The sequence below is a fragment of the Pseudomonas sp. MWU13-2105 genome, from assembly GCF_023242315.1.
In the GTDB taxonomy this organism is placed as follows: domain Bacteria; phylum Pseudomonadota; class Gammaproteobacteria; order Pseudomonadales; family Pseudomonadaceae; genus Aquipseudomonas.
The window spans coordinates 56,524-114,194 of the sequence record NZ_JALLIY010000008.1 but is presented as its reverse complement, the minus strand read 5'-3'; the positions used below and the strand labels follow the sequence as shown (position 1 = coordinate 114,194).

50 protein-coding genes (1 of these 50 running past the window's edge) are annotated in these 57,671 nt (G+C 61.3%); 31 read left to right on the top strand and 19 right to left on the bottom strand.

Annotated features, from left to right (window positions below; translation table 11 throughout):
* Window positions 1-33 carry the start of a Cys-tRNA(Pro) deacylase gene (gene ybaK / locus M5B96_RS13480; RefSeq protein ID WP_248797168.1) on the bottom strand. It extends 438 nt beyond the left edge of the window, so 33 of the gene's 471 nt are visible here — the first part of the coding sequence; the start codon lies at window positions 31-33; its stop codon lies beyond the left edge, outside the window.
* Between the two features lie 371 nt (window positions 34-404).
* Between ybaK and M5B96_RS13475 the strand changes: the two genes are divergently transcribed.
* From M5B96_RS13475 to M5B96_RS13415, 13 genes are all read left to right on the top strand, one after another.
* Window positions 405-1,256, top strand: coding sequence for an MIP/aquaporin family protein (locus tag M5B96_RS13475; RefSeq protein ID WP_248797167.1), 852 nt, complete (start codon window positions 405-407; stop codon window positions 1,254-1,256).
* Between the two features lie 91 nt (window positions 1,257-1,347).
* Window positions 1,348-2,853 (top strand): glycerol kinase GlpK, encoded by a 1,506-nt coding sequence (glpK, locus tag M5B96_RS13470; protein WP_248797166.1) that lies wholly within the window; start codon window positions 1,348-1,350, stop codon window positions 2,851-2,853.
* A gap of 289 nt (window positions 2,854-3,142) precedes the next feature.
* On the top strand, window positions 3,143-3,898 hold the full coding sequence (locus tag M5B96_RS13465; protein ID WP_248797165.1) for a DeoR/GlpR family transcriptional regulator: 756 nt from the start codon (window positions 3,143-3,145) through the stop codon (window positions 3,896-3,898).
* A gap of 191 nt (window positions 3,899-4,089) precedes the next feature.
* Window positions 4,090-5,628, top strand: a complete 1,539-nt coding sequence (gene glpD / locus M5B96_RS13460; RefSeq protein WP_248797164.1) for a glycerol-3-phosphate dehydrogenase — start codon at window positions 4,090-4,092, stop codon at window positions 5,626-5,628.
* Window positions 5,629-6,153: 525 nt separating this feature from the next.
* On the top strand, window positions 6,154-7,068 hold the full coding sequence (locus tag M5B96_RS13455; protein WP_248797163.1) for a glutamate/aspartate ABC transporter substrate-binding protein: 915 nt from the start codon (window positions 6,154-6,156) through the stop codon (window positions 7,066-7,068).
* Window positions 7,069-7,267: 199 nt separating this feature from the next.
* Window positions 7,268-8,014 (top strand): amino acid ABC transporter permease, encoded by a 747-nt coding sequence (locus tag M5B96_RS13450; protein ID WP_248797162.1) that lies wholly within the window; start codon window positions 7,268-7,270, stop codon window positions 8,012-8,014.
* Window positions 8,014-8,685 carry an amino acid ABC transporter permease gene (locus M5B96_RS13445; protein ID WP_248797161.1) on the top strand — a complete coding sequence of 224 codons (672 nt, stop codon included), beginning with the start codon at window positions 8,014-8,016 and terminating at the stop codon, window positions 8,683-8,685. The genes M5B96_RS13450 and M5B96_RS13445 overlap by 1 nt, the downstream gene beginning before the upstream one ends.
* Window positions 8,682-9,416, top strand: coding sequence for an amino acid ABC transporter ATP-binding protein (locus M5B96_RS13440; RefSeq protein ID WP_218225516.1), 735 nt, complete (start codon window positions 8,682-8,684; stop codon window positions 9,414-9,416). The genes M5B96_RS13445 and M5B96_RS13440 overlap by 4 nt, the downstream gene beginning before the upstream one ends.
* A gap of 218 nt (window positions 9,417-9,634) precedes the next feature.
* Entirely contained in the window at window positions 9,635-11,536 is a 1,902-nt protein-coding gene (locus M5B96_RS13435) for a sensor histidine kinase (RefSeq protein ID WP_248797160.1), read from the top strand.
* Window positions 11,537-11,580: 44 nt separating this feature from the next.
* Entirely contained in the window at window positions 11,581-12,858 is a 1,278-nt protein-coding gene (locus M5B96_RS13430; RefSeq protein WP_248797323.1) for a sigma-54-dependent transcriptional regulator, read from the top strand.
* Window positions 12,859-12,882: 24 nt separating this feature from the next.
* Window positions 12,883-13,212, top strand: coding sequence for a GlpM family protein (locus tag M5B96_RS13425; RefSeq protein WP_248797322.1), 330 nt, complete (start codon window positions 12,883-12,885; stop codon window positions 13,210-13,212).
* 170 nt (window positions 13,213-13,382) lie between these two features.
* Window positions 13,383-13,757, top strand: coding sequence for an EamA family transporter (locus M5B96_RS13420; RefSeq protein ID WP_248797159.1), 375 nt, complete (start codon window positions 13,383-13,385; stop codon window positions 13,755-13,757).
* Window positions 13,758-13,788: 31 nt separating this feature from the next.
* On the top strand, window positions 13,789-14,190 hold the full coding sequence (locus M5B96_RS13415) for an EamA family transporter (RefSeq protein ID WP_248797158.1): 402 nt from the start codon (window positions 13,789-13,791) through the stop codon (window positions 14,188-14,190).
* 68 nt (window positions 14,191-14,258) lie between these two features.
* On the opposite strand, the gene M5B96_RS13410 is transcribed toward M5B96_RS13415, so the two are convergent.
* Window positions 14,259-15,032: a MipA/OmpV family protein gene (locus M5B96_RS13410; protein ID WP_248797157.1), complete on the bottom strand. Its 774-nt coding sequence runs from the start codon at window positions 15,030-15,032 to the stop codon at window positions 14,259-14,261.
* A 228-nt stretch (window positions 15,033-15,260) separates the two neighbouring features.
* Here M5B96_RS13410 and M5B96_RS13405 point away from each other — a divergent pair, with 228 nt between their 5' ends.
* Genes M5B96_RS13405 through M5B96_RS13380 form a run of 6 tightly spaced genes read left to right on the top strand, consistent with a single transcriptional unit; the run spans window position 15,261 to window position 22,527 of the window.
* Window positions 15,261-15,965 (top strand): HAD-IB family phosphatase, encoded by a 705-nt coding sequence (locus tag M5B96_RS13405; RefSeq protein ID WP_100944506.1) that lies wholly within the window; start codon window positions 15,261-15,263, stop codon window positions 15,963-15,965.
* Window positions 15,958-17,352 carry an aspartate aminotransferase family protein gene (locus M5B96_RS13400; RefSeq protein WP_248797156.1) on the top strand — a complete coding sequence of 465 codons (1,395 nt, stop codon included), beginning with the start codon at window positions 15,958-15,960 and terminating at the stop codon, window positions 17,350-17,352. The genes M5B96_RS13405 and M5B96_RS13400 overlap by 8 nt, the downstream gene beginning before the upstream one ends.
* Window positions 17,353-17,354: 2 nt before the next feature.
* Window positions 17,355-18,215 (top strand): alpha/beta fold hydrolase, encoded by an 861-nt coding sequence (locus tag M5B96_RS13395; RefSeq protein WP_263859563.1) that lies wholly within the window; start codon window positions 17,355-17,357, stop codon window positions 18,213-18,215.
* Between the two features lie 10 nt (window positions 18,216-18,225).
* Window positions 18,226-19,350, top strand: a complete 1,125-nt coding sequence (locus tag M5B96_RS13390) for a GNAT family N-acetyltransferase (protein WP_248797154.1) — start codon at window positions 18,226-18,228, stop codon at window positions 19,348-19,350.
* Window positions 19,350-21,140 (top strand): sensor histidine kinase, encoded by a 1,791-nt coding sequence (locus M5B96_RS13385; RefSeq protein ID WP_248797153.1) that lies wholly within the window; start codon window positions 19,350-19,352, stop codon window positions 21,138-21,140. Before M5B96_RS13390 ends, M5B96_RS13385 begins: the two co-directional genes overlap by 1 nt.
* On the top strand, window positions 21,130-22,527 hold the full coding sequence (locus M5B96_RS13380) for a sigma-54-dependent transcriptional regulator (protein WP_248797152.1): 1,398 nt from the start codon (window positions 21,130-21,132) through the stop codon (window positions 22,525-22,527). The genes M5B96_RS13385 and M5B96_RS13380 overlap by 11 nt, the downstream gene beginning before the upstream one ends.
* A gap of 3 nt (window positions 22,528-22,530) precedes the next feature.
* Here the strand turns inward: M5B96_RS13380 and M5B96_RS13375 are convergent, their stop codons facing one another.
* Entirely contained in the window at window positions 22,531-23,523 is a 993-nt protein-coding gene (locus M5B96_RS13375; protein ID WP_248797151.1) for an alpha/beta fold hydrolase, read from the bottom strand.
* Between the two features lie 211 nt (window positions 23,524-23,734).
* Here M5B96_RS13375 and metR point away from each other — a divergent pair, with 211 nt between their 5' ends.
* Window positions 23,735-24,652, top strand: a complete 918-nt coding sequence (gene metR / locus M5B96_RS13370; RefSeq protein ID WP_248797150.1) for a transcriptional regulator MetR — start codon at window positions 23,735-23,737, stop codon at window positions 24,650-24,652.
* Window positions 24,653-24,683: 31 nt separating this feature from the next.
* Here the strand turns inward: metR and M5B96_RS13365 are convergent, their stop codons facing one another.
* Together M5B96_RS13365 and M5B96_RS13360 are read right to left on the bottom strand one after the other, a co-directional pair.
* A complete protein-coding gene (locus M5B96_RS13365; RefSeq protein ID WP_248797149.1) occupies window positions 24,684-25,100 on the bottom strand; it encodes an NUDIX hydrolase in 417 nt (138 codons plus the stop codon).
* An 88-nt stretch (window positions 25,101-25,188) separates the two neighbouring features.
* On the bottom strand, window positions 25,189-26,544 hold the full coding sequence (locus M5B96_RS13360) for an HD domain-containing phosphohydrolase (protein WP_248797148.1): 1,356 nt from the start codon (window positions 26,542-26,544) through the stop codon (window positions 25,189-25,191).
* A 238-nt stretch (window positions 26,545-26,782) separates the two neighbouring features.
* Between M5B96_RS13360 and M5B96_RS13355 the strand changes: the two genes are divergently transcribed.
* From M5B96_RS13355 to M5B96_RS13335, 5 genes are read left to right on the top strand one after another with little or no spacing between them, the layout of a single operon-like run.
* Window positions 26,783-29,050, top strand: coding sequence for a putative bifunctional diguanylate cyclase/phosphodiesterase (locus tag M5B96_RS13355; protein ID WP_248797147.1), 2,268 nt, complete (start codon window positions 26,783-26,785; stop codon window positions 29,048-29,050).
* A complete protein-coding gene (locus M5B96_RS13350; protein ID WP_248797146.1) occupies window positions 29,047-30,921 on the top strand; it encodes a putative bifunctional diguanylate cyclase/phosphodiesterase in 1,875 nt (624 codons plus the stop codon). Before M5B96_RS13355 ends, M5B96_RS13350 begins: the two co-directional genes overlap by 4 nt.
* Window positions 30,922-30,949: 28 nt before the next feature.
* On the top strand, window positions 30,950-31,930 hold the full coding sequence (locus M5B96_RS13345; RefSeq protein ID WP_412548605.1) for a cytochrome-c peroxidase: 981 nt from the start codon (window positions 30,950-30,952) through the stop codon (window positions 31,928-31,930).
* Window positions 31,927-33,741, top strand: a complete 1,815-nt coding sequence (locus tag M5B96_RS13340; protein WP_248797144.1) for a DAHL domain-containing protein — start codon at window positions 31,927-31,929, stop codon at window positions 33,739-33,741. The genes M5B96_RS13345 and M5B96_RS13340 overlap by 4 nt, the downstream gene beginning before the upstream one ends.
* Complete coding sequence (locus tag M5B96_RS13335; protein ID WP_248797143.1) at window positions 33,738-35,144, top strand: ATP-binding protein; 1,407 nt, start codon at window positions 33,738-33,740, stop codon at window positions 35,142-35,144. The genes M5B96_RS13340 and M5B96_RS13335 overlap by 4 nt, the downstream gene beginning before the upstream one ends.
* A 75-nt stretch (window positions 35,145-35,219) precedes the next feature.
* Here the strand turns inward: M5B96_RS13335 and M5B96_RS13330 are convergent, their stop codons facing one another.
* Both M5B96_RS13330 and M5B96_RS13325 read right to left on the bottom strand, forming a co-directional pair.
* The gene (locus tag M5B96_RS13330) at window positions 35,220-36,545 is read right to left on the bottom strand and encodes an APC family permease (protein WP_248797142.1); all 1,326 of its coding nucleotides are present in this window, start codon (window positions 36,543-36,545) and stop codon (window positions 35,220-35,222) included.
* Window positions 36,546-36,724: 179 nt separating this feature from the next.
* Window positions 36,725-37,540, bottom strand: coding sequence for a carbon-nitrogen hydrolase family protein (locus tag M5B96_RS13325; protein ID WP_248797141.1), 816 nt, complete (start codon window positions 37,538-37,540; stop codon window positions 36,725-36,727).
* A gap of 150 nt (window positions 37,541-37,690) precedes the next feature.
* Between M5B96_RS13325 and M5B96_RS13320 the strand changes: the two genes are divergently transcribed.
* Together M5B96_RS13320 and M5B96_RS13315 are read left to right on the top strand one after the other, a co-directional pair.
* Entirely contained in the window at window positions 37,691-38,491 is an 801-nt protein-coding gene (locus M5B96_RS13320; protein WP_248797140.1) for a helix-turn-helix transcriptional regulator, read from the top strand.
* Between the two features lie 32 nt (window positions 38,492-38,523).
* A complete protein-coding gene (locus M5B96_RS13315) occupies window positions 38,524-40,143 on the top strand; it encodes an FMN-binding glutamate synthase family protein (protein ID WP_248797139.1) in 1,620 nt (539 codons plus the stop codon).
* 74 nt (window positions 40,144-40,217) lie between these two features.
* Here the strand turns inward: M5B96_RS13315 and M5B96_RS13310 are convergent, their stop codons facing one another.
* The 3 genes from M5B96_RS13310 to M5B96_RS13300 are packed head-to-tail and all read right to left on the bottom strand — an operon-like array spanning window position 40,218 to window position 43,140.
* On the bottom strand, window positions 40,218-41,804 hold the full coding sequence (locus M5B96_RS13310; protein ID WP_248797321.1) for a glycosyltransferase family 39 protein: 1,587 nt from the start codon (window positions 41,802-41,804) through the stop codon (window positions 40,218-40,220).
* Entirely contained in the window at window positions 41,792-42,763 is a 972-nt protein-coding gene (locus M5B96_RS13305) for a glycosyltransferase family 2 protein (RefSeq protein WP_248797138.1), read from the bottom strand. Before M5B96_RS13305 ends, M5B96_RS13310 begins: the two co-directional genes overlap by 13 nt.
* A complete protein-coding gene (locus tag M5B96_RS13300; protein WP_248797137.1) occupies window positions 42,760-43,140 on the bottom strand; it encodes a GtrA family protein in 381 nt (126 codons plus the stop codon). The genes M5B96_RS13305 and M5B96_RS13300 overlap by 4 nt, the downstream gene beginning before the upstream one ends.
* A gap of 347 nt (window positions 43,141-43,487) precedes the next feature.
* Here M5B96_RS13300 and M5B96_RS13295 point away from each other — a divergent pair, with 347 nt between their 5' ends.
* Both M5B96_RS13295 and M5B96_RS13290 read left to right on the top strand, forming a co-directional pair.
* Window positions 43,488-44,612 (top strand): OpgC domain-containing protein, encoded by a 1,125-nt coding sequence (locus M5B96_RS13295; RefSeq protein ID WP_248797320.1) that lies wholly within the window; start codon window positions 43,488-43,490, stop codon window positions 44,610-44,612.
* Window positions 44,613-44,758: 146 nt separating this feature from the next.
* Window positions 44,759-47,860 carry a transglycosylase domain-containing protein gene (locus M5B96_RS13290; RefSeq protein WP_248797136.1) on the top strand — a complete coding sequence of 1,034 codons (3,102 nt, stop codon included), beginning with the start codon at window positions 44,759-44,761 and terminating at the stop codon, window positions 47,858-47,860.
* A gap of 16 nt (window positions 47,861-47,876) precedes the next feature.
* On the opposite strand, the gene M5B96_RS13285 is transcribed toward M5B96_RS13290, so the two are convergent.
* Complete coding sequence (locus M5B96_RS13285) at window positions 47,877-48,401, bottom strand: C40 family peptidase (protein WP_248797135.1); 525 nt, start codon at window positions 48,399-48,401, stop codon at window positions 47,877-47,879.
* Window positions 48,402-48,630: 229 nt separating this feature from the next.
* On the opposite strand from M5B96_RS13285, the gene M5B96_RS13280 reads away from it, so the two are divergent.
* Both M5B96_RS13280 and M5B96_RS13275 read left to right on the top strand, forming a co-directional pair.
* A complete protein-coding gene (locus tag M5B96_RS13280) occupies window positions 48,631-49,221 on the top strand; it encodes a PadR family transcriptional regulator (protein WP_248797134.1) in 591 nt (196 codons plus the stop codon).
* Window positions 49,218-49,994: a siderophore-interacting protein gene (locus M5B96_RS13275; RefSeq protein ID WP_248797133.1), complete on the top strand. Its 777-nt coding sequence runs from the start codon at window positions 49,218-49,220 to the stop codon at window positions 49,992-49,994. The genes M5B96_RS13280 and M5B96_RS13275 overlap by 4 nt, the downstream gene beginning before the upstream one ends.
* A 156-nt stretch (window positions 49,995-50,150) precedes the next feature.
* Here M5B96_RS13275 and M5B96_RS13270 read toward each other — a convergent pair whose 3' ends face one another.
* From M5B96_RS13270 to M5B96_RS13235, 8 genes are all read right to left on the bottom strand, one after another.
* Window positions 50,151-50,804, bottom strand: a complete 654-nt coding sequence (locus M5B96_RS13270; protein WP_248797319.1) for a Pr6Pr family membrane protein — start codon at window positions 50,802-50,804, stop codon at window positions 50,151-50,153.
* Window positions 50,805-50,821: 17 nt separating this feature from the next.
* Window positions 50,822-51,052, bottom strand: a complete 231-nt coding sequence (locus M5B96_RS13265; protein ID WP_040070571.1) for a VF530 family DNA-binding protein — start codon at window positions 51,050-51,052, stop codon at window positions 50,822-50,824.
* Between the two features lie 155 nt (window positions 51,053-51,207).
* A complete protein-coding gene (locus M5B96_RS13260; RefSeq protein WP_248797132.1) occupies window positions 51,208-51,861 on the bottom strand; it encodes a Pr6Pr family membrane protein in 654 nt (217 codons plus the stop codon).
* Window positions 51,862-52,010: 149 nt separating this feature from the next.
* Window positions 52,011-52,652 carry a Pr6Pr family membrane protein gene (locus M5B96_RS13255; protein WP_248797131.1) on the bottom strand — a complete coding sequence of 214 codons (642 nt, stop codon included), beginning with the start codon at window positions 52,650-52,652 and terminating at the stop codon, window positions 52,011-52,013.
* A 456-nt stretch (window positions 52,653-53,108) separates the two neighbouring features.
* Window positions 53,109-53,531 carry a group I truncated hemoglobin gene (locus tag M5B96_RS13250; protein WP_248797130.1) on the bottom strand — a complete coding sequence of 141 codons (423 nt, stop codon included), beginning with the start codon at window positions 53,529-53,531 and terminating at the stop codon, window positions 53,109-53,111.
* Window positions 53,531-54,394: a DUF3034 family protein gene (locus tag M5B96_RS13245; RefSeq protein ID WP_248797318.1), complete on the bottom strand. Its 864-nt coding sequence runs from the start codon at window positions 54,392-54,394 to the stop codon at window positions 53,531-53,533. Before M5B96_RS13245 ends, M5B96_RS13250 begins: the two co-directional genes overlap by 1 nt.
* Window positions 54,395-54,399: 5 nt before the next feature.
* Window positions 54,400-56,757, bottom strand: a complete 2,358-nt coding sequence (locus M5B96_RS13240; RefSeq protein ID WP_248797129.1) for a putative bifunctional diguanylate cyclase/phosphodiesterase — start codon at window positions 56,755-56,757, stop codon at window positions 54,400-54,402.
* Complete coding sequence (locus M5B96_RS13235; RefSeq protein ID WP_412548604.1) at window positions 56,741-57,430, bottom strand: methylamine utilization protein; 690 nt, start codon at window positions 57,428-57,430, stop codon at window positions 56,741-56,743. Before M5B96_RS13235 ends, M5B96_RS13240 begins: the two co-directional genes overlap by 17 nt.
* Between the last annotated feature and the right edge of the window lie 241 nt (window positions 57,431-57,671).

The window sequence follows — 57,671 nt, the reverse complement described above, 5'->3', positions numbered from 1 at the left end:
AACTTTTTTCAGCAGGTCCAATGCGGGGGTCATAGCTGGTCCAGGCGGCTCGAAAGACAAGCGTGGATTTTAGGCTATTCACGACGAAAAGGCTCTATGACAGGCTAAGCCTCAAGCTTTTCCTGGTTCCAGCAAAGCCAATAAACGCGTAAAAAACACCTCATTCCTACATACAAATCATCCTCATTCACGCAGTCGATGCTCAAAAAGTGGACTATCGTTCATTTTCGACCTTTGACATCAGCGTTTCTTGTCTATATTTTTTCGAAACTGAAGATTACAGTCCTACACCAGCAACAACGAGCGGCAAGCCGAAATCAGAGACGGGGTTTCCTGAGCATCGGTGAAAGTCCACGTCCATCATCCGGGTGGGCGTCTAACAACAACAAAAATCGAGGTGTCCAATGAGTACCGCTTTGAAACAACCGTCGCTCTCGGGCCAATGCATCGCCGAATTCCTCGGCACCGCGCTGTTGATCTTCTTCGGCACCGGCTGTGTTGCCGCGCTCAAGGTCGCGGGCGCCAGCTTTGGCCTGTGGGAAATCAGCATCATCTGGGGCATGGGCGTGAGCATGGCGATCTACCTGACCGCCGGCGTTTCCGGCGCTCACCTGAACCCCGCCGTCAGCATTGCCCTGTGCCTGTTCGCCGATTTCGAAAAACGCAAACTGCCGTTCTACATCCTCGCCCAGGTCGCCGGCGCCTTCTGTGCCGCCGCGTTGGTTTACACGCTTTACAGCAACCTGTTCTTCGATTTCGAACAAACCCACCATATGATCCGCGGCTCCCAGGCCAGCCTGGAACTGGCGTCGGTGTTTTCCACCTACCCCAACCCGGCCCTGAGCACTGCCCAGGCGTTCCTGGTGGAAGTGGTGATCACCGCGATCCTGATGGGCGTGATCATGTCCCTGACCGACGACAACAACGGCCTGCCCAACGGCCCGTTGGCGCCCCTGCTGATCGGCCTGCTGATCGCCGTGATCGGCAGCGCGATGGGTCCACTGACCGGTTTTGCGATGAACCCCGCGCGGGATTTCGGCCCCAAGCTGATGACCTTCCTCTTCGGCTGGGGTGATATCGCCTTCACCGGCGGGCGCGACATTCCGTATTTCCTGATTCCGATTTTTGCACCGATTGTCGGTGCCTGCCTCGGCGCCGTGCTGTACCGCGGGATGATTGCCCGTCACCTGCCCAGCGCCGAACCCGCGACAGAGGAAGAACCCGCGACCGCTGCCAAAAAGGTCCAGGCTTCCTGAAACACCTGCAAGACGCCACTCCCTGTGAGCGCCCTTTCCCCTGAGGGCACCCACCCCGGCACTTTCCCCTATTTCAGCAAGGCAATCGAAAATGACCGACACTCAGAATAAGAACTACATCATTGCCCTCGATCAGGGTACGACCAGCTCGCGGGCGATCATCTTCGATCGCAACGCCAACGTGGTCGGCACCGCCCAGCGCGAATTCCAGCAACACTATCCACAAGCCGGCTGGGTCGAACACGACCCGATGGAAATCTTCGCCACCCAGAGCGCGGTAATGGTCGAAGCCCTGGCGCAAGCCGGCCTGCACCACGACCAGGTCGCCGCCATCGGTATCACCAACCAGCGTGAAACCACCGTGGTCTGGGACAAGGTCAGCGGCCGGCCGATCTACAACGCCATCGTCTGGCAGTGCCGCCGCAGCACCGAAATCTGCCAGCAACTCAAGCGCGACGGTCACGAAGAGTACATCCGCGAAACCACCGGCCTGGTCACCGACCCGTACTTCTCCGGCACCAAGCTGAAGTGGATCCTCGACAACGTCGAAGGCAGCCGTGAACGCGCGCGCAACGGCGAATTGCTGTTCGGCACCATCGACAGCTGGCTGATCTGGAAATTCACCGGCGGCAAGACCCACGTCACCGACTACACCAACGCCTCGCGCACCCTGCTCTTCAATATCCACTCCCTGGAGTGGGATTCGAAGATGCTGGAGATCCTCGACATTCCCCGGGAAATGCTCCCGGAAGTGAAGTCGTCCTCGGAAATCTACGGCCACACCAAGAGCGGCATCGCCATCGGCGGTATCGCCGGCGACCAGCAGGCCGCCCTGTTCGGCCAGATGTGCGTGGAACCGGGCCAGGCGAAGAATACCTACGGCACCGGCTGCTTCCTGCTGATGAACACCGGCACCAAGGCGGTCCGCTCCAAGCACGGCATGCTCACCACCATCGCTTGCGGCCCACGCGGCGAAGTGGCCTACGCCCTGGAAGGCGCGGTCTTCAACGGCGGCTCGACCATCCAGTGGCTGCGCGACGAGCTGAAGATCATCAACGACGCATTCGATACCGAATACTTCGCCAGCAAGGTCAAGGACAGCAACGGCGTGTACCTGGTGCCGGCCTTCACCGGCCTCGGCGCACCGTACTGGGACCCCTATGCCCGTGGCGCGCTGTTCGGCCTGACGCGCGGGGTGAAGGTCGATCACATCATTCGTGCCGCGCTGGAGTCGATTGCCTACCAGACCCGCGACGTGCTGGACGCCATGCAACAGGACTCGGGCGAACGCCTCAAGGCCCTGCGCGTGGACGGCGGTGCGGTGGCCAACAACTTCCTGATGCAGTTCCAGGCCGACATTCTCGGGACCCAGGTCGAACGCCCGCAAATGCGCGAAACCACGGCACTCGGCGCGGCCTACCTGGCCGGTCTGGCGTGCGGTTTCTGGGGCAGCCTGGAAGAGCTGCGGGGCAAGGCGGTGATCGAGCGCGAGTTCGCGCCGCAACGTCCTGAGGCCGAGAAGGAAAAACTCTATGCCGGCTGGCAGAAAGCGGTTAGCCGTACCCGCGACTGGGAACCGCACGAAGACAGCAACTGAGCCTGAAGCCGTATTTTAGGCTGAACACTCCCCTGTAGGGGTCTGGCTTGCCAGCGAAGGCGTCCTTGCAGACGCCAAAAGCTTCGCTGGCAAGCCAGCCCCCTACAGGTTTTGTGGCGTTCTCACGATCAGACGAAGTTCAACAGGCCGCCGAAACAAGAGCGACCTCGACAGCAACAACCCACGACGTCCCCGTCGCACATCCACGATTGATTGGCCCCGCAAGTGGCAGACAGGTCCTTCCTGCGGCATGATGGAGGAATTTGTACGGCAGCCCAAAGGACGCCCAATGAATCTGCCTCCCCGCCAAAAGCAAATCCTCGAACTGGTCCGCGAACGCGGTTATGTCAGCATCGAGGAAATGGCCCAGCTATTTGTCGTGACCCCGCAAACCATCCGCCGCGATATCAACCAGCTGGCGGACTCCAATCTGCTGCGGCGCTACCACGGTGGCGCGGCCTACGATTCCAGCGTGGAAAACACCGCCTACGCCATGCGCGCCGACCAGATGCGCGATGAAAAGCAGCGCATCGCCGAGGCCATCGCCGCCCATATCCCCGATCACGCCTCGCTGTTCATCAATATTGGCACCACCACCGAATCCATTGCCCGGGCGCTGCTCAATCACCACCACCTGAAGATCATCACCAACAACCTGCACGTGGCCTCGATCCTCAGCGCCAAGGACGATTTCGAAGTGCAACTGGCTGGCGGCAACGTGCGCCGTGACGGCGGCGTGGTGGGCCAGGCCAGCGTCGATTTCATCAACCAGTTCAAGGTCGACTTCGCCCTGGTGGGTATCAGCGGTATAGATGAAGACGGCAGTCTGCTGGATTTCGATTACCAGGAAGTACGGGTTTCCCAGGCGATCATCGCCAATGCCCGCCAGGTCATCCTGGCCGCGGACTCCAGCAAGTTCGGGCGCAATGCCATGGTGCGCCTGGGGCCGATCACCCTGATCGACTGCCTGGTGACCGACCAGGCACCCGTACCGGCGCTGGCCCAATTGCTGCTCCAGCACAAGATTCGCCTGGAAGTCGTCTGAGGCTCAGGCCTGCCCCCCCCTGTGGCGGGCGGGCTTGCCCTACAATGTTCGATAATTTTCCTTTCCCCCCGTCCTGATGGATTTTTTCAATCAGGCCTCGCTGGTCGTGGGCGCGTTTATCCGCTATTATTTTCGAAAATGAACATTAATGTTCGAATTCAAATATAGAGAAGACCCTGCGAGGCTCACCGATGACCCCCAGTACCTTGCCTGCCCCACCCCTTGCCGAGATCTATGACATCGCCGTGATCGGCGGTGGTATCAATGGTGTCGGGATTGCCGCGGACGCAGCCGGTCGCGGTCTCTCGGTGTTCCTTTGCGAAAAGGACGACCTCGCCAGTCACACCTCATCGGCCAGCAGCAAGCTGATCCATGGTGGCCTGCGCTATCTGGAGCACTACGAGTTCCGCCTGGTGCGCGAGGCCCTGGCCGAACGTGAAGTGCTGCTCGCCAAGGCCCCACACATCGTCAAGCCGATGCGCTTCGTCCTGCCGCATCGTCCGCACCTGCGTCCGGCCTGGATGATTCGGGCCGGCCTGTTCCTTTATGACCACCTGGGCAAGCGCGAGAAGCTCGCCGGTTCGAAAAGCCTGAAGTTCGGCGCCGACAGCGCACTCAAGGCCGAAATCACCAAGGGTTTCGAATACTCCGACTGCTGGGTCGACGATGCACGCCTGGTGGTACTCAATGCCATGGCGGCGCGGGAGAACGGCGCCCACGTGCACACCCGCACCCGTTGCGTCAGCGCCCGCCGTGGCAAAGGCCTGTGGCACCTGGAGATGGAACGCGGCAACGGCACGCGCTTCTCGATCCAGGCCAAGGCCCTGGTCAACGCGGCCGGCCCCTGGGTCGCCAAGTTCATCAAGGACGACCTGAAGCTGGAATCGCCCTACGGCATCCGTCTGATCCAGGGCAGCCACCTGATCGTGCCTCGCTTGTACGAAGGCGAACACGCGCACATCCTGCAGAACGAGGACCAGCGCATCGTCTTCACCATTCCGTACCTGGATCGTTTCACCCTGATCGGCACCACCGACCGTGAATACCAGGGCGACCCGGCCAAGGTCAGCATCACCGAAGCGGAAACCGACTACCTGCTCAAGGTGGTCAATGCGCACTTCAAGAAGCAGCTTGCCCGCGGCGATATCGTGCACAGTTATTCCGGTGTCCGGCCGCTGTGCAACGACGAATCCGACAATCCTTCGGCGGTCACCCGCGATTACACCCTGGCGCTGTCCGGCGGTAATGGTGAAGCCCCGCTGCTGTCGGTGTTCGGCGGCAAGCTGACGACCTACCGCAAGCTCGCCGAATCGGCGCTGGCCCAGTTGGCGCCGTTCTTCAAGCACATGAAGCCGAGCTGGACCGCCACCTCGACCTTGCCCGGCGGCGAAGACATGACCACGCGCCAGGCCCTGAGCCACGAGATCCGCACCCGCTTCGACTGGATTCCGAGCGAGATCGCCCGGCGCTGGGCGAGCACCTACGGCAGCCGCACCTGGCGCCTGCTGGAGGGCGTGCAGAATCTGGGCGACCTGGGTGAACACCTGGGTGGCGGTCTCTATAGCCGCGAAGTCGATTACCTGTGCAGCGAGGAGTGGGCTTGCGCGGCGGCGGACATCCTGTGGCGACGCAGCAAGCTGGGCCTGTTCACCACGGCGGCCGAGCAGCAACAGTTGCAGCACTACCTGGACAAGGTCGAGCAGCATCGCGGCAAGATCGAAGCGGCCTGATTCAGGCCCCTCCTGATATAGGAGAGTTGAAGCCGAACGCGTCCTGTGGCGAGCGGGCTTGCCCGCGCTCGACTGCGCAGCAGTCGCAAAACAGATTATCTCGGTCGACCTGATCCACTGATTTCAGCGGTTTCAGGGGCGCTCGCCCCCCCCAACGCGGGCAAGCCGGCTCGCCACAAATATCCGTCAGACTTGAGATCGCTCTGAACCTGGAAAAGCACCCTCACGATCATAGAAAACCTCGAATACAAGCTCCATCCTAAAGCCCCCTCCCATTCGGTTTTCCGAACAACCTTTCGCCAGCCATTCGGCGAACCGGACGCCAGACGTTCCACACTTTCTCGAAATAAACAAAATATCCTTTAAAATCAATAGCAAAAACCACACCACCAAGCCTGGCATGAGTCGTGCTCTAGACTTCGTAGCGAATGCTCCGGCCGCCCCTTGGGTCGTGCGAGCAGTTCGAAGTACCCGAGAGTCGGCTGACCGGCTCCATAAGAAAAACAATCTCGAGGAAATCATCTGATGCGCATCGTTCCCCAGCTTCTGGGCGCAGCAATCGCTGTTGCTCTGATCAGTACTCCAGTTTTCGCCGCTGAACTGACCGGCACCCTGAAGAAGATCAAAGAGTCCGGCACCATCACCCTCGGGCATCGCGACAGCTCCATTCCGTTCTCCTACATCGCGGATGCATCCGGCAAGCCAGTGGGCTACTCCCACGACATCCAGTTGGCCATCGTCGACGGTATAAAGAAGGACCTCGGCCTGCCTGACCTCAAGGTCAAGTACAACCTGGTCACTTCCCAGACCCGTATCCCGCTGGTACAGAACGGTACCGTCGACGTCGAGTGTGGTTCCACCACCAACAACGTCGAACGCGGCCAGCAAGTGGACTTCTCGGTCGGCATCTTCGAAATCGGCACACGCCTGCTGTCGAAGAAGGACTCCACCTACAAGGACTTCGCCGACCTCAAGGGCAAGAACGTCGTGACCACCGCCGGCACCACCTCCGAGCGCATCATCAAGGCGATGAACGCCGACAAGCAGATGGGCATGAACGTCATCTCCGCCAAGGACCATGGCGAAGCCTTCAACATGCTGGAAAGCGGCCGCGCCGTGGCCTTCATGATGGACGATGCGCTGCTCGCCGGGGAAATGGCCAAGGCCAAGAAGCCCGATGACTGGGCCGTGACCGGTACCGCGCAATCCTACGAAATCTATGGCTGCATGGTCCGCAAGGACGACCCGGCGTTCAAGAAAGCCGTGGATGACGCCATCGTCGGGATCTACAAATCCGGCGAAATCAACAAGATCTACGCCAAGTGGTTCACCCAGCCGATCCCGCCAAAGGGCCTGAACCTGAACTTCCCGATGAGCGACGAGCTCAAGGCGCTGCTGGCCAATCCAAACGACAAGCCGGCACCGGACAAAAAGATCTGATTCACCGTTGCTCCGAACCCCGGTGGCGCGAACGCGCCCCCGGGAGTTTGTTGACACCTGCTGTACTGGCTTCTTCTATTGAGATGGGAAAGACACTCGGACCGCGAGCGGTACGCGTGTGCCTGACGGAGCACGTCAGGCGGGGCGGAGTCCCGGGAAGCACGTGCGTGACCACTGATTGATCCGAGGGGAGACCCGAATGAATTACAACTGGGACTGGGGCGTGTTCTTCAAGTCCACCGGCGTGGGCAGCGAGACCTATCTCGACTGGTTCATCTCCGGGCTGGGCTGGACCATCGCCATCGCCGTGGTGGCCTGGATCGTTGCACTGATCCTTGGCTCGCTGCTGGGCGTGATGCGTACCATACCGAACCGCGTGGTATCGGGCATTGCCACGGTCTACGTGGAAGTCTTCCGCAACGTGCCGCTGCTGGTGCAGCTGTTTATCTGGTACTTCCTGGTACCCGACCTGCTGCCGCAAAACCTGCAGGACTGGTACAAGCAGGACCTGCACCCGACCACCTCGGCCTACCTGAGCGTCGTGGTCTGCCTGGGCCTGTTCACCGCCGCCCGGGTCTGCGAGCAAGTACGCACCGGGATCCAGGCGCTGCCCCGCGGCCAGGAATCGGCGGCCCGCGCCATGGGCTTCAAGCTGCCGCAGATCTACTGGAACGTGCTGCTGCCGCAAGCCTACCGGATCATCATTCCGCCGCTTACCTCGGAATTCCTCAACGTCTTCAAGAACTCCTCCGTGGCCTCGCTGATCGGCCTGATGGAACTGCTCGCGCAGACCAAGCAGACCGCCGAGTTCTCCGCCAACCTGTTCGAAGCCTTCACCCTGGCGACGCTGATCTACTTCACCCTGAACATGAGCCTGATGTTGCTGATGCGCCTGGTGGAGAAGAAAGTCGCGGTGCCCGGCCTGATCTCCGTGGGGGGTAAATAATGGACTTCGATTTCAGTGGTATCGTCCCGGCCATTCCGGGCCTCTGGAACGGCATGTTGATGACCCTGCAACTGATGGTGCTGGGTGTCGTCGGCGGCCTGGTCATCGGTACGCTCCTGGCCCTGATGCGCTTGTCGTCGAACAAGCTGCTGGCCAATGTCGCCGGCGCCTACGTCAACTACTTCCGCTCGATCCCGCTGCTGCTGGTGATCACCTGGTTCTACCTGGCGGTACCGTTCGTCCTGCGCTGGATCACCGGCGAAGACACGCCGATCGGTGCGTTCACCTCCTGCATCGTGGCCTTCATGATGTTCGAAGCGGCGTACTTCTGCGAAATCGTCCGGGCCGGCGTGCAGTCGATCGCCAAGGGCCAGATGGGTGCCGCCCAGGCCCTGGGCATGAGCTATGGCCAGACCATGCGCCTGATCATCCTGCCCCAGGCGTTTCGCAAGATGACCCCGCTGCTGTTGCAGCAGAGCATCATCCTGTTCCAGGACACTTCGCTGGTCTACACCGTGGGCCTGGTGGACTTCCTCAACGCCTCGCGCTCCAGCGGCGACATCATCGGCCGCGCCAATGAATTCCTGATCTTCGCAGGGCTCGTCTACTTCACAATCAGCTTTGCCGCCTCGCTGCTGGTCAAGCGTCTGCAAAAAAGGTTTGCCGTATGATCTCTATCAAGAATATCAACAAGTGGTATGGCGACTTCCAGGTGCTGACCGATTGCAGCACCGAGGTCAGCAAGGGTGAAGTGGTGGTGGTCTGCGGTCCTTCGGGCTCGGGCAAGTCCACCCTGATCAAATGCGTGAACGCCCTGGAACCCTTCCAGAAAGGCGACATCGTGGTCGACGGCACCTCCATCGCCGACCCGAAGACCAACCTGCCGAAACTGCGTTCGCGGGTCGGCATGGTGTTCCAGCATTTCGAGCTGTTCCCGCACCTGACCATTACCGAAAACCTGACCATCGCGCAGATCAAGGTGCTCGGCCGCAGCAAGGAAGAAGCGACCAAGAAAGGCCTGCAACTGCTCGACCGCGTCGGTCTCTCGGCCCACGCCCACAAGCACCCGGGGCAACTCTCCGGCGGCCAGCAACAACGCGTGGCGATTGCCCGCGCCCTGGCGATGGACCCGGTGGTGATGCTGTTCGACGAACCGACCTCGGCGCTCGACCCGGAAATGGTCAATGAAGTGCTCGACGTGATGGTGCAACTGGCCCAGGAAGGCATGACCATGATGTGCGTGACCCACGAAATGGGCTTTGCGCGCAAGGTCGCCAGCCGGGTGATCTTCATGGACCAGGGCAAGATCATCGAAGACTGCAACAAGGACGAGTTCTTCGGCGACATCAGTGCCCGTTCGGAGCGTGCGCAGCATTTCCTCGAGAAGATCCTGCAGCACTGAAACAACACCGCTCCCGGAACAGCGCCATAGCTGTAGGGGAGCGGACATTGTGGGAGCGTGTGGGAGCGGAGCTTGCCCGCGAAGCTTTTAGCGATCTCAAGGTCGCCTTCGCGGGCAAGCTCCGCTCCCACACAGGCTCCGCTCCCACATCAGGTTATGCGCAAACCCCGATCATTTTTCCACAAGAAATACGATCTGGTTGACCCAAGGCAAACGTGATGAAATGCGACCCCAACCTCTATCGCGCGACGCCGCCATCACTCGCCGTGAAACCCCGCCAGATCCGCCAACTGTTCCTGCCACCGCTGATCATCCTGCTGATGATCGGCCTGGGTTATGCCGGCTATCGCATCAGCGAACACTATGGCATCCGCACCCTCAGTGAGAACGGCGAACGCCAGCTGGAACTGCACGCCCGCACCGTCGAGAGCGAGATCAGCAAGTACACCTACCTGCCCAGCCTGCTGGAGCTTGAATCCAGCGTCTCGGCCCTGCTCAAGGAGCCCGACGCCGAACACCGCCAAGCAGTCAACAACTACCTCGAAGGCCTGAACCGGCGCAGCCGCAGTCGGGCCATCTATGTGATGGACACCACCGGTCGGGTACTGGCCACCAGCAACTGGCGCGACGCCGACAGTTACCTCGGCGAAGACCTGTCCTTTCGTGCCTATTTCCAGGACGCCGTGCGCGGCCTGCCCGGTCGCTTCTACGGCATCGGCAGCACCAGCGGCGAACCCGGCTATTACCTGGCCCACGGCCTGGAAGAACAAGGCAAGATCATCGGCGTGGCAGTGATCAAGGTACGCCTCGAAGCCCTTGAAGAGCGCTGGCAACGGGCACGCCTGGAAGCCTTCGTCAGCGACGAGAACGGCATCATCATCCTCTCCAGCGATCCGGCCCGGCGCCTCAAGTCCGTGCGCCCGCTGACCCCGGAAATCAAGGAGCGCCTGGCCCGCAGCCTGCAATATTACTGGTGGCCGCTGAACGAGCTGCAGCCCCTGGCCCGCGAACGCCTGGCCGAAGGCGTGGAAACCCTGACCTTCCCGGCCAACAGCGAACTGGCCAAGGACGGCGACAGCGTCAGCTACCTGGCCCAGACCCGCCGCCTGAGCGACACGCCCTGGCACTTCACCCTGCTCACGCCCTTGCAGGACCTGCGTCGCGAAGCCGCCAACCAGGGCATCCTGGTGGCCGTGGCCTTCGCCCTGGTGGCCTTCCTGCTGATCGCCTGGAACGAACGGCGCAAGGTTATCGCCACCCGCCTGGCCGCCCGCGAAGCCTTGCAAGAGGCCAACAGCCAACTGGAACGGCGCATCGCCGAGCGCACCGTCGACCTGCGGGCCAGCAACGACCGGCTCAAGGACCAGATCCGCGAACGGCGCCAGGCCGAGGAAACCCTGCGCCGCGCCCAGGACGAACTGGTCCAGGCCGGCAAGCTGGCCGCCATCGGCCAGATGTCCACCAGCATCGCCCATGAACTCAACCAGCCGCTGGCCGCGCTGCGCACCTTGTCCGGCAATACCGTGCGCTTCCTCGAACGCGGCGAGCTGGACACCGCCAGCACCAACCTGCACACCATCAACGACCTGATCGACCGCATGGGTCGGATTACCGCCAGCCTGCGCGCCTTCGCCCGACGCGGCGACGACAAGGGCGAGTCGAGCCTGGCCAAGGCCATCGATGCCGCCCTGCAAGTCCTCGGCAGCCGGGTCGAAACCCTGCACCTGGAAGTCCATCGCGACTTCGACGACGTACAACTGGCCATCGACCAGACCCGCCTGGAGCAGATCCTGGTCAACCTGATCGGCAACGCCCTCGACGCCATGCAAGCGCAACCGCTGCCGGAACTGTGGCTGGAAGGCGACTTCGTCGAAGGCAAATACCGCCTGCTGGTGCGCGACAACGGCCACGGCATCGAACCCGAGGCGCGCAAACACCTGTTCGAGCCCTTCTTCACCACCAAGCCGGGCGAACAGGGCCTGGGCCTCGGCCTGACCCTCTCCGCCAGCCTCGCGGCGGCGGCCGGCGGCCACCTCGGGGTTGAACACCCCCTCACGGGCGGCACCGCCTTCGTCCTCACTTTACCGCGGGTCACCCCTGCCAAGGCCGAGCCGATATGAACAACGACCTCACTGTCCTGATTGTCGAGGACGACCCGCATGTCCTGCTTGGCTGCCAGCAGGCACTGTCCCTGGAAGATATCCCCAGCGAAGGCGTCGGCAGTGCCGAGGAAGCCCTGGCGCGGATCGGCGACAACTTCCCCGGCATCGTCATCAGCGACATCCGCCTGCCGGGCATCGACGGCCTGGAACTGCTGACCCGGCTCAAGGCCCGCGACCGCAGCCTGCCGGTGGTGCTGATCACCGGCCACGGCGATATCTCCATGGCCGTCGGTGCCATGCGCAACGGCGCCTACGACTTCATGGAGAAGCCCTTCTCCCCGGAACGCCTGGTGGATGTCGCCCGCCGCGCCCTGGAACAACGCGGGCTGGCCCGGGAAGTCTGGTCGTTACGCCGGCAACTGGCCGAGCGCGACTCGCTGGAAGGGCGGATCATCGGGCGTTCGCCGGCGATGCAGAATCTGCGGGAACTGATCGCCAATGTCGCCGATACCTCGGCCAACGTGCTGATCGAAGGCGAGACCGGTACCGGCAAGGAACTGGTTGCCCGCTGCCTGCATGATTTCAGCCGGCGCCAGTCGCAACAATTCGTCGCCCTCAACTGCGGCGGCCTGCCGGAAAACCTGTTCGAGAGCGAAATCTTCGGCCATGAGGCCAATGCCTTCACCGGCGCCGGCAAACGGCGTATCGGCAAGATCGAACACGCCCATGGTGGCACGCTGTTCCTCGATGAAGTGGAAAGCATGCCGATCCCCATGCAGATCAAACTGCTGCGGGTCTTGCAGGAACGCACCCTGGAACGCCTGGGCTCGAACCAGAGCGTGGCCGTCGATTGCCGGGTCATCGCCGCCACCAAGTCCGACCTCGACGAAATGGGCCGTGCCGGCGAATTTCGCAGCGACCTGTATTACCGATTGAACGTGGTAACCCTGGAGCTGCCGCCCCTGCGCGAGCGGCGCGAGGACATCCTGCAATTGTTCGAACACTTCCTGCAGCAGTCCTCCTTGCGTTTCGACCGTATCGCGCCGGAACTGGATAACCAGACCCTGTCCAGCCTTATGAGCCACGACTGGCCGGGCAATGTGCGCGAACTGCGCAACGTCGCCGAACGCTTCGCCCTCGGCCTGCCGCCCTTCAAGAAAGCCGGCGCGCAAAGCAGCGGCGGGCTGGGCTTTGCCGAAGCGGTGGAAGCCTTCGAGCGCAACCTGCTCAACGATGCCTTGCAACGCAGCGGTGGCAACCTGAGCCAGGCCAGCCACGAACTGGGCATGGCCAAGACCACCTTGTTCGACAAGGTCAAGAAATACGGCCTGAGCCACTGACCGCGGGTATTGGAGATGGGGTTACTGTTGAAGGCCGCGCTTGGCGCGCTGGTGGTGGTGCTGCTGGCCGCCCTGTCGAAAACCCGCAATTACTACATTGCCGGGCTGGTGCCACTGTTCCCGACCTTTGCCATGATTGCCCACTACATCGTCGGCAAGGGTCGCTCGATCGATGACCTGAAAAGCACGATCCTGTTCGGCATGTGGTCGATCATTCCCTACTTCATCTACCTGGCGACCCTGTATGTGCTGGTGGACCGGCTGCGCCTGGAGATCTCCCTGGCACTGGCGGTACTCGCCTGGCTGCTGGCGGCGGGCGTGCTGGTCAGCTTCTGGCTGCGTGTTCACAGCTGAATCGCGAGCTCGGCCCGGGCAGCCGCTCCGCTTTGTACTGGCCCGTCCTTTGCATTTGCCGGCAAAGCCCTTACGCTGTGTGCTTTTCATGGACGCTGGAGCGGAGCCGGGCGGCTACGCCATCCGGCCCCACATCAAGCGTTGACCATGCTGTTCTAGGAGCTGTTTCCGTGTCCCTTGGCGTTATTTTGCTGGTACTTTTTTCCGTTGTCCTGGACGTGATCGGCCAGCTCTGTTTCAAGATGGGCCTGGACCGTCTGCCGGAGCTGGACGGCGGCTTCAGGCTGAAAGCCTTCTGGGGCCAGGTCTTCAACGCGCCCCTGCTGTGGTGCGGGATCGGTTCCTATGTCATCGAATTCTTTGTCTGGATCGAAGCCCTGTCCCGGGCACCGTTGAGCCTGGTATTCCCCATCGGGGCCCTGGCGTATTGCGGCGTGGTACTGGCCGGCAAGGTGGTGCTCGGTGAAACCGTCAGCCGTCGCCGCTGGCTCGGCACGCTGGTAATCACCGCCGGCGTGATGCTGGTAGCCATTTCCGGCGCTTGAGGGCTCCATTCATGTTCGAAGGAAATTGTTGATGAGCGGTTCTAAACACATCGATTGGCTGCACGGACGCTTCGGCACCATCGTGCTCTGGGCCTTGCTGATCGCTTGCGAAAGCGGCGGACAGATTGCCTCCAAAGTCGGTGGCGACTTGCTCGGGCAAACCGATTTCAGCTTGCAATGGCTGCACGCCGTGCTGCTCAACCCCGGGGTCTGGGTAGCGATATCCTGTTATATCGGGGCGTTTTTCGTCTGGATGCTGATTCTGCGGCGCAGCACGCTGTCGCTGGCGTTTCCACTGAGTTCGCTGGTGTTTGTCGCGGTGCTGCTGGCGTCCTGGCTGGGGCTGAACGAGCAGATCAGCCTGCTACACTGGATCGGCGTGGCGGTGATCATCGGCGGGATTGCGCTGCTCGCCGAGGGTGAGAAGAACTAGCCGGCGATGGCGTTGAATGTAGCAGCGCCATCGCCGGCAAGCCGGCGCCTACAAGGGCCGCTCCGGCCTCAGAACTTGTAGCTGATCGCCGTCTGGATCTGCCCCTGGTCGCTGTCGCCCTTCTGCTTGACGATGCTGCTGTCCGCCGCCGAACCCACCAGGTGGATCCAGCTGGCGCTGGTCATCAACGACCAGTTGCCGCCCAGCGGGATGGCGAAGCTCTGGGTCAGGGTCAGGTTCTGGAAGCCACCGCCGGCATGGTACTGGCTGATTCCCGAAGCTTGCGCCTCCTGGGCACTGACGCCGAAGAAGGTCTGGGCCTGGCGCTCGTCGGCAAAATGCGCGGTGAAATTGCTCCGGCCGATAATCCCCATGCCCAACGGATACCCCAGCTCACCGCCCATCCGTCCCAACCAGCCGCCCTGCCCGCTACCGCCGCCGACGGCACTGCCCAGCTCGGCGAACAGCCGCCAGAAGTCGGCCGGCGCATATTCCACGAAACCACCCACAACGCCCATGTCCGGCACATCGCGCAAGCCGCGCAACGAACCGTTGGAGTCGCGCCCGGGCAGGTAATTGGCGAAAGGCCCGATGCTGAAACCGTTAGTCTTGAATGCGTCCCAGGTCAGACCGTCATCACCGCTGAGGCTGACATTGCCCCAGTCCAGGTCCACATAAGGCAATGGCGTTACTTCGTAACGGCTGCCCGACGGATCATAGGGCTGATAGCCCAGCCCGGCCCCTACCTGCCCGGTCGGACCTTCATCGGCCAGGGCGGCGTGGCTCCAGCCAGCCAAGGAAAAAAGGCCGGCAAGCAGCAATGAGGAGGTCAGCCGAATCATGAACAGTGTCCTTGTCGATACCTGCCTTGCGCGATCATAAATGCGACTTTTTGTAGGCAAGCACTGATGTTGTTTGTAGGAAGCTACATTTTTTGTAGCTCCATGTACTAGATCCGATACAAAAGATGGATATATTCCATGAGAATACCGGATTTGAGCACTTGGCACACTCCGTGCTCTGCGTAGAGCCATGCGCAGTGTGCGCTCTTATTCAACAGGTACAAGCAGATGATGCACTGGCATATCGTGTGTGATTTCGATGGGACCATCTCCCGCACCGACGCGATCGACAACATCCTTGAGCGTTTCGCCGACCCGAGCTGGGAAAGCATCGAACAGGAATGGCTGGACGGTCATATCGGTTCGCGCGAATGCCTCAGCCGTCAACTGGCGCTGGTCAAGGCTTCGCCAGCCGATTTGCTGGCGTACTTCGACACCATCGATATCGACCCGGACTTCCCAGACTTCGTCGATCATGTCATGGGCCTCGGCGCTTCCATCGAAGTGGTCAGCGACGGCATCGAACAAGGCATCGCGCGGATCCTTTCGCGCAACTACGTGACCTTGCTGCCGATCCTTGCCAACCGCCTGCGCCAGGTCGACCACAACAGCTGGCGCATCGACTTCCCGTACTCCAGCGACGCTTGCCGTGCCGCCTCCGGCAACTGCAAATGCAAGTCCGCGCCCAAGGGCAAACGCATCCTGGTGATCGGCGACGGTCAATCGGATATGTGCGTGGCCGGCACCGCAGACTTCGTCTTCGCCAAGGGCCGCCTGGCCGAACATTGCGAACGCAACAACATTCCTTACGCGCGCTTCGACTCCTTCGCCGAGCTGCCGGCCATGCTGGCCCTGCTGCCGAACGACATCGCGGCGAACGCCGGCAACTACTCTATCGATCTTGAACAACAGGAACTCTTCCACCATGTCTGATATTCGTATCGCTACAGCCGAAGACCAGGTGCTTCTGGAAAAAGAAGCCAAATATTGCTCCTACGGCGATACAGTCCACTACATCGAACCACCGCGCATTTTCAGCCGCTGCGAAGGCTCCTATGTCTGGGACACCGAAGACCAAGCTTACCTCGACCTGCAAATGTGGTACTCGGCAGTCAACTTCGGCTACGCCAACCCACGCCTGAACAACGCCCTGAAGAAACAGATCGACACCCTGCCGCAGATCGCCAGCCAGTACCTGCACAAAGGCAAGATCGAACTGTCGGAAATGATCGCGGTCGACGCCAAGAACAAGTTCGGCCTCGACGGTCGCGTACACTTCAACGTCGGCGGCTCGCAGTCCATCGAAGACTCGCTGAAAGTCGTGCGTAACGCCAGCAACGGCAAGAGCCTGATGTTCGCCTTCGAAGGCGGCTACCACGGTCGTACCCTGGGCGCGTCCTCGATCACTTCGAGCTACCGCTACCGTCGCCGCTACGGCCACTTCGGCGAGCGCGCGCAGTTCATCCCGTTCCCGTACCACTTCCGCGGCCCGAAAGGCATGACCAAGGAAGAATACGGCAGCCACTGCGTGCAGCAGTTCGCCCGTCTGTTCGAAACCGAATACAACGGTGTCTGGGACCCGAAAGTCGGTTCCAGCGAATACGCCGCGTTCTACGTCGAGCCGATCCAGGGTACCGGCGGCTATGTGATCCCGCCGATGAACTTCTACAGCGAGCTGAAGCAGGTCCTCGACCAGCACGGCATCCTGATGGTCGTCGACGAAATCCAGATGGGCTTCTGGCGTACCGGCAAGCTGTGGTCGATCGAACACTTCGACGTCAAGCCGGACGTGATCGTCTTCGGCAAGGCGCTGACCAACGGCCTGAACCCGCTGGGCGGCATCTGGGCCCGTGAAGAACTGATCAACCCGAAGATCTTCCCACCAGGCTCCACCCACTCCACCTTTGCCTCGAACCCACTGGGTACCGCGGTAGGTCTGGAAATGTTCAAAATGACCAGCGAAGTCGACTACGGCGCCATGGTCATGGCCAAGGGCAAGTACTTCCTCGAAGGCCTGCAAGAGCTGCAGAAACGCTTCCCGATCATCGGCGACGTCGATGGCCTGGGCCTGGCGCTGCGCTGCGAAATCTGCACGGCCGACGGCTTCACCCCGGACAAGGCGACCCTGGACTACATGGTCGAGGAAGGCATGAAGGGCGACATGGTGGTTGACGGTCAGAAACTCGGCCTGATCCTCGACGTGGGCGGCTACTACAAGAACGTGATCACCCTGGCACCGTCGCTGGAAATCAGCTACCCGGAAATCGACCTGGGCCTGAAACTGCTCGAGCAACTGCTGAACCGAGCCATGAAGCGGTGAACATGACACCTATCGATCTGGGCGAAGGCGATGCTGGCTTCGTACTCGGCTCGGGTCCGGTCGGGATCCTGCTGATCCACGGCCTGACCGGCACCCCGACGGAACTCCGTCGGGTGGCCCAGGGCCTGGCCAAGAAGGGCAACTGCACGGTCTACGTGCCGACCCTGGCCGGGCACTGCGGCGGTAACGAAGACCTGCAAGCCACCGGCTGGCTGGACTGGTATGAAGGCGTACGCAAGACATTCGTGGCGGTGAAACAACGCCACGAACAGGTTTTCGTCGGCGGCCTGTCCATGGGTGCGGTGATGTCCATGTACTTGGCCTCCGAGCACCCGGGCCAGATCGCCGGGCTGTTGATGTATTCGACGACCCTGCGCTACGACGGCTGGAGCATTCACAAGCTGGCGTTCCTGACGCCGTTGCTGATGAAAATCCCGTTCGGCGTGCACATCTGCCGTTTCGAAGAAAAGCCGCCGTATGGCATCAAGAACGAACGCCTGCGGGCCATCGTCGAACGCCAGATGAAAGCCGGCCAGAGCAGCGATGCCGGGCTGTTGACCATGGAAGGCATCACCGTGCGCGAGCTGCACCGGATGAACGCCGTGGTCATGCGCCGGATGCCGTCGATCAAGACCCCGGCCCTGGTGATCCACTCCATCGAGGACGACATCACCAGCCCGTGGAACGCCGACTACGTCGAGCGGCACCTGGGTGGTCCGGTAACCAAGGTCATGCTCGACAACTGCTATCACATGATCACCGTCGACCTGCAATACAAGGAAGTGATCGAGCTGAGCGCCGACTACGTCGAGCGCCTGAGCGGCGTCTCCAGCGAGCCTGAAGCACAGCGGCAACAGGCCTGAGGAAAGACCCGTGATCAGCGCCCAAGCCTTCTCGACCATCGAGGCTATCGACCGTAACGCCTGGAACGATTGCTTTGTCGGTGTCCTGGAGAATTGGGAGTATTACCTGGCGGTGGAGAAAGCCGGCATCGAAGACTTTGCATGGCGCTATCTGGCGCTGTTCGAAGACGGTCGTTTGCTGGCGGTCGCCCCCGCCTTCCTGACGTCCTACAAGCTCGACACCACGGTGCAGGGTTTGGTTAAACGCATCACCGGCTGGATCAATCGGTTTCTGCCGGGATTGCTCGAATTTCCGCTCTACGCCATCGGTTCGCCGGTGGCGGAGCGCTGCACGGCCGGGACCGCCAGCCATGTGCCACCGGCACGGCGCCAGGCCTTGCTCGAACAACTGCTGGCCCTGGCCCACGACGACGCCCGGCAACTGGGTATCCGCCTGATCGCCGTCAAGGACGCGCCCAGCGACGACCACGATTGGCGCCGCAGCTGCAAGGCCGCCGGCTACCAGGCCATGTCCAGCCTGCCCAACGCGCTGCTGCCGATCCCGTTCGGCTCCATCGACGCCTACCTGGGCACCCTGGACAAGACCACCCGCAAGGACCTGCGGCGCAAGTTGCGGGCGCCGGGGCCACGGATCGAATGGCGTCACAACATCGACGATGTGCTGCCGCGGATCATGGACCTGTACCAGGCGACGCTGGCCCGTAGCGAACTGCAATTCGAACGGCTGCCGGCGGGTTACTTCACCAAGGTACTCGAACACATGGACGAGCGCGCGGCCTGTGTCCTGTACTGGGCCGGCGAACGGCTGGTGGCGTTCAACCTGGTGCTGTTCGACGGCGAACGCCTGATCGACAAGTTTTTCGGTCATGAGGTGAACCAAAGCCGCGAGCCCAATCTCTATTTCCGCAACTGGCTGGCCAATGTCGAGTACTGCATTCGTCACCGGATCCCGGTCTACGAATCCGGGCAGGCCGGTTACGCCAGCAAGATTCGCCTGGGGTGCAGCTTCCAGGGCAACAATATGTTTTTCCACCATCGCAACTGGCTGATCAACCATGTCCTCAGAGGGGTCAAACTGTTGGTTCGCCCAGATCGATTCGACCCTGCCATGTCTGCTGCGATAAGCGAAACCTGATGACCAACACGCCGGAACGCCGCCGAAAACGACGCCCCTTCTCGATCTCGCGCTGGAGCGTGCAGCGCAAGTTATTGCTGGCGTTCTGGCTGGTCAGCGTGGTGCCGACCATGATTGCCGCGGAACTGGCGGCCACCACCCTGTCGCAGATTTTCGACAGCAACGTGCGCATCTGGCTGCAAGAGTCGACCAAGGTGGTCAAGGATGAAATCAGCGAGATCAAGCGCTCCAACGCCCGCGTCGCGCAGTTGTTCCTGCTTTATACCCGCCCGCCCAACTCGCGCCGGGCGGCCAAGCATGACAAGCTGACCGCCGACATCGCCGACGCCATGGGCATCGACCTGGTGGCGCTGGTGCGCACCCAGGATCACAAGGTGGTGTTCACCACCCAGCCGGACGACATCGTCTCGCAGATCAGCACCGCACCCAACGCCGTGCTGCAAACCATTCAGATCTCCGGCGTGACCACCGGCGTGGTGGTCTCGACCTTCGACACCACCCAGGACGGCGTCGACTACCAGATGGTCATCGCCACCTACCTGGACAGCGGCTTCCTCAACAGTGCCGCCGACGTGCACTCCCTGGACCTGCGTCTGTACCTGGCCAACCCCCGGGGCTTTTCCGAAATCTTCTCCACCCAGCGTTTCGAAGACCACCCGAGCAACGTGCCCGAGAGCATCACCGATACCCTGCGCGACACCCGCCAGCCCAGTGAGGTCTTCACCAACCGCTACAGCGGTCTGTACTGGCCGATCTTCAACGACACCGGCGACCTGCAGGGAGTAATTTTCAGTGGCCTGCTGCGCCACACTAGCCTGGTCGGCCTCGCCAACCAGAGCAACCTGTTCATCCTGATCTTCATGCTCGGTTCGGTGCTGTCACTGAGTGTCGGCTGGCTGGTCTCGCGGCGCCTGACCCTGCCCCTGCGCGGCCTGGCCGAAGGTGTCAGCGCGGTGATCTCCGGCGACTACAGCAAGCGTATCCCGGTGACCGGCAGCGACGAGCTGGCGGAACTGAGCCACACCTTCAACCACATGACCGAACGCCTGGGCGAACTGCACCACCTCGAAGCCCAACTGCGCCGCCGCGACCGCCTGCACGCCCTGGGCGAAGTCGCCATGGGCCTGGCCCACGAAATCCGCAACCCGCTGGGCATCATCAAGACCGCCACGCAGTTGCTGCACCGCCGGGCCAACCTGCCGGACACCGACAAGCGGCACCTGGAATACGTGATCAGCGAGGTCTCGCGGATCAACGACCTGATCACCGAATTCCTCGACTTCGCCAAGCCCAGCACACCGATTCGCTCACTCTATCCGGCCCGCGAACTGGCCGAGGAGATCCTCGGCTTCTGCGCGCCGGAACTGGCGATCCATAATATCGACGCGCAGATCGACGACCAGGCGCCCGGTGCCACCCTGTATGCCGACTCGCGGCAGTTGAAACAGGCCTGCCTGAACCTGATCCTCAATGCCATCGACGCCATGCCCAAGGGTGGGCGCCTGACCATTGGCATTGCCAAGGACTCGCGCTATACCATCATCAGTGTGACCGACACCGGCCAGGGCATCGAGCCGGACATGATCGAGCGCATTTTCACGCCGTTCGTCACCACAAAGGCCTCGGGCACCGGCCTGGGCCTGGCGAAGGTCTATTCGATCATGGAAAACCATGACGGGCGTATCGAATGTATCAGCGAAAAAGATGCCGGCGCGACCTTCAACCTGTACATTCCGGCCCATGGCGGTGACCTGGATCACGAGGATGAGGAAGAAGAAGATGACGCATAACGTCCTGGTGGTCGATGACGAGCCCAAGCTCTGCGACCTGCTGAGCTCGGCACTGAGCCAGAACGATATCCGCGTCTTCACCGCCGGCAACGGCCTGGAGGCCCTGGCCGTGCTGGAGCAGGAAGAAATCGACCTGGTCATCAGCGACTGGCGCATGCCCGGCATGGACGGGCCGCAGTTGCTGGCGGAGGTCAAGCTGCGTTTCCCGCAGTTGCCGGTCATCGTCATGACCGCCTACAGCACGGTGAAGAATGCCGTGCAATCGATGCGCAACGGCGCCTTCGACTATATCGCCAAGCCGTTCGACATCGACGAGCTGGACATCACCGTCAACAAGGCCCTGCAATTTCGCGACATCCTGCGGGACAACGCACGCCTGCGCGCCGAACTCGACGAGCACCAGCAGATCGACAGCCTGGTGGGCGACAGCCCGACCTTCCGCCGGGTCCTGCAGGCCGTGGACTCGGTGCGCGAAAGCAACGCCACGATCCTGCTGACCGGCGAAAGCGGTACCGGCAAGGAAATGGTCGCCCGGGCCATCCACAAGCACGGCAACCGCGCCGACATGCCGTTTGTCGCGGTCAACTGCGCGGCGATTCCCGAAGGCTTGCTGGAAAGCGAGATGTTCGGCCATCGCAAGGGCGCCTTTAGCGGGGCTGTCGCGGACCGGGTCGGACGCTTCATGCAGGCTGACAAAGGCACCCTGTTTCTCGATGAAATCGGTGACATGCCGTTGGTATTGCAGGTCAAGATCCTGCGTGCGCTGCAGGAGCGAGTCATCGAGCCGGTGGGCGATCCCCGCGAGCGCAAGGTCGACGTGCGGGTGATTGCCGCGACCAACAAGAACCTGCTGCAAGCGGTTTTCGACAAGGAATTTCGTGAAGACCTGTATTACCGCCTGAATGTCTTCCCGATCCACCTGCCTCCTCTGCGTGAAAGGGCCGAGGACATCGCGCCGCTGGCTCGGCATTTCGCTCATATACTGGGCGCTACCGCTGGCAAGCGCATCGACGGTTTCAGCGCGCAAGCCTTGCAGGCGATGCTCAACTACCCGTGGCCAGGGAATATCCGCGAACTGCAGAACTGTGTGGAGCGAGCGACCATCGTCGCGGCCGGGCACGTTATCGAAGAGAGTGACCTGCCGGCTTACCTGTTCGAGTCGACACCGCCCCAGAGCAGCGCCAATCCACTGCCCGGCGTCGCCCCCGGCCTGCCGAAGGACCTCGACGCGGCCCTGGCGGACGTGGAGAAGGCTTATATCCTCGCGGCCCTGCAGGAAAGCAATGGCGTGCAGGCGGCCGCGGCGCAGTTGATCGGGATTTCCGAACGCAGCTTCTGGTATCGCCTGAAGAAGCTGGCGATCCACGTCGACAAGATCATCCGCTGAATTTCAGAGCTGCGCCCAGCGACTGACATCCGCCTGATGCAGACGCAGGTACGGCAGCACCGCCGCCAGCAACGGCGCCTTGAACGCCTCCTGAAAACGATGGGCCATCCCCGGCACCAACACCAGTCGACTGCCCTGGATATGCGCCGCCAGGTGCACCCCGTGCATCACCGGCAACAACGGATCGGCCGTGCCATGGACCACCAGGGTCGGCACCCGCAGTTGATTGAGCAACGGCACCCGGCTCGGCTCGGCGAGAATCGCCATGATCTGGCGCTTCACCCCTTCCGGATTGAAGGCACGGTCATAGGAGGCCGCCGCCTGCTGCAACAGCTTGTTGCGGTCGTCACGCACCTCCGGGCTGCCCAGGGCCGCCAGCAGATCGGCCTGCTGCTCGATCGCCACCTCACGGTTCGGCGCGCTGCGCCGCGAGAGCAACTGCACCAGTGCCGCACTCGGCGCCGGCAAGCCCTCGGCACCGGAACTGCTCATCACCAGGGTCAGGCTCTCGACCCGTTCCGGCGCCATCGCCGCTACGTGCTGGGCGATCATGCCGCCCATGCTCGCACCGAGCACATGGAACTGCTGGATCTGCAACGCATCCATCAGGCCCAGGGCATCGCCGGCCATATCGGTCAGGGTATAAGGCGCCGCCACCGGCAAGCCGAGCTTGTAGCGCAGCACTTCGAAGGTCAGGTTGGCGCTGGCCGGTGCCTGCCGCCAGGTGGACAGGCCGACATCGCGATTGTCATAGCGAATCACCCGGAACCCCTGCTGGCAGAGCGCGACCACCACCTCGTCCGGCCAGTGGATCAGTTGCCCGCCCAGGCCCATGACCAGCAGCAAGGCCGGGTCCGAGGCACGCCCGATACTCTGGTAGGCCAGGCTGACCTTATCCAGTTCGACCCGCTGGGTCGGAACATTGACATCACATCTTGAAGCCGCAAAAGACGGCAGGCCGAACAGCAGTGCGGCCAGGAAAAGTACTACACGCATGAAAACACCGAAACGCAGAACCCCATTGAGGCGCGAGTTTGATGTTATTTGTTCAATGGCGCTGCCACAGTTCCGTGACAGTTTGATGAAGATTGCCGAATAGCACCGGTCCACACGATCCCTGTGGGAGCGCTCCTGTCGACAGCCAAGGCAACATGAGACAAACTCATAGCCTGCCCGCCACTCACAAAATCTACTCATGGAGTCCCAGGTGCTGGAAATCCGTCACTTGAAAACCCTTCACGCGCTGCGCGAGGCCGACAGCCTGGTAGAAGCCGCCGAACGCCTGCACCTGACCCAGTCGGCCCTGTCCCACCAGTTCAAGGAACTGGAGGAGCGCCTGGGCATGCCCTTGTTCGTGCGCAAGACCAAGCCGGTGCGTTTTACCAGCGCCGGGTTGCGCCTGCTGCAACTGGCGGACGCCAGCCTGCCGCTGCTGCGCGCGGCGGAGCGGGACATCGCGCGCCTGGCCGGCGGCACCGCCGGTCGCCTGCACATGGCGATCGAATGCCACAGTTGCTTCCAATGGCTGATGCCGACCATCGACCAGTTCCGCGATGCCTGGCCGGAAGTCGAACTGGACCTGGCCTCGGGCTTTTCCTTCGCTCCGCTGCCGGCCCTGGCCCGTGGCGACCTTGATCTGGTAGTGACCTCCGACCCGCTGGAGCTGGCGGGCATCACCTATGTGCCGCTGTTCACCTACGAAGCCATGCTCGCGGTAGCCAACCAGCATACGCTGGCCAACAAGCCCTATATCGTGCCCGAGGACTTGCTCAAGGAAACCCTGATCACCTACCCGGTGGAGCGCGACCGCCTGGATATTTTCACCCGTTTCCTCGAACCGGCGGACATCGAGCCGGCACAGGTGCGCACCTCCGAACTGACCGTGATGATGATGCAACTGGTAGCCAGCGGTCGCGGCGTCTGCGGCATGCCGCACTGGGCGCTGCACGAATACAGCTCGCGAGGCTACGTCAAGGCCAAGCGGCTGGGCGAGAAAGGCCTGTTCGCCACGCTGTATGCGGCGGTGCGCACCGACATGCTCGATGCACCGTACATGCGTGACTTCCTGCTGACGGCCAAGGACACCTCGTTCTCGACGCTCGATGGGGTCAGCGCGGTGCGCTGACAGCCGTCAGGCCTCATCTGTTCGGCGGGTATCAGCCGGCGCTGACGAGCGAAGCACGATGAAACGGCAGGATCAGGTCCCGCGTCAAAGGCGCGAGCAACAGACCACCATCGCCGGCCGGATCGATCCAGGCCACCTCCTCGATCTCGGCGGCGGGCTCCAGCACCGAGCCGCTATCCACCCGGAACAGCTCGGCGACCACCTGGTAACCCGGTTCGTTGGCCGCCGGTGCCGCGAACTGGCCAAGGTAGGTGGCGGCAGCCGTATCGATGCGCAACCCGAGTTCCTCTTCCAGTTCACGGGCCAGGGCCTGCACCGGTTGCTCATGGGCTTCGATCTTGCCACCCGGCTGCATAAAGGCCTCGGTACCACGCTTGCGCACCAACAGGGTACGGTGGTCGGGGCCGATCAGCAGCGCAGCGGCAATTCGGATGGTTTTGCAAGTCATGGGGGTCACCGCAGCCTAGGGAAAAGGCCGCAGGATCACATGGGCGACGCAGGCCGTGCAATCATGCGAAAGCCGCGGAAACTCCGGGCTACTCGGCCTGCTCCAGCAACGCCTGGACTTCTTCCGGAATCTTGACGAACACACTGTACCTGGCCCCTTCCATGGACTCGAAGGCAAGCAGCTTCTCCACCAGCGCCGCGCTGAGCAGCTTGCCGGCGTTGAGCAGGAGCATGCCGTTGTCGGCATTGAGGTTGCGCGCCAGGATCATCCCGGCCACCAGCTCGCGGGTGCTCAGGACCTTGACCGAAGGATCGCCCAGGGTCACATCGCTCAGGTAGTCGGCGCAAACCTTGACGAAGTCCTCGACCAGGCCCGGATCGTAGAGTTTGCCGGCGTACTTGCGAATAAAGATCAGCGCCTCGTCGCTGTTCATCTGCCGCTCGAGAATCAGCCCGCGCTGCAACTCGATAAAGTCCACCGCCAGCTTCAACACCCGCGACCCGAGGGGAATCGCCTCGCCCCTGAGGTGGTCGGGAAAGCCCGTGCCATCCCAGCGTTCCTGGTGATGCAGGATCAGCCGGGCCGCATCCTGCATCGGCTCCAGCGTCATCAACAGCGACTCGCTCTGCTTCGGATAACCCCGATAGCGCTCGCGATCGGTGTGGTGCAGCAAGTCGGCCGGCGCGCCCATCATGCTGTCGGTCCAGCTCATCTTGCCGATGTTGTGCAGGGCCGCGGCCATGGCCAGGTCGCGACTGGCGGCCTCGTTCATGACATGGGCCTTGCAGTAGACCTTGACCAGATCGATGATCGCCCGGTTGGTCTGCTTGTCCTTGGGCAGGCGCCACTCGACCATCCGCGAGAACACTTCGGCCGTGACCGCGTAGCTGCGCTTGAGCTCCTCGTAGGCCAGGTCAAGCATGTCGGCGGTCTGCTGGACTTCGCTGGTGCGCGCGATCACGCGCTTTTCCAGGGTCGAGTTGAGCGACTGCAACTGCCGGTTCTGCTCGCGGACCAACAACTGCAGGCGCTGGCGCTCACGTTCCGAATGCTGGAAGGCCAGGCCCTGGGTGATGGTCATCAACAGCTCTTCATCATTCCAGGGTTTGCTCAGGTAACGGTAGATCCGCCCTTCGTTGATCGCCTTGGCGATCATGTCCAGGTCGGCGTAACCGGTCAGCAGGATCCGCAGGCAGGCCGGATACAGCTCATGAATCCGCGCCAGCAGGCTGGCACCGTCCATGTTCGGCATACGCGCATCACTGATCACCAGGTCGATGGGCTGCTCGGCCATGATCTCCAGGGCGCGAGCGCCACTGTCGGCCAGGAACAGCTCATAACCCTGGCTGCGCAACAAGCGGCGCAGGCTGTTGAGAATCGACTCTTCATCGTCGACCAGCAGGACACGGGGTTTGATCACGACATCAACTGTGGATTCATCCATGGAGCACCTCATGTCTGCGTCAGGCTTGGACCCAGGAACCTTGGAATAGCCGACGGTCCCTGTCTTTTCCGCTAAGGGTAGATGTTCGACCATCAAATGGCATTATGTTTATCTGCAAATCAGCGCAAGCCGATCTATGCTGCAAGCAATCTAGCGCGCCACAGCAAGCGCGGTTATCAGGAAAGGAACTCCGCATGAGCTCGGTACATCTTGCTGCCAGTATGACCGGAGCTTTCTCATGAGCAACCCGGCCGCTCGCACCAACCGCCGTATCCTGATTATCGACGACACACCGTCGATCCACACCGATTTCTGCAAGATCCTCTGCCCCGAAGACCTTGAAGACGACTTGCAAAGCGCCGAACAGGCCTTGTTCGGCGACACCATCAAGCCTCGGTCAGAGTCGTTCGACCTCGACTCCGCGTTCCAGGGCCAGGAAGGCCTGGCCAAGGTCGAACAGGCCCTGGGGCAAGGCCGGCCCTACGCCATGGCCTTTATCGACATGCGCATGCCGCCGGGCTGGGACGGCCTGCAAACCCTCGAACGGCTCTGGCAGGTCGACCCCAAGCTGCAAGTCGCCCTGTGCACCGCCTTTTCCGACTACTCCCTCGAGGAAATGAACGAGCGGGTCGAGATGGGTGACCGCCTGCTGATCCTGAAGAAACCCTTCGATGCCATCGAAATCCGCCAACTGGCCAGCGCCCTGACCGTCAAATGGCAGATGACTGAAGACGCCGCACTGAAGATGGACCAGCTCGAACAGGCCGTCGAGGAGCGCACCCGCGAGTTGTCCGACGCCAACATCATCGTGCAGAACAGCCCGACCCTGCTCTATCGCCTGCGCGGCGAGCCGTCGTTCCCGCTGATGTACATCTCCCACAACATCACCAAGTTCGGACACGTGGCCGAGGACCTGCTGGCCTCGCCCGACTGGGGCGCGGAGCTGATCCACGCCGACGACCAGGCCAAGGTCGACGCAGCCATGGCCAAGGTCCTGGACAAGGATGCCGAAGGCGCCTCGATCGAGTTTCGCCTGCGCACCGGTGATGGCCAGTGGCGCTGGGTGGAAAATCGCTACGTACCGGTCCGCGACCCGGAAGGACGCCTGCTGGAAGTCGAAGGCATCATCATCGACATCACCGAACACAAGCTCGCCGAAGAGAAAATCGCCCTGCTCGCGCGCACCGACGGGCTCACCGGACTGGCCAACCGCTCGACCCTGATCGAGCGCCTGCACCAGAGCTTCGCCGCCGCCCGGCGTGGGGCCTCACCGTTCGCGGTGTTCTACCTGGACCTGGATCACTTCAAGCGCATCAACGACACACTCGGGCACCCGGTGGGCGACCTGCTGCTGCAAGAGGTCTCCCGACGCCTCCTGGACTGCACCCGGGAAAACGATGTGGTGGCGCGCCTGGGCGGCGACGAATTCGCCGTGCTGCAGACGGAAATGCTCGACCCGACGCAATCCGGCGCCCTGGCAAACAAGATCCTTAAAGCGCTGGTGGAGCCTTACCAACTGGACGGTAACGAAGTACGGATTTCATCCAGCATCGGCATCAGCACCTATGCCGCCGACAGCGAAAGCGCCGACAGCATGCTGGTCCAGGCCGACATGGCGCTGTATCGCTCCAAGGACAGCGGGCGCAACCAGTACCACTTCCATTCCGAGGAGATCAACCAGGAAGTCATCGACCGGGTCGCCATTACCCAGGACTTGAAAAAGGCCATCGAACAGAACGAACTGGAACTGTATTACCTGCCGGAAGTCGACCTGGGCAGCGGCAAGATCCTCGGCATGGAGGCCCTGGTGCGCTGGAACCACCCCGAACGCGGCATGCTCGGTGCCGACATGTTCATCCCCGCCGCGGAAAAGACCGGCACCATCGTCGCCCTCGGGCGCTGGGTGCTGGAGCAGGCCTGCCGGCAGATGCATCAATGGCGTAAAGACGGCATGGCCCCGCCGGTGATCGCCATCAACCTGTCGCTGGCCCAGCTCAAAAGTGGCAGTGAACTGATACGTGAGGTGCTCGAGACCACCGGCAAATGGGGACTGTCGCCCGCGGACCTGCAGTTCGACGTCACCGAAGCGACCCTGGCCCAGACCAAATGGACCCAGAACGACGTACTGCCCAGGCTGCGCGAACTCGGGGTGAAGATCGCCATTGACGATTTCGGTACCGACTACTCGTCCTTCGACTACCTCAAGACCTACCGCGTCAACCACCTGAAGCTGGCCCAGTCGCTGATCGACCACGCGACCCAGGACGTGGAAAGCGCCACGACCCTGCGGGCGATCATCAACTTTGCCCGGGAAGTGGGCATCGGCATCATCGCCGAAGGCGTGGAAACCCAGGAGCAACGCCATTCGTTGATGGCCACCGGCTCGCCGATGGCCGCCCAGGGCTATTACTTCAGCAAGGCGGTCGACAGCCATCACGCCAGCGAACTGCTGCACGCCGGGCATATCGCCCCACGCCCAACCCCCACACCAGAGAACCGCCTATGAAGAGTGCCGCCGGCGCCGCCAATCGGCGCATCCTGATCATCGACGACACCGCTTCGATTCATCAGGACTTTCGCAAGATCCTCGGCCCTGAACAGGAGGACGAACTGAGCCTGGACTCCACCGAGCACCTGCTGTTCGGCACCACCCGTCCACAGCGCCTGAGCTTCGAGATCGACTCGGCTTACCAGGGCCAAGAGGCGCTGGAGCTGGTGAAGTTGGCCTTGGCCACCGAAAACCCCTATGCCATGGCCTTTCTCGACATGCGCATGCCACCGGGCTGGGATGGCCTGGAAACCATCGAACAACTGTGGGCGGTCGACCCGGAGCTGCAAATCGCCCTGTGTACCGCCTACTCGGATTACTCCTGGGAGTCCATGGACGAACGCATCGCCTTCGGCGACCAGATGCTGATCCTGAAAAAACCCTTCGACGCCCTGGAAATTCGCCAGATGGCCAGCGCCCTGACCTGGAAGTGGCAACTGGCGCGGGATATCGCCTCGCGGATGGCCAGTCTGGAACGGACCATCGAGGAGCGCGTCCAGGAACTGTTGCAGGTGTCCCGGCTGCTGCAATTCGATGTGCTCACCGAACTGCCCAACAGTACCCTGCTCGGCGACCGCCTGGGCCAGGCCATCGCCCTGGCCAAACGTCACGACGAACAGGTCGCGGTGATGTTCATCGGCCTGGATCGCTTCAAGCGCATCAACAATGCCCTGGGTTATCCAGCGGGCGATGAAATGCTCAAGCATGTGGCCGACTGCCTGGTCGCGGCCTTGCGTCAATCGGATTCGGTGTTTCGTTACCGCTCCGACGAATTCGTTGTGGTCCTGCCCGAATTCAGCCATCCGCAACAGACCCGTGGCACCGCCGAGAAAATCCTCGCCGCCGTCAATACCCCCCATGAGACCGCCGGGCATGACCTGCGGGTCACCGCGAGCCTGGGTATCAGCCTTTACCCCGACGACGGCGAGGATCCGCTGGTCCTGATCAAGAAAGCCGAAGCCGCCATGCGCAACGTCAAGGAACAGGGCGCCAACAGCTTCGGATTTTTCATTGAGGACCTGAACCTGCGGGCCCGCGAGCAGCAATCCATCGAGTCCGGTATACGCCTGGCCCTGGAGCGTGACGAGTTCGTGCTGCACTACCAGCCCAAGCTGGACCTCAGGACCGGCACGGTGGTCGGGGCCGAAGCGCTGATCCGCTGGCAGCATCCCGAACGCGGCCTGCTCTACCCCACCGACTTCATCCCGGTCGCCGAAGACAGCGGGCTGATCATTCGGTTGAGCCATTGGGTGTTGCGCCAGGTCTGCCTGCAAGGCCGGGCCTGGCAGGATCAGATCGGCGAACCGCTGATCCTGTCGCTCAACATCTCGGCAATGGACTTCCGCCAGCGCGACTTCCTCGAAGGCATCCGTCAGGTGCTGGAAGAAACCGGCATGGAGCCGACCCGGCTGGAGCTGGAAATCACCGAAAGCGTGTTGATGCAGAATGTCGACCACACCATTGACACCCTGAAAGCCATCAAGGCCTTGGGCATCCGCCTGGCCATCGATGACTTCGGCACCGGTTATTCGAGCCTCAGCTACCTGCAACGGTTTCCCATCGATGTACTGAAGATCGACCAGTCGTTCGTGCGTGATCTCAATGGTGACAGCAACGATGCCGCGCTGGTCAGCGCGATCATCAGCCTGGGCAAGAGCCTGAATCTGAACATCGTCGCCGAAGGCGTGGAGACCCGCGATCAATTGAGCTTTCTCAAGGCGCACAACTGCGAGGAAGGCCAGGGTTATTACTTCAGCAAGGCGGTTGAAGCCGAGACCTTCCTGCGCTTGCTGCAGAACAAGCGCTTCGAACGACCGGCACAGGACTGACCCCGAACCCGCCTCTTTTGCCAAGGACATGCTCATGACGTCTCGCACACTGCTGTCGTTGCTGGCGAGCTCGCTCGCCTGTTGCGGGATACTCCTCGCCACGCCCCTGGTCGCCGCGCCCTTCGACGAACCGCTCAAGCCATTGCCGGATGCTCCGCAACAGGATCCGCGCAAGGTCGAACTGGGTCGCCAGTTGTTCAATGAAAAGCAACTGTCGATCAACAACAGCACGTCCTGCGCCAGTTGCCATCACCTGGAGCAAGGCGGGGCCGACGACAAGCCCTTCTCCACCGGTTTCCGCGGTGAAACCCTGGGGATCAACACGCCGACCGTGCTCAACGCGGCGCTGAACTTCAAGCAATTCTGGAACGGTCGCGCCGAGACCCTGGAGGCGCAGATCGAGGGTGTGGTGAAAAGCCCGACAGAAATGGGTAACTCCTGGCCCCACGTCATCGACACCCTCAACCAGGCGCCGGCTTACCAGGCGGCCTTCCGCGAGGCCTATACCGATGGCGTGACCATCGCCAACGTGCAGAATGCCCTGGCCAGCTACGAGCGCAGCCTGCTGACGCCCAACTCGCGCTTTGACCAGTACCTCAAGGGCAACACCGATATCCTGAGCCTCGACGAAAAATACGGCTACCAGCGCTTCAAGGACTACGGCTGCATCGCCTGCCACCAAGGGGTCAATGTCGGCGGCAACATGTTCCAGAAATTCGGCGTGATGGGCGACTACTTCGCGGCCCGCGGCAACCCCACCGAAGCCGACCTCGGGCGCTACCTGGCGACGGGAGCCGAAGAGGACCGCAACGTGTTCAAGGTTCCCAGCCTGCGCAATGTCGCGTTGACCGCGCCGTACTTTCACGATGCCTCGGCCAAGACCCTGGAAGATGCCGTCCATGTCATGTTCACCTATCAACTGGGACGTGTCCCTTCCGCCGAGGACATCCGCCTGATCGTGCTGTTTCTCAAGACCCTGACCGGCGAGCTGGGGGGCAAACCACTATGAAGGTCACAAGCAGCGTCCTCAACCGGGTCCTCCTGCCGCGCCTGGCCGTCCTGCTCGCCTCGGTGCTGGTATTTCTGTATCTCATGGCCGCCTCCGACGTGACCCTGGACTATGCCCACGCCCGCGACCTGATCAATCGGGTCAAGCAGCTGGATGCCGAGTGGGACACCGAAATCCTCAAGTCCAGGATCGCGGTGACGCGCAATTACGACCCGCTGGTCAAGCCCCCGCAGGAAATGCGCCGGCTCCTGCAGACCTTCACGCCCATCGAACCCGGCCAGACCCATCAGGCCGCCGGCGCCTGGAAGGACCGCCGGGAAACCCTGGCCCAGACGCTCGATGAAAAATCGCGACTGGTGGAACAGTTCAAATCCCGCAACGCGGTACTGCGCAACTCCCTGGCCTTCCTGCCGACCGCCGAAGACGATATCCAGCACCAGCTCAGCGCACTGGAAGATCAGGACAAACTGATGCTCCAGGACACCTCCAACGATATCTACGACCTGCTGCTCAGTGCCCTGGAGTTCGCCCAGACCACTACTGAAGAACGCGCCCATAGCATCGAACTGGGGCTCAATCAGGTGATGACCGACACGCAACGCCTGCCGCCCTCGTTCAAGGAGCCGGTGCAGATCCTGCTCAACCACGTCAACCTGATCCTGCGCGAGCAACCCCGGGTCAACTCACTGATTGAAGAGATCGATGCGGTACCGCTCTCCGAAAGCCTGGACTCCATCACCGACCAACTGAACCAGGACCAGCAACAGAACGAACGTCTCGAACAGCGCCATCATTTGTACCTGTTGATCTTCTCGGGTCTGCTCCTGGTCTTGCTGGTGTACCTGGCTACCCGCCTGGTGCGCAGCTACGCCGAGATCAACCGGGTCAACCGGGCCCTGCAAGCGGCCAACACGCACCTGGAACAACGGGTGGAACGACGCACCCGCGAACTGCGCGATGCCCAGAGCGAACTGATGGAAAGCGCGCGCCTGGCCGGTATGGCCGAGATCGCCACCAACGTGCTGCACAACGTCGGCAATGTGCTCAACAGCGTGAATATCTCCGCCGAGCTGGTGGCGCGCAAGCTGCGTGGCAGCAAGACCCAGGGCCTGGCCAGGGCGGTGACGATGATCAACGAACACAAGCATGACCTCGGCGAGTTCATTACCAGCGACGAACGTGGCAAGCTGTTGCCCGGGTATCTCAACCAACTGGTCGAGGCCATTGCCGCGGAACAACAGAGCATGAGCGACGAACTGACCCAGTTGAGCAAGAGCGTCGACCATATCAAGGACATCGTCTCGACCCAGCAATCCTATGCCGGCGTCTCGGCCATGGAGGAGCCGGTGCACATCCGCGATTTGCTCGAAGACGCCCTGCGCATGAACTCCGGGGCCCTGAACCGGCACAACGTCACGGTGATTCGCGAATACGACGAGGTGCCCCAGGTGATGGCCGACAAGCACCGTTTGCTGCTGATCCTGATCAACCTGATCAGCAACGCCAAGCAGGCCATGGCCAACCTCTCCGACCGTCCACGCGAAATCACCCTGCAAGTCCAGGCGATCGAGGACAGCACCTTGCGCATCAGCGTCAAGGACGCCGGCGAAGGCATCCTGCCGGAAAACATGACGCGCATCTTTGCCCATGGCTTCACCACCCGCAAGGACGGCCATGGCTTCGGCCTGCACAGCTGCGCCCTGGCCGCGATCGAAATGAAAGGGCACTTGACCGCCCACAGCGACGGCCCCGGAAAGGGCGCTGTCTTTACCCTCGAATTGCCCTTGAAAACTGCCGTGGGGGCTGTATGAACACACTCCGCAACCGTCGTATCCTGCTGGTCGACGACACCCCGTCGATCCACGAGGACTTTCGCAAGATTCTCACCCCGAATGTCGACCAGTCACCGGACCTGGACCTGATGGAAGCCGCACTCTTCGGCCAGGAGGTCAAGACCAGCAACGTCCTGCCCTTCGAACTCGACTCGGCTTACCAAGGCCAGGAAGGCCTGCAAAAGGTCGAACAGTCGGTGGCTTGTGGAAAGCCCTACGCCCTGGCCTTCGTCGATATGCGCATGCCCCAGGGCTGGGACGGTGCCGAAACCATCGAACACCTGTGGCAAGTCGACCCCAACCTGCAAGTGGTGGTCTGCACCGCCTACACCGACTATTCCTGGGACGACCTGCTGGAACGCCTGCACGGCCATGACCGACTGGTGATCCTGAAAAAGCCCTTCGACAATATCGAGGTCCAGCAACTGGCCAACACCCTGACCAACAAATGGGAAATGACCGAACGCGCCAACCTGCAGATGCACCGGCTGGAAGAGTTGGTCGAGCAACGGACCCAGGCCCTCACACAGACCAGCCTGGCCTTGCAGCATGAAATCGACGAACGCAAGCAACTGGAAGGGCAGTTGGTTCAATCGGAAAAGCTCGCCTCCCTCGGCCAACTGGCGGCGGGTGTCGCCCATGAGATCAACAATCCCATCGGCTTCATTTCCTCGAACCTGGGGACCCTGGAAGGCTATTTCGGCAAGCTGCTGGAAATGCTCCAGGCCTATCAGGGCGCCGAGGAAGGGATCGCCGCGCCCGAGTTGCAGGCACGCTTGAAGGAGCTGCGCGAACGGGTCGAGCTGGATTTCCTCGAAGAAGACATTCCGTTGCTGATCAAGGAGTCCAAGGAGGGCATCGGTCGGGTCGGGCAGATCGTCAAGGACCTGAAGAACTTCTCCCGGGTCGACTCGAACCAGGAGTGGCAATGGAGCAATCTGCAACAGGGCATCGAATCGACCCTGAACATTGTCGCCAACGAACTCAAATACAAGGCCGACGTGGTCAAGGACTACTCCGGACTGCCGGAGATCGAGTGCCTGGCGTCGCAGATCAACCAGGTCATCATGAACCTGGTGGTCAACGCCGCCCAGGCCATGGGGCCGGAGCGCGGCACCATCACCCTGCGTGGCGGCAGCCTGGGCGAGCGGATCTGGCTGGAAGTGGCCGACACCGGCTCGGGCATGGCCCCCGAGACGGTACAGAAGATCTTCGACCCGTTCTTCACCACCAAACCCGTCGGCCAGGGCACCGGCCTGGGCTTGTCGCTGTCCTATGGCATCGTGCAAAAACATGCCGGGCAGATCAGCGTACGCAGCGAGCTGGGGGTCGGCACCACGTTCCGGATCGAGCTGCCGATCCGTCAGAACAAGGCCGCCTGAGCCAACCCGGGCGCCCGTGCAGGAACTGGCTTGCCAGCACTGGCCCCCCCAGGGTCGATGCAAGACTCAAGGGCCTCAGGCCGCTTCCTGGAAGTCCATCTCCGGCGGTTGCTTGCGGAAACCGCCGGTGAGGAACCCCAGGTACACCAGGCCGACCGCCAGCCAGCTCAAGCCCAGGTAAATCGCCAGGTGATCGAGGCTGATCATCAGCCACAGATCCGCCACCAGGCCGATCAGCGGGCACACCAGGAACAGCAGCAACTCACGCGGGCCACGTTTCTCGCCACCAATCCAGTAATGGAAAATCACCGACAGGTTCACCAGGCTGAAGGCCAGGAACGCACCGAAGTTGATGAACGAGGTGGAGGTGGTCACGTCCAGCTTCAGGGCCAGCAAGGCCACCACCGCACAGAGCAGGATACTGTTGATCGGCGTGCCGAAACGCTCGTGCAAGGTGCCGAAGAAGGACTTCGGCAACACGCCGTCACGGCCCATCGCATACAGCAGGCGCGAACCGCTGGCCTGGGCCGACAAGCCCGAGGCGAACTGACCGACGATCAGGCCGACGAGGAAGAGCGTCACGAACAGGTCGCCGCCAATATTGCGGGCGATTTCATAGGCGGCCGAATCGACGTTATCGAACACGAACGACGGGTGGGCCAACTGCACGAAGTACGACACCGCGACGAAGATCAAACCGCCGATCAGGGTGATCAGCATGATCGCCCGCGGAATGGTGCGGCGCGGGTCGCGGGTTTCTTCGGTCAGGGTACTCACCGCATCGAAGCCCAGGAACGAGTAGCAGGCAATCGCCGCGCCGCTCATGATCAGGGGCATCTGCATATCGCCGCTGATAAATGGCGCGAGGGTCCACAGCGGCTTGCTGGCGTCACCGCCGATGTAGTGGATCGCCAGGACGACAAACGCCACCAGTACCAGGAACTGCACCAGCATCAGCAGGGCGTTGATACCGTTGGCCAGGCGCAGGCCGACGATATTGATCACGCTGGTGATGCCGATAAAGGCCAGCACCCAGACCGCCTGCGGCACCGAAGGGAACGCCGAGTTGAGGTAGGCCGCGCCGATCAGCCAGATCGCCATCGGCAGGAACAGGTAATCGAGCAGCACCGCCCAGCCGGCAATAAAACCGAGCTTGGGGCTGATGGCCTTGCGCACATAGCTGTAGGCCGAGCCGGCTACCGGAAAGGCGGCGGCCATGCGCCCGTAGCTCATGGCGGTGAAGAACATCGCCACCAGCGCCGCGAGATAGGCGGCCGGAACCATGCCGGCCGTGGATTGGGCAAGAATGCCGAAAGTGCCGAGGACAATGATCGGCGTCATATAGGCGATGCCGAACAGCACCACCGACCCCAGCGAAAGGGTGCGTTGCAAACGAGCCATGAGGCGACTACTCCGAATGTTATTGGATTTATGGCAGAGCCGAGTTCGGCAAGGTTGGAGCGGTACTACGAAATTCTTGTTTTGAAAAAACCTTGAACTCACCTGGAACCTGTGGGAGCAGGGCTTGCCCGCGAAGCTTTTGGCGTTCTTACGGGCCCCTTCGCGAGCAAGCTCGGCTCCTACGGAATCAACAGCTCCCGCACGCCGTTGCCATGCTCGATCACCTCGCCCGGCAAACGCAGGCGCTGGTCATCCAGGTAGCGGTAGTCACGCCGCGCCGCCGCCAGCCGGCTCAGATCCAGTTCCACCGTGAACTGGCCTTCCCCGCGCCCGGCTTCGAACAGCAGGCTGCCGAACGGATCCACCAGGGCACTGCCACCGGCGAACAGCAAGCTGCCGTCACCCTCGCCCACGCGATTGACCATCAGCGCGAACGCCTGGTTTTCCTGGGCGCGGGCCATGATCGCGGTGCGATGGGTCGGGCCATAGGGGTCCATGTTGCCGTTGGTGACGATCAACAATTCGGCGCCCAACTGCGCCAGCGCCCGGGCGGTTTCCGGAAACTCGATGTCGTAGCAGATCAGCAGGCCGACCCGGACGCCATTCCACTCAGCCGTGACATAGCGGTCACCGGCGGTGAATACGCCACGATCCGAGGCCCACAGATGGGTCTTGCGATAGCGCAGGACGATGCCCTCAGGGGTGATCAGCAAGGTGGTGTTGTAGAACTGCCCGACGTCGTTTTCGGCGACGCCGATCACCACGGCCAGGTTGCGTTCCCGGGCGGCCCGCTGCACGGCCTGGACGGTCGGGCCGTCCAGGGGTTCGGCGACCTCGGCCACGGTCTCGGCGGACGGAAAGCCCATCAGATGGGTTTCCGGGAACACGATCAGCTGCGTATCGGCGGCGCAGGCCGCAATCGCCGCCAGCGCCCGCCCGAGGTTGTAGGCGGTATCGTTGTCCCGGCCCGCAAACTGGGCAAATTCGACCTTCATGGATTTTTCCTTGTTTTCGATAGCCGGCCAGGCTCAATGACGGCGCCGAGCTGGCAGAATGAGTGCCCGGCCATTGTGTGAGTCCAGTATGCGCACCGGGGATGGGCCGTGGGAATCACGCGGCCGGGGTAACCTGATAGGGGTAGACGAGTGACACTCATCCTGAATGACATCGCCTGGCACCGTGCGGTGGGGCAAATGATCGAGGCCCTCGACCGGCCGAATTTCTGGACGCAACTGGTGCGCCTGCTCGACCAGTACGTGACGTTCGACAGCTGGGTGGTGCTGCTGTTCAGCAACGGCCAGCACCCGGAAGTGTTCGCCGAATGCCCGGGCCAGGACGGTGGCCCGGACCCGTTGTTCCAGGATTACCTGCGCGGCCTGTACCTGCTCGACCCCTTCTATATCGCCAGCCGCGAACAGCAACGCACCGGCCTGTACCGCCTGACGGAAGTCGCGCCGGAGCATTTCGAGCTGACCGAGTACTACCAGCGCTACTTCCGTTTGAACGTGGTGGCCGATGAAATCCAGTTCAACTGCCAGCTCGATGGCGACCGTACCCTGTGCCTGTCGCTGGGTTCCACCACCGCCTTCGGCGCCGAGCAGATCGCCCTGCTGTCGCTGATCCAGCCCTGGGTCCTGGCGCTGCTGCGCCAACGCCTGCCGCATGAAGTCCGCGAAACGCTGGCCCAGCCGGGCAACGCCGGACAGGGCGACTGGCGCACCCAACTGGAAGCCTCGGTGCAGCAGCTCAAGGGCGCGCAGTTGACCGCCCGCGAACTGGATGTCGGGCGGCTGATGCTCAGCGGTTGTTCGAGCAAGGAAATCGCCCGCAAGCTGGAGATTTCCATCGAGACCGTGAAGGTCCACAAGAAGCACATGTACAGCAAGTTGGGGATCAAATCCCAGTCCGAGCTGTTCTCGATTTTCCTCCAGGCGCAGAATGCCTGACCTCCCGACGAGTCCGCACCAAAGGAAACCGTATGAGTCTGTCCCTGCTGAGCCGCTACGCCTTCTTTGCCGGTTGTGTGATCTTCACCCTCGCCAGCCTGCCGTTCCTGGCACATGACTGGCTCTGGCCGTTCACCCTGGTGACCGGCCTGTTGAGCCTGCTGGGCCTGTTCGACCTGCTGCAAAGTCCCCACGCGGTGCGCCGCAACTACCCGATCCTGGGTAATATCCGCTACCTGGTGGAGGGCATTCGCCCGGAGATCCGCCAGTACCTGCTGGAATCCGATAGCGATGCCCTGCCCTTCTCCCGCTCCCAGCGTTCGCTGGTGTATTCACGGGCCAAGAACGAAAGCGCCGACAAACCCTTCGGCACCCTGATCGATGTGTACCAGGGCGGTTTCGAATTTATCGGCCACTCCATGCGCCCGGCGCCACTGAGTGACCCGAGCGGCTTTCGGGTGATCGTCGGCGGCCCGCAATGCAAGCAACCGTACTCGGCCTCGGTGTTCAACATATCGGCGATGAGCTTCGGTTCCCTGAGCGCCAACGCCATCCGCGCGCTGAACCAGGGCGCCAAGCTCGGCAACTTCGCCCACGACACCGGCGAGGGCAGCATCAGCCCCTACCACCGCGAGAACGGCGGCGACCTGACCTGGGAACTGGGCAGTGGCTATTTCGGTTGTCGCACCGCGGACGGCCGTTTCGATCCGGAACGCTTCGCCGCCCAGGCGCAGAATCCACAGGTGCGGATGATCGAAATCAAGATGAGCCAGGGCGCCAAGCCCGGCCATGGCGGCATCCTGCCCAAGCACAAGGTGACCCAGGAGATCGCCGAGACCCGCGGCATCATGATGGGCGAAGACTGCGTCTCGCCGGCGCGGCACAGCGCGTTTTCCACACCGGTGGAAATGATGCACTTCATCGCCCAGTTGCGTGAGCTGTCCGGCGGCAAGCCGGTGGGCTTCAAGTTCTGCCTGGGCCACCCGTGGGAATTCATGGGCATTGCCAAGGCCATGCTGGAAACCGGCATCCTCCCGGACTTTATCGTGGTCGACGGCAAGGAAGGCGGCACCGGCGCCGCGCCAGTGGAGTTCACCGACCATATCGGCGTACCGATGCGCGACGGCCTGCTGTTCGTGCACAACACCCTGGTGGGCCTGAACCTGCGGGACAAGATCAAACTCGGTGCCAGCGGCAAGATCGTCAGTGCCTTCGATATCGCCAGCGTGCTGGCCATCGGCGCCGACTGGGCCAACTCGGCACGCGGCTTTATGTTCGCCATCGGCTGCATCCAGTCGCAGAGCTGCCACACCAACAAATGCCCGACCGGTGTCGCGACCCAGGATGCCCTGCGCCAACGCGCCCTGGTGGTGCCGGACAAAGCCCAGCGGGTGTTCAACTTCCATCGCAATACTTTGAAGGCGCTGGCCGAAATGCTTGCGGCGGCGGGGTTGGAGCATCCGGCGCAGTTGGAAGCCAAGCATCTGGTCCGGCGGATGTCGGCGACCGAGATCAAGCTGTTCTCACAGTTGCATGTGTTCCTCAAGCCGGGTGAATTGCTGACCGGCGAGGTCAATGGCGAGTTTTACTCGCGCATGTGGCAGATGGCGCGGGCGGATAGTTTCGAGCCCCAAGAAGTGGCTGCGGCTTGACGGCAGAGGCGCCTGCCCGCTGTCGGGCAGGGTGCCCTTCATAGAAAGCGAACAACGATCCCCTCCCCGGCCATTTAATTTTTTAGGCATGGGTCGTAACCGACCATCCCTGCTGGGGCCTCATAGAGACGCAGATCGAGCTCTGCTGTGCGCAGAGCATCGACCTCCGGCCATTGTCCGGGGTAAGGCACATGTACATCCAAAAGCGGATCCCCCGTCAACCACCAGATTCGTTTCGTTCCTTTCGGTGCACAGCGGGTACCGTTCAACACGTGATCGTCCCAGGTCTCGTACATCAAAGTTGATGCCCCATAACCGTTGGGGCGAGCTGAATGACCATTGTCCAATGACAGATCATATAAATACATGCCCTGATCAGTACCATTATAATAAACAGCGCTGAAATAAAAAAATCCACCACCCACGACGACAATATCGCCTTCACGACGGTGAGAAAAAATGTAGTCGAAAACCACAGAAAACGGCGTCACATATTTGCTTTTGAAATACCCGAACTCTCCTTGCTGAATATAATTAAAGTGCAGCCCAACCGACTCCAGAGCAAGCACACAAAAAAACATCAGACAGCCGACCGAGAAAGATCGATGGCTGACACCCGCCACCGCAATCGCCATAAAAACAGGGATACCCAGCGCGGCAAAGGCAATATACCGTTCGAGATAGGCCGGCATGAAAAGTGAGACACAAAACAGCGCCAACATAGGAAAAAATGTAACGATGACCAACAGAACACATGATCTGTACGGGGTCCGATCAAAATAAACAACCCAGCCCACCAACACACTCAATACAAGCGGCAGCAGCCAGTAGAATGGCCAAAATAATGAATGCTGTGGTTGTAGAGTAAAGAATTTCCATAACGAACCTGGCAGCGTATGCACACCGCCCCTGTCCAGCCACGCCACGCTTCCCACTGCCTCTATCTTCGCGTAGTTCCTCAACAGATCCACCAGGCTGAATAGCCATGGCGTATAGATAACGAAAATAAAAACATTACACAACCACCAGGCCGGACTGACAACATGACGGGTCTTGATGGATGAACCAAACCTCAGAAAAATCAAATACAGCCAGTGGGCCAGAACACCCAGCACGGCATAATAATGCGTATACAGTGATGCACCGATACACACGGCATAGATCAGCAGATAGCGGTAACGTTGCGTCTGCCTTACCCAATAGACCAGTGCAAGTGTCGCGCCGACCAAAAACAGGCCTTCCAAGGCATACATGCGGGCTTCCTGGCTCAAGCGGACCGACGCCGGAAACAACGCCAATAAAATCCCGGCGAGCATGGCCACGCCGCGGGATGAAACCATACGAACGATCAACATACACAGCATGACCGTTAACGTACCGGCAACCACACTCATCGATCTGATGGCCAAGACACTCTTGCCCAATAGGCCGATCCAACCATGAAGCAATAAATAATAGAGTGGAGGATGAACGTCCCTTCCTGTATGAAACCAGATATCGGCAGGCGGCAAAGAACTCATCCAGACGCTAAAGGCTTCGTCGTACCACACATACGGATCAGTTATCCCGTATAACCGTGCTCCGGCAGCTAAAACAATGATCCCCCACCACATGACACCTAGACTGATGCTCCTCCCGGCCTGATCCGTCACTTTTGCCATTGACACTTCGCATCCTCCTGTGTCAACACTTTAGGATGAGCACCGACAACATCTCGCACCACAAACCTGGGTCGATGCTTGGCTTCCATATAAATTCGTCCGACATACTCCCCCAGAATGCCTATCCCAATCAGTTGCACACCGCCCAGAAATAGAATCGCCGTCATTAATGACGGGTACCCTGGTACATCGTTGCCAAAGAGCGCTTTATCCAACACCATGTAACCGGCATACAGCAGCGCCGACAGTGAAATCCCTCCCCCGATATAACTCCACAGGCGCAATGGCAAAGTGCTGAACGAAGTGATGCCGTCAAGCGCCAGGTTCCATAACCCCCATCCATTGAACTTGCTCTTGCCATTGGCGCGCGGGGCCCGGTCATACTCGATAACATGGGTCTTGAACCCCGCCCACGACAGGACCCCTTTCATAAACAGTTGATGCTCGGGCAACCCTTTTACAACATTGACTACTTTCCGATCCATCAAGCGAAAATCGCCGACATTCTCCTCGATATGGGGATAGGCAATACTGTTCAGTACGTGATAGAAAAGGCTGGCAGATTTTCGTTTCAGATAGCTGTCCGTCGAACGATTTCGCCGCTTGGCCAGGACCACATCCGCTCCGTTCTCCCACTCGGCAATCAATCTTGGAATGACCTCAATCGGGTCCTGCAGGTCAATATCAATGGGAATCACCGCATCACCGGTGGCAAACTCAAGCCCAGCAAACAAAGCGGGTTCCTTACCGAAGTTACGTGAAAAATTGATCAGCAGCACATCATCATCGCTCAGCGCCAGTACCCGCGCGATACTTTCAGTTGCATCAGAACTGCCATCATTGATAAAAACAATTTCGACCTGACACCCTCTCAATCCGGGCTCTTGCCTGACACGATTGTAAAAGAGCTCCATGTTCTGCTCTTCATTGAACACAGGAACCACCAAGGAAATCTTCACGTCGCCCTGCCCCGAAAGACCACGTAACTGGAATAGAAGTAACCCACGACCAGACTGACGCCTGAAAAGACAATCAGTGTTACAACAGCGGGCATGGCCAACCCATCCCCGAGCCAACCTATTATAAAGCTCAAAAAGGCCATGAAACTGATAAAGGACAGATAGCGCGCCCACGATGCAGCGCGCTTGAAGTTATATCGTGAGTTGGCATAAAAGGAAAATGTGGCCGCCACGGCAAAGGCGCAGACATTACTGACAACCTGACGAACCGACAGGAAGTGGTGCAGCATCAGGAAGACGCCCCAGTGGACCAACGTATTAAGTACGCCAATATAAACGTAGGTCGAAAAATGTTTAAGCAACACACACACGGCCATGTCCTGCATTCCGCAGCTGAAAAGAAATACTCGCCCGATACCGACTGGGGAGCGCTTCCACGTACAGCGAAATACCAGCGTGGTGATATCTGAACACTAGGCCGCACCGGCGGGTCTGTCTACTGTCAGAAATCACAGGTACAGACGAGTTAATCGTCTCTGGCCAGGACACCCGCCAGACTCGGCAAACGGCATCGGGCTGACCGACGCACAAACTGGTGACATTCAGTAATACCCCTACTTTGCAATTCCCCCCCATTCACGCCAACCTGCACGCCGCCGTGCGACGTTCAATTTCTTACAGCCACAACAGCCCTATCCAACATTCGCCCAAGAGTTTTCCCGTGATATCCAACGGACGCGACCTTCGCATCGATTTTTTCCGGGGAGTGGCGCTGATCTTCATTTTCTGGGATCACGTGCCGCAGAACCCACTCGCCCATTTCACCGTGCGCAATTTCGGTTTCAGCGACGCGGCGGAGATCTTTGTCTTTCTCGCCGGCTACGCGGCGATCCTGGCCTACGGCAAGATCGCCCGCCGTGACGGCTTTCTGGTCGCCAGCTTGCATATCCTGCGCCGGGCCTGGGTACTTTATGTGGTGCACATCTTCCTGCTGGCGTTGCTGATGGGCATCGTGTTCTTTGCCAACAGCCAGGTGGAAACCCGTGACCTGATACAGGAAATGGGCTTGCAGTATTTCCTTACCCATCCACAGCAGGCGCTGGTGGACGAACTGCTATTGCGCTTCAAACCCAACCTGATGGATCCCCTGCCGCTGTATATCCTGCTGCTGCTCGGTTTGCCGCTGATCCTGCCGATGCTGCTGCACAAGGCCGAATACGTGGTCGGCCTGTCGGTGCTGCTGTACCTGCTGGCGCCCTGGTTCCAGTGGAACCTGGCCGCCCAGGAGGGCGGCGTATGGTTCTTCAACCCCATGGCCTGGCAATTGTTGTTCGTGCTCGGTGGCGCGGCGGCAATCCATGGCCAACGAGAAAAGCGCCAGGAACTCCGCCCGTTGCCACGCCGACCGCTGTTCCTGGCCTGTGCGGTCTACCTGCTGGCCTGCGCGGTGATCGCCCTGTCGTGGAAATGGCCGCAGGTGCACGACGCCTTCATGCCCGAGCTACTGAGCGAATGGCTCTACCCGATCAGCAAGACCAACCTGTCGCCGGCACGCCTGCTGCATTTCCTGGCGCTGGCCTATGTGCTGTCAAATCTGTTGCCCAATGGACGCTGGCTGGATCACTGGCTGGCCCGGCAAGGTTGTCGGATGGGCCGTTACTCGCTGGAGGTGTTCTGCTTCGGCGTGCTGCTGGCGCCGTTGGCGGACATGCTCAATGCCCAGGCCGGGGATGGTTTGCCGGTGCGGATTTTCAGCGCATTGCTGGGGGTGCTGCTGATGGCGACGCTAGCCGGCTGGCTGGCGTTCAACAAGCAACTGCAGCGGCCCACGCAAGTAGCGATCGCCTGATAAGGACGACGAGGCATTGCGGCGCTCACGCCTGGACTGATGACCAGCAAGAAAATCTGACCCACTTCACATATTTTTCGCTGACCCCAAGCAGCGTCTAAGCTTCAGGCAAGTGCGATCAATCTGCGTGAATGGATGAATCGACTATGGGCGCTTTATGGCAATCCGATTCGAGTAACACTGTGGCGCCAGCCAACAGGGAGGATGAAGCGCCATTACCGAGAAAACCGCGTAAGCGCAGGCTGTGGTGGCGGCTGTTCTGGCTCGTGCTGCTGATTGCCCTGGTGCTGCTGGGGTTTGCCGCCTCGCGGGAGATGCGCAGCTCGAAAATCCAGGCCCGCGAGTTCAGCCGTCTTGCCGCCGACCTCAGCTATTCGCTGGCGCCCGGCCCCAGCGACTCGATGCTCTATCCCGGTGACGGACCTTTCGACAAACGCCTGGGCTACAGCGCCCTCGGCGAATTCCTGCCACGCCTGCTGAAACGCAACTACCAGATCGAGGCCCAGGCCCGCTTCTCCCCGGCACTGCTGGACTACAGCCAGCACGGCTTCTTCGTGCCGTACAAGGAGAAAATCCAGGCCGGACTATCGATCACCGATTGCCGCGGGGGTGATGTCTACCATTACGACTACCCGCAACAGCTGTATGCGAGCTTCGAAGCCATTCCGCCGTTGGTGGTCAGCAGCCTGCTGTTCATCGAGAACCGTGACCTGCTCGACCCGAAACAGCCCGAAGCCAACCCGGCCGTGGACTGGCCGCGCTTCGGCAAGGCCGTGCTGTCGCAGATCACCAAGGTCCTGCACATTGGCGGCCAAACCGCCGGCGGTAGCACCCTGGCAACCCAATTGGAAAAATACCGGCACTCGCCGGACGGCCTGACCCTCTCCGGCGGCGAAAAGATCCGGCAGATGATTTCCGCCAGCGTGCGCGCCTATCAGGGCGGGCCGCAAACCCTGGAAGCGCGCAAGGATGTGGTGCGCGACTACCTCAACAGCGTGCCCTTGTCGGCCGTACCCGGCCATGGCGAGGTGCATGGCATGGCGGAAGGCTTGCGGGTCTGGTATGGCGCCGACTTCACCCAGGTCAACGCCCGCCTGAACAGCGTGGCCAGCGATCCCCTGAGCCTGGCCCAACGCGGCCTGGCCCTGCGGGAAGTGCTGTCGTTGATGATTGCCCAGCGGCGTCCCTCTCATTACCTGGCCCGTGGGCGTGGCGAGTTGGCCGACCTGACCGACAGTCATATCCGCCTGCTGGCCCAGAACGCGGTGATCGACGGCCCCCTGGCCGCCGCGGCGCTGGCCAGCAAGGTGACCTACCGCGACTGGCAGCAGGAGCCGACGATCCAGCCGGTGGAGTCGAACAAGGGCATAAGCGTGGCCCGCAGTCGCCTGTCCGCCATGCTCGACCGCCCGCTCTACGACCTCGACCGCCTCGACCTCTCGGCCACCAGCACCTTGCAGTCGGACCTGCAAAGCCAGGCCAGCGACTACCTCAAGCGCCTGGCCGACCCGGAGTTCGCCAAATCTCTGGGCCTGCTGGGCGAACACCTGCTGACACCGACCAGCACGCAACAGGTGCGCTACAGCTTCACCCTCTTCGAACTCACCCCCGACAGCGCGCGGGTGCGGGTGCAGACCGACAGTACCGACCAACCCTTCGACATCAACGAAGGCAGCAAGCTCGAACTGGGCTCCACCGCGAAACTGCGGGTGCTGACCAGCTACCTGCAGATCATTTCCGAACTGCACGACCGTTATGGCAACCAGTCACCCGCCGAACTGAAGAAAGTGGCGAATGACGCCCAGGACCCGATCACCCGCTGGGCGGTGGATTACCTGGCGCAGAACAGCGACCGCTCGTTGCCGAAAATGCTCGACGCCGCCCTTAACCGGCAATACTCGGCCAACCCCGGCGAAAGCTTCTTTACCGGTGGCGGCCTGCACCACTTCCACAACTTCCGCAAGGAAGACAACGGCCGCAGCCCGACCTTGCGCGAAGCGCTGCGCGAGTCGATCAACCTGCCGTTTATCCGCCTGATGCGCGACCTTGTGCGCTACAGCACCTACCAGGGCCCGAACAACAGTGCCGAGTTGCTCAAGGACGACAGCGAGCCGCGTCGCCAGGAATACCTGGCACGCTTCGCCGACCGCGAAGGCACCGCCTTCATGCTGCGCTTCTGGAAAAAGTACCAGAACAAGACGTCCCAGGAACGCCTGGATACCTTCCTCGACGGCATGCACCCGACACCGATTCGCCTCGCCGCCGTGCACCGCTACCTGCTGCCGGACGCCCCGCAAGCAGCCTTCAATGCCTTCGTCCGGGCCCACCTGAAAACCGAGAAAGTCACCGATGAACGCCTGGCCAAACTCTACAAGAGCTACGGCCCCGGTACCTTCGACCTGCCCGACCAGGGCTTTATCGCCAAGGTTCACCCGTTGGATCTGTGGCTGCTCGGCTACCTGTTGAACAACCCCCAGGCGCACTTCAGCCAGGTGGTGGCCGCCAGTGAATTCGAACGCCAGGAAGTCTATGGCTGGCTGTTCAAAAGCAAGCACAAGAGCGCCCGCGACAGCCGGATCCGGGTAATGCTGGAGATCGAAGCCTTCCTCGATATCCATCAGCGCTGGCAACAGGTCGGCTACCCCTTCGATCACCTGGTGCCGTCACTGGCCACCGCCATCGGCAGTTCCGGCGACCGGCCGGCGGCCCTGGCCGAACTGGTGGGGATCATCCTCAACGACGGCGTGCGCATGCCGACCCTGCGCATCGACAGCCTGCACTTCGCTGCCGGCACGCCTTACGAAACCCGCCTGGTCAACGATCCGGGCAAAGGTAAGCGGGTGATGCCGTCGGAGGTGGCCACGGCGTTGCGCGAGGCCTTGTCACAAGTGGTGGATGCGGGCACCGCGCGGCGGGTCTCCGGCAGCTTCAAACAGCCGGACGGCACACCACTGGCCATGGGTGGGAAAACCGGTACCGGCGACAACCGCATCGAGGCCATCGGCTCCGGTGGTCGGGTCCTGAGTTCGAAGTCGATCAACCGCACGGCGACCTTTGTGTTCTACATCGGCGACCATCACTTCGGCACCCTGACCGCGTTCGTGCCGGGGCGCTCGGCCGAGTCGTTCAAATTCACCTCGGCCTTGCCGGTGCAGGTGCTCAAGGGCATGGCACCGATCCTGACGCCTTACCTGCAACCGGGTAGCAGCACCTTGTGCTCCGCGCAGAAGGTCGCGCAAACGCCATGACGGCTGGAGAGAAAACTCAGCGGGAAGTATGAAAACGCTTGGCGAGGGTGTAGCTCTTTTTCCAGTAGCTGTTGCTGAGGGAATCGATGCGCACCGTCTTGCCGCTGCGTGGCGAATGAATGAATTTGCCCCCGCCGATATAGAGCCCGACATGATTGACGGTGTTTTGCCCATTGCGCCGGAAGAACACCGCATCGCCGGGCTTGAGGTTTTTCCGCTCGATGGTCCTGGCGTTGGAGCGGCGCATGGCGACAGTGGTGCGCGGCAACTTGATATCGGCTTCCTGCTGGAACAGGTAGACCAGCAAGCCGCTGCAATCGAAGCCGTTGACCGACATCCCACCCCAGCGGTAGGGCGTGCCGATCAGCTCATGGGCCCGGCCAACGACGTTGTCGATGGGCGCCGGCGCGGCCTTGGGCCGCAGCCCCTGGGCCACCTTTGCCGATAACCGCGGTTTTGCCGCATCGAGGGATGCATGAGCCGACAGGAACAGGCCCGGTGACACCCAGAGAAGCGCTCCCAACAAGAAACTGGACACCATAAGTCCCGCCTTTTTGACACAAGGCGGCATGGTAAAGAGCTGTCCCGGCCCTTGATTAGAGTGCTTTTCTTCGATTCACGTAGGGGAAATCCTCAGAAACAAACAGAAAACACACCCAGCCTGGCAGGCAGATAAGCGCCTATACGCTGAGTGCCCGTTCGTCATTTTTTCTTGCCGCACGATTAAGATATATCTTAAGGTATATCTTAACTAGACAGGAGAAAGAGAAATGAGAGAGGAACACCCCCACCATCGTCACCCTCCCCGGGAGTTCGGCGATGGCCATGACGGTTTCGAACGTCGCCCCGGTCGTGAGCGCGGCGGACGCGGGCCGCGGGTCTTCGCCCCCGGCGACCTGAAGCTGTTGCTGCTGGCGCTGATTGCCGAACAGCCGTGCCACGGCTACGACCTGATCCGCCAGATCGAAGGCATGTTTGACGGCGCCTACAGCCCGAGCCCCGGCGTGATCTACCCGACACTGACCTTCCTTGAAGAAAGCGAACTGATCCTCGGCGACGCCGCTGGCGGGAAAAAGCGCTATTGCGTGACCGACACCGGACGCCAGTCCCTGCTCGAACAGGCCGTGGCCCTCGATGGCGTGCGCATGCGCATCGATGTCAGCAAGCGTTCGCTGCGCGGCCATGAACGGCCGTTGGAAATCCACGAAGCGGTGCACAACCTGCGCCACGCCCTGCAACTGCACAACGGTCGCTGGAGCCCGGAAGAAATCCTGCGGGTTCGCGACCTGCTGAACGACACCGCCAAGGCCATCGTCGACGGTCCGGGCACTTCCCCTTCCGCTCAGGAGAAATCGCTATGAATGCAGCGACACAAGGGATTCATCGCGTCATGCACGAAATCAAGCGTCGCCGCCTGGAGGTGCTGCGGGTCGTCGACCTCACCCCGCGCATGCGCCGCATCACCGTGGGCGGACCGGAGCTGGCGGGTTTTATCAGCCTGGGCACGGACGACCATGTGAAAGTGTTTTTCCCACAGAACGCCGCCGAACAGGCTGCGCTGGAAACCATGGTGCTGGGGGCCAGGGACAATGGCCCTATGCCGGCCATGCGGGACTACACCCCAAGGCGTCATGACCTGGAAAGTGGCGAACTGGACCTCGATTTCGTCCTCCACGGCGACGGCCCCGCCGCGACCTGGGCGGCCCAGGCCGCGCCCGGCCAGTTCCTCACTATCGGCGGCCCGCGAGGTTCGATGGTGGTGCCGGATATCTTTGACAGCTACTTGCTGATCGGCGACGAAACCGCGTTGCCGGCCATCGCCCGACGCCTGGAAGGCCTGGCGGCCAATCGGCGGGCGCGGGTGGTGATCGAAGTTGAGAATGTCGGGGAGCAGCAGGCATTGCAGAGCCCGGCGCAGGTCGAGGTGAGCTGGGTAAGACGCGATGCCCCGGAGCAGGATCTGCTGCGCACCGTCGAACAATTGAGCATCCCCGAAGGCAGCCTGTATGCCTGGGTGGCGACCGAAGCGGCGTTGTCACGCAAGATCCGCAAGGTGTTATTGGGCAGCCATGGTTTGAACGAGGAGTTTCTCAAAGCGGTCGGCTACTGGAAGCTGGACAGCGCCGAAGACTGATCAGACAACAGAGAGGTTGATGCAAAGCTCAAGGGCCTCTTCGCGGGCAAGCTCCGCTCCCACAATTAATGCTGTGTCGCATGCAAGATCGGTGAATGACACAAGGCTGTGGGAGCGGAGCTTGCCCACGAAGGCGTCAGTACAGACGCTGCCGACCTACCTGCCGCCCCGCCAACGATCCAGCGCAATCAACAGCCCCGACACCAACATAAACCCCAGCAAAATCTGCCCGGCATTGATAAACACCTGTGGATAACCCAGCTTGTCCACATCGAAAAAGGGATACGGGTACACCCCGATCAAATGTCCGCGCAACAGCACATAGGCGAAATAGACCACGGGGTAGATCGCCCAGGGCAACCCATCCCACAGCCGCAAGGTGCCCTTCTTCACGCAACACCACCAATAGACCACGAACAGCAGCGGCATCGCGTCATGCAGTAATTCATCGGCCAACCATTGAAACCCTTGGGGATGCCACAGATGGCGCAGTAGCAGGTTGTAGGCCAACCCGACCACCACGATGCTCGCCGTCACGCCGGTCTGCACCGCCGGTTTGAGCAACCAGCGCCTGCCCGCCGAGTCCCGCGAGGTCACCGCGCAGGTCAGCACTGTCGCCGCCAGGGTATTGGTCAGCACGGTGAAAAAACTGAAGAAGGTCACCAACCCGCCGATCAGGCTGGCCTCCACCTGCCAGCGAAAAATCAGCAACAGATAAAGCTGGATCGCCAGCCCGCCCCAGCCTAGCGACGCCGCCCCCAGCAACAGGGACCGACGCCAGCCGCCCGAACTCGCCGCCGTACCGTGCACCGCTGCGCGTCCCGCGCTCACAGCTCGCGCTTGGTACGCGCCAGCTTGATATAGAGGGCCTCGACCTTCTCCCGCGCCCATGGTGTCTTGCGCAGGAAGGTCAGGCTCGACTTGATGCTCGGGTCACTCTTGAAGCAACGGATATCGATGCGTTGCGCCAACCCTTCCCATTCGTAATGGGCCACCAGGGCATTGAGGATCTGCTCCAGGGTCACGCCATGCAAAGGGTTGTTGTTCGATGCCGTCATGCCAGGCCTTCAGGTCAGGAAATGGAAGAAGCCGCGCACCTTAGCCGAGCCTTGGGCCCGGGGGAAGAGCTGTGGGCCACAACAAAGCGTCCAATGTCTGGAATGAGTGTAAGACCACTCTGACAATTGTGCGCATGCACCACATGACCATTCGCTCAGCGCTTGCCGCGCCACCGATCCAGCGCAATCAGCACCAGTGATATGACCACAAAGGCCACCAGTACCATCAGTGCATTGATAAACACCTGTGGATAACCCAACTGGTCCACTTCGATAAAGGGGTAGGGATAGGAGCCGACAAAGTAGCCACGCACCAGGGCGTAGATGAAATAGACCAGCGGATAGAGCAGCCATGGCCACACATTGCTCCAGTGCAGGGTGCCCTTGGGCACGCAGAACCACCAATAGATCACAAACAGCACCGGCATCACGTCGTGCAGCAATTCATCGGCCACCCACTGCAGGCCCTGGGGGTTCCAGGTATTGCGCAGCAGCAGGCTGTACGCCAGCCCGACCAGCACAATGGCGGCGGCTACACCGCCCTGGACCGAAGGTTTGAGAAAGAAACGCCGCAACGCCGAATCCCCCGACGTCGCCGCACAGGTCAGCACCAGCGCCACGAGGGTATTGGTCAGCACCGTGAAATAGCTGAAAAAGATATCCACCCCACCCAGCAAGCTTTTCCCGGCCTGCCAGCGCGATGTCAGGATCAGATAAAGCTGGAGGATCAAGGCAAACCATCCCAGCACTGCCGCGAGTTTCACGGCAATCCCACCCCCGCTTTGCGTCAACACCATCTCGTCGCTCATGACCTGGCTCCTGGCTACGCGGCACCTGCGACGGCAAAGCCCCAATCGATTGGGTACTCATGAACAGGGTGTCTGTTGAGCAGAACCCTAGAAGAACGTGGGACAAGACTCTACTGTCAGAAATGACAGTCCTGACCAACGGCAGCCGGTCAGCGCCGGGCGCGCCAGCGATCCACGGCAATCAGTGCCAGTGACACCAGCACGAATCCCAGCAGCACCGCCCCGGCATTGATAAGCACCTGGGGATAACCGAGCGTGTCCACTTCGATGAAGGAATAAGGGTAGGCATCGATCAGACGTCCGCGCACCAGGATGCAAAGGAAGTAGACCAGCAGATAAATCACCCAGGGCCGCACATACCGCCACTGCAAAAGCCCCTTGGTCACATAGAACCACCAGTAGAACAAAAACAGCACGGGCATCACGTCGTGCATCAACTCATCGGGTACCCACTGGAATTCCTGGGCGCTCCATGGAACACGCAACAACAGGTTGTACACCACCGCGACCAGCACAACGCTGACCACCGCGCCGCCCTGAACCGAGGGCAGGAGAAAGAAACGCCGCGCCGCCGAATCCCCTGATGTCACCGCGCAGCTCAGCACCAGTGCCTCCAGGATATTGCTCAGCACCGTGAAATAACTGAAGAAGACATCCAGGCCACCCAACAGGCTCCCCGCGGCCTGGCAGTTCTGGTAGAACTGGATACCCAATGTCATCCAGCCCAGAAGTGCCGCGCCCTTCAGGGCGATCCCACGCCGGTCTTGCGTCACCACCCTCGCATCGCTCATGACCTTGGCTCCCGATTATCGCAACCTCTGCGATTCCAAAGCCCCCAATAGGTTGAGCCGTCGATAAAACACGGTACCTGTTGAGTATGAATCCAGAAGGGCGCGGTACAAGGCTCTACTGTCAGAAATGACAGTCCTGACAAATGGCGGTGTCCCGTATTTTGAACAAAAACGCTATAGACGATGGGGTGTGATGTACCTGATCGAGTTGGCGAAGGCATTGCTGGATTCGGCGTTGAATCAGCGCGGGATAGCATACCCATGAGTTTTACCGCGCCTGGGCGGACGCCTTCGCGGCGGCGCGGCGATCCGACAAGCTCCGCTCCCACAGTATTTGCGTCGAACCTGGACGTTGTGCAGCACACAAATCCAGTGTGGGAGCGGAGCTTGCCCGCGAAGAGGCCAGTAGCCGTTAACCGCGCCCACAGAAACAACACCAAACCACGGCAATTCAACCTAATGTTGAATCACCTCGCCGCGCATCGGCGCCAGCCGTGCGATCAAGCGATTCTGCACCGGCACCGGAATGCCCTGGGCATCCATCGCGGCGATCAGGTCTTCCACCAGCGCATTGAAATCGCTGCGGCTGATGTTCTTGCCTTTGTGGCTCTCGGCAATGCTATCGCCGCTGTACACACATGGCCCACCCGCCTGCACGCAGAACTGCTCGACCAACTTGTCGCGCAAACGCTGGATATCGATCTTGCGGAAACGCTCGACGATTCGTGGATCATGGGCAATGTTCAGCAGCATGCCCTCGACGATCCGGGTAATCCCCGCACGCTCACCGAGATCACGATAGAGGCGGTCATCCCTGGGTGGTTGTTGGGCACAGCCGGCCAGCAGGACGATGACCATCAGCAGTTTCAGACCGCGCATCAGAAACTCCCCTGCACGGACAGATAAGTGCCGTTCTGGTTATCCAGGGTCGCGATTTCCCCCAGCCGGGCGTAAGCCAGGACAAAGGACACATGCTTGTTGGGGAAGTAGCCGACAAACAGGTCAGCCCAATCGCTCTCAGCGGAAAACGACAGGTTGTCCGGCTTCTGCCGATACTCCACGCCCATGACCCAGCGCGGGTTGAACAACACCGCCACCGAACCTTCCTTGAGCAGGCTGCGGGTATCGCGCCGATCCCCGCCGAAGCCCAGCAACCCCAGTTCGTTGGCCCGGCTGTAGCGCACGCCGCCGTTGACCAGCAGGTTGTAACCGAAGGCCGCGCCCATGAACAGGCGGCTGGCGCTCAGGTAGCCTTCGACGTCCTGGTCGCGCTTGGCGCCCACCAGCTGCGGAATATCGAAGTTGGTCTGGTGCTTGTACTCCAGGCCCAGGGATACCTGGGGCAGTTGGTCGTAGATCAGATCGCCGAACAAGCGCACCTTCAGGCCGAGGATATCCTGGCCCAGATGGTCCTCCGGCAGGCTCAGCTTGCTGACCAGCGACCCCAGGTCGAAGCGCTGGCGGGCCAGGGACACCTCCACGCGGTTGTCGTAGGACGCCGCGACCCCGGCCACATCAAGCCGGTAGTCCGGGACATTGACCGTGGTGGCGAATGCGGTGGCGCTCCACTCGTTCTGTTCGCCATAGCCGGTCAGCACCGCCCAGGGGGTAATCCCCCCGCCCGCCGGACCTTCGAGGCTGCCGGCCCCACCCGTGGCGATCAAGCGGCCGTTGTCGGCCAGCACCGCTTGCGCACCCAGGCAGGCCAGGCCGCACAGCACAAGAGCAAAGCCAGGTTTCATGACCATCAATGAACCATAACGGACGGTGCACCCAAAGGTAAGGCGACCCAGGCCTCGAACGCCGCCGCGGTCAACGGGCGGCTGATCAGGTAGCCCTGGGCGGTGTCGCAGTGCCAGCGCTCCAGCAAGCGCAGACTGTGTGCATATTCGACGCCCTCGGCGACTACCTTCAGCCCCAGGTTGTGGCTCATCTCGATGGTCGAGCGGACGATCACCGCATCCTCGCTGGTTTCATCCAGGTCGCGGACAAAGGACTGGTCGATCTTCAGTTCCTGCACCGGCAGGCGCTTGAGGTGCGCCAGCGACGAGTAACCGGTGCCGAAATCATCCACTGACAGGCTGATGCCGCACTCGCGCAGCCGGTGCAGGACCTTCAAGGCCTTCTCGGGCTCGCGCATCACGGCGCTTTCGGTGATTTCGAAAATCAATTGCTCGGCCGGCAGCCGGTATTGCTTGAGCAGCGCCGAGACCCGGTCGGTCAGGTCGGCCCCCAGCAGGTCGTCCGCCGAAATATTCAACGACAACTGCAGGCGCAGGCCCCGTTGGTTCCACTCCGATAACTGCCGCACGCCCTCCTCGATCACCCAATGGGTGAGGATCTGGATGCTGCCGGTACGCTCGGCCAGGACGATGAACTCCGCCGGAGAGACCATGCCGAACTGCGGGTGTTGCCAGCGCAGCAGGGCTTCGGCCTGACGCACAAGGCCCTGGCGGATATCCAGCTTGGGCTGGTAATGCAGCAGCAGCTCGCCATTGGCCGCTGCATGGCGCAGGTCGCGAATCAGGGTGACCTGACGGCGGTGCGCGAGGTCGCGTCCCTGCTCGTAAATCTGGATGTGGCCCGGGATATGTTCGGCATCTTTCATGGCGATGGCGGCACGGCTGAGCAGCTCCTCCGCGGCCAGGCCATCCCCCGGGAAGGCGGCAATCCCCATCCGGCAATCCAGGGCCACGTCATGCCCGGCAATCCGCTGGGGTTTGAGCAACAGTTGCTGGAGCTTGTCCGCCGTGGCAACCGCACCGTCGCTGGCGGCGCCCTGCAGCAACAGCAGGAACTCGCCGCCGATCAGGTGCGCGACGGTATCGCCGGCACGCAGGGCGCCGAGCAGACACTGGCCAACCTCTTGCAGCATCAGGTCGACCGCATCCGGACCACCGGCCTCGCTGATCGCCCGCAGGTTGTCGATTTCCAGGTAGACCAGGGCCACCGGACGCCCGGCGCTGATCGCACTGCCCAGGCGCTCCATCGCCAGCGCCCGGTTTGGCAGGCCGGTGAGCCCGTCGTGCAAGGCATTGTGCGCCAGTTGCTGCTCGCGCTCGGCGATACCACTTTGCATGGAGTTGAACGCCGTGGCCAGCAGCCCCAGTTCGTCACTGCGCTGGAGCGTCACCGGTGTCTGGTAATCGCCCTGGCCAATCCGCTCCGCCGCCTGGGCCAGCGCCCGCACCGGCTGCGAAACACTGCGCGCCAGCAACAAGGCACCGGCCAGGGATGCCAGGAGCGAGATCAGGGCGATGAGCAGGATATTCTGGTCGAGCGGCGCGAACGCCTGCATCGCCGCGTCCAGCGGGCTTTGCAACAGGGCGATGACCTGATTGTCGTTCTCGCCGCTACCGCCGGCCAGCATCAGCGTCTTGCTCAGGAAGCTGTGTTGCTCGTATTCGGTCAGTTCCTGCAGGTGTTTCGTGGCATTGGCAAGCATCAGGCGCTCAATGCTTTGCGCCATCGCCGGCGGTTGGGTGCTTACCAGTTGCCCGGGCTGCTGCCGGTCCACGGTCAGGAACGACACTTCCAGGTTGCTCAACGAACGCAGCTCCTGGGCAAACACGGTGTCCATGGAGAAGCCCATCACCACCCGGGCGATCGGCAAGGGCGCCAGCACCGGTGCTTCCACCAGCAGGTGCGGCTTGCCCTGCAAGGGCACGATCAGGGTCGTTTGCTTGAACCGTCGGGCCTCGCGCAAGGCCTGGTCATAGCGGAACTGCGAACCTTCGGCCACCTCGGCCAGGGTGCTGGCAAGGACCTTGCCGTCCATGCTCAAGAGGATCATATCCGTGGCGTTGATGCGCTTGCCATGGTTGATCAGCACTGAGCGGATGGTCGCCGAATCACCACTGGCCACCGCATCGCGAAAGCCGAAATCCGCCGCCAGCAGTTGCACGCCATCGCTCAGGCGCCGGCCCTGGACATCCAGCAACCGCTCGAACACCCGGGTGCCGAGCTGCAATTGCTCGCTGGCCTGGCTGCGGATCGCACTGTTGGTGGCCGCCTTGACGCTGAAATAGAGCGCACCGATCACCACCAGCAACAGCAGGATCAGGACGCAGGCGACCCGCGCCTGAAAGCTACTTCGCAGTTTCACTGACAGCTTTATCGAAGGCATCGCCGAAAGCACTCGGAGCCGGCGCCGTGGGTTCGTCCGGCGACAGGGGTTGGATCGACAGACTGAAACGTTGCTTCAGGTCCGTGGCGGACACATCGATTTCACCCTCCTGCCGCGGCAGCCTATCGCTCACCTGAGGATGCCAGAGTGTTACACGGTAGTGGCCGGCAGGCAGTTTGTCGAAGCGGATCAGGCCCTTTTTATCACTGACCGCGAACCAGGGGTCGTCGGTCACATAGACATAGCCAAGCATCCAGTCATGGATGTTGCAACCCAGCACCACGATACCCGGCTTGTCGAACAGTACCGGGTCCGACGGTGTCCCTTCGTAGAGACGCAGTTCTAAGCGCTTGGGCGACGAGAAGGAGTAGACCTGATGACGGATATTGTCGCTGTTGGGAAACCTGATCTGGGTGCCGGTATGCACCGCCAGCACATGGGGCGCGTACTGTTTGTCGCGCTGGTCCATGTCGGCCTTGAGGCTGTAGGCCGGCGGCGGCGAATCGCCGTGCAAGGTCACGACCGCGTTCGGCAAGGGCTTGCCGTCCTGATCGACGATCTCGGCCTGGAAACCGGCAGCAGCACTCAGGCCGCTCGACAGCAGGCATGCAACAAGTAGAAACAATCCGGTCAATGAAGTTGGGCGGGCCATGCAGCAACTACTCATAGGTTCGTGAACGTGAGGGCCAACCTTGGCATAAAAGGGTTCCGCAAGTGCAGATTACCGGGGGTTGCACAGAAGAGCACGCGGCAAACAGGGCCATTTGCCACTATTTTGGCAAAGTCGACGAACGCCCCTTTGCCCGAGAAAACCTCTACATAAAAATTATTTTGTACAACATCTATTCAAGCCATATCGGCCGACTTTCGCAAAGCTGTACCCTTGACCATTG

Excerpts from the sequence above, each read along its gene's own strand:
- M5B96_RS13310 (WP_248797321.1), bottom strand. The coding sequence starts at position 41,804 with ATGGCAAAAGTGACGGATCAGGCCGGGAGGAGCATCAGTCTAGGTGTC.
- M5B96_RS13355 (WP_248797147.1), top strand. The coding sequence starts at position 26,783 with ATGAGCAACCCGGCCGCTCGCACCAACCGCCGTATCCTGATTATCGAC.
- M5B96_RS13415 (WP_248797158.1), top strand. The coding sequence starts at position 13,789 with ATGAGCGGTTCTAAACACATCGATTGGCTGCACGGACGCTTCGGCACC.
- glpK (WP_248797166.1), top strand. The coding sequence starts at position 1,348 with ATGACCGACACTCAGAATAAGAACTACATCATTGCCCTCGATCAGGGT.
- M5B96_RS13315 (WP_248797139.1), top strand. The coding sequence starts at position 38,524 with ATGAGTCTGTCCCTGCTGAGCCGCTACGCCTTCTTTGCCGGTTGTGTG.
- M5B96_RS13435 (WP_248797160.1), top strand. The coding sequence starts at position 9,635 with ATGAAATGCGACCCCAACCTCTATCGCGCGACGCCGCCATCACTCGCC.
- M5B96_RS13400 (WP_248797156.1), top strand. The coding sequence starts at position 15,958 with ATGTCTGATATTCGTATCGCTACAGCCGAAGACCAGGTGCTTCTGGAA.
- M5B96_RS13255 (WP_248797131.1), bottom strand. The coding sequence starts at position 52,652 with ATGAGCGATGCGAGGGTGGTGACGCAAGACCGGCGTGGGATCGCCCTG.
- M5B96_RS13365 (WP_248797149.1), bottom strand. The coding sequence starts at position 25,100 with ATGACTTGCAAAACCATCCGAATTGCCGCTGCGCTGCTGATCGGCCCC.
- M5B96_RS13325 (WP_248797141.1), bottom strand. The coding sequence starts at position 37,540 with ATGAAGGTCGAATTTGCCCAGTTTGCGGGCCGGGACAACGATACCGCC.
- M5B96_RS13285 (WP_248797135.1), bottom strand. The coding sequence starts at position 48,401 with ATGGTGTCCAGTTTCTTGTTGGGAGCGCTTCTCTGGGTGTCACCGGGC.
- M5B96_RS13265 (WP_040070571.1), bottom strand. The coding sequence starts at position 51,052 with ATGACGGCATCGAACAACAACCCTTTGCATGGCGTGACCCTGGAGCAG.
- M5B96_RS13275 (WP_248797133.1), top strand. The coding sequence starts at position 49,218 with ATGAATGCAGCGACACAAGGGATTCATCGCGTCATGCACGAAATCAAG.
- M5B96_RS13235 (WP_412548604.1), bottom strand. The coding sequence starts at position 57,430 with ATGGCCCGCCCAACTTCATTGACCGGATTGTTTCTACTTGTTGCATGC.
- M5B96_RS13450 (WP_248797162.1), top strand. The coding sequence starts at position 7,268 with ATGAATTACAACTGGGACTGGGGCGTGTTCTTCAAGTCCACCGGCGTG.
- M5B96_RS13465 (WP_248797165.1), top strand. The coding sequence starts at position 3,143 with ATGAATCTGCCTCCCCGCCAAAAGCAAATCCTCGAACTGGTCCGCGAA.
- M5B96_RS13405 (WP_100944506.1), top strand. The coding sequence starts at position 15,261 with ATGATGCACTGGCATATCGTGTGTGATTTCGATGGGACCATCTCCCGC.
- M5B96_RS13300 (WP_248797137.1), bottom strand. The coding sequence starts at position 43,140 with ATGGCCGTGTGTGTGTTGCTTAAACATTTTTCGACCTACGTTTATATT.
- M5B96_RS13475 (WP_248797167.1), top strand. The coding sequence starts at position 405 with ATGAGTACCGCTTTGAAACAACCGTCGCTCTCGGGCCAATGCATCGCC.
- M5B96_RS13335 (WP_248797143.1), top strand. The coding sequence starts at position 33,738 with ATGAACACACTCCGCAACCGTCGTATCCTGCTGGTCGACGACACCCCG.
- M5B96_RS13290 (WP_248797136.1), top strand. The coding sequence starts at position 44,759 with ATGGGCGCTTTATGGCAATCCGATTCGAGTAACACTGTGGCGCCAGCC.
- M5B96_RS13250 (WP_248797130.1), bottom strand. The coding sequence starts at position 53,531 with ATGCGCGGTCTGAAACTGCTGATGGTCATCGTCCTGCTGGCCGGCTGT.
- M5B96_RS13280 (WP_248797134.1), top strand. The coding sequence starts at position 48,631 with ATGAGAGAGGAACACCCCCACCATCGTCACCCTCCCCGGGAGTTCGGC.
- M5B96_RS13445 (WP_248797161.1), top strand. The coding sequence starts at position 8,014 with ATGGACTTCGATTTCAGTGGTATCGTCCCGGCCATTCCGGGCCTCTGG.
- glpD (WP_248797164.1), top strand. The coding sequence starts at position 4,090 with ATGACCCCCAGTACCTTGCCTGCCCCACCCCTTGCCGAGATCTATGAC.
- M5B96_RS13340 (WP_248797144.1), top strand. The coding sequence starts at position 31,927 with ATGAAGGTCACAAGCAGCGTCCTCAACCGGGTCCTCCTGCCGCGCCTG.
- M5B96_RS13245 (WP_248797318.1), bottom strand. The coding sequence starts at position 54,394 with ATGAAACCTGGCTTTGCTCTTGTGCTGTGCGGCCTGGCCTGCCTGGGT.
- M5B96_RS13395 (WP_263859563.1), top strand. The coding sequence starts at position 17,355 with ATGACACCTATCGATCTGGGCGAAGGCGATGCTGGCTTCGTACTCGGC.
- M5B96_RS13330 (WP_248797142.1), bottom strand. The coding sequence starts at position 36,545 with ATGGCTCGTTTGCAACGCACCCTTTCGCTGGGGTCGGTGGTGCTGTTC.
- M5B96_RS13360 (WP_248797148.1), bottom strand. The coding sequence starts at position 26,544 with ATGGATGAATCCACAGTTGATGTCGTGATCAAACCCCGTGTCCTGCTG.
- M5B96_RS13455 (WP_248797163.1), top strand. The coding sequence starts at position 6,154 with ATGCGCATCGTTCCCCAGCTTCTGGGCGCAGCAATCGCTGTTGCTCTG.
- M5B96_RS13350 (WP_248797146.1), top strand. The coding sequence starts at position 29,047 with ATGAAGAGTGCCGCCGGCGCCGCCAATCGGCGCATCCTGATCATCGAC.
- M5B96_RS13385 (WP_248797153.1), top strand. The coding sequence starts at position 19,350 with ATGACCAACACGCCGGAACGCCGCCGAAAACGACGCCCCTTCTCGATC.
- M5B96_RS13380 (WP_248797152.1), top strand. The coding sequence starts at position 21,130 with ATGACGCATAACGTCCTGGTGGTCGATGACGAGCCCAAGCTCTGCGAC.
- M5B96_RS13410 (WP_248797157.1), bottom strand. The coding sequence starts at position 15,032 with ATGATTCGGCTGACCTCCTCATTGCTGCTTGCCGGCCTTTTTTCCTTG.
- M5B96_RS13440 (WP_218225516.1), top strand. The coding sequence starts at position 8,682 with ATGATCTCTATCAAGAATATCAACAAGTGGTATGGCGACTTCCAGGTG.
- M5B96_RS13375 (WP_248797151.1), bottom strand. The coding sequence starts at position 23,523 with ATGCGTGTAGTACTTTTCCTGGCCGCACTGCTGTTCGGCCTGCCGTCT.
- M5B96_RS13260 (WP_248797132.1), bottom strand. The coding sequence starts at position 51,861 with ATGAGCGACGAGATGGTGTTGACGCAAAGCGGGGGTGGGATTGCCGTG.
- M5B96_RS13345 (WP_412548605.1), top strand. The coding sequence starts at position 30,950 with ATGCTCATGACGTCTCGCACACTGCTGTCGTTGCTGGCGAGCTCGCTC.